The organism is Flexilinea flocculi, from assembly GCF_001192795.1.
Taxonomy (GTDB): domain Bacteria; phylum Chloroflexota; class Anaerolineae; order Anaerolineales; family Anaerolineaceae; genus Flexilinea; species Flexilinea flocculi.
This window is the reverse complement of the sequence record NZ_DF968181.1, coordinates 859,101-916,771: the sequence shown is the minus strand read 5'-3', so window position 1 is coordinate 916,771 and position 57,671 is coordinate 859,101. Positions and strand designations below refer to the sequence as shown.

General features: G+C 41.3%; 49 protein-coding genes (1 of these 49 only partly in view). 23 read left to right on the top strand and 26 right to left on the bottom strand.

The features are described from left to right. The 3 genes from ATC1_RS08875 to ATC1_RS08865 form a co-directional block, all read left to right on the top strand. On the top strand, positions 1-253 hold the 3' portion of the coding sequence (locus tag ATC1_RS08875) for an integrase catalytic domain-containing protein (protein ID WP_062280610.1). Its footprint begins 923 nt before the window's first position; 253 of the gene's 1,176 nt are visible here — the last part of the coding sequence; the start codon falls outside the window, past its left edge; it ends in the stop codon at positions 251-253. 427 nt (positions 254-680) lie between these two features. Further along, positions 681-1,256, top strand: a complete 576-nt coding sequence (locus tag ATC1_RS08870) for an isochorismatase family protein (protein ID WP_062280606.1) — start codon at positions 681-683, stop codon at positions 1,254-1,256. Then, a complete protein-coding gene (locus ATC1_RS08865; protein WP_062280603.1) occupies positions 1,253-2,725 on the top strand; it encodes a nicotinate phosphoribosyltransferase in 1,473 nt (490 codons plus the stop codon). Before ATC1_RS08870 ends, ATC1_RS08865 begins: the two co-directional genes overlap by 4 nt. Before the next feature lie 229 nt (positions 2,726-2,954). Here the strand turns inward: ATC1_RS08865 and ATC1_RS08860 are convergent, their stop codons facing one another. Next, positions 2,955-3,464, bottom strand: a complete 510-nt coding sequence (locus ATC1_RS08860; RefSeq protein ID WP_062280601.1) for a hypothetical protein — start codon at positions 3,462-3,464, stop codon at positions 2,955-2,957. A gap of 233 nt (positions 3,465-3,697) precedes the next feature. Here ATC1_RS08860 and ATC1_RS08855 point away from each other — a divergent pair, with 233 nt between their 5' ends. The 11 genes from ATC1_RS08855 to ATC1_RS08805 all read left to right on the top strand — a co-directional run bounded on the left by ATC1_RS08855 (position 3,698) and on the right by ATC1_RS08805 (position 19,686). Further along, entirely contained in the window at positions 3,698-4,855 is a 1,158-nt protein-coding gene (locus ATC1_RS08855) for an IS256 family transposase (RefSeq protein WP_062280044.1), read from the top strand. A 145-nt stretch (positions 4,856-5,000) separates the two neighbouring features. Then, entirely contained in the window at positions 5,001-6,233 is a 1,233-nt protein-coding gene (locus ATC1_RS08850) for a hypothetical protein (RefSeq protein ID WP_062280598.1), read from the top strand. Positions 6,234-6,358: 125 nt separating this feature from the next. Further along, a complete protein-coding gene (locus ATC1_RS08845) occupies positions 6,359-7,498 on the top strand; it encodes a Gfo/Idh/MocA family protein (protein ID WP_062280593.1) in 1,140 nt (379 codons plus the stop codon). A 119-nt stretch (positions 7,499-7,617) separates the two neighbouring features. After that, positions 7,618-8,646: a galactitol-1-phosphate 5-dehydrogenase gene (locus tag ATC1_RS08840; RefSeq protein ID WP_062280589.1), complete on the top strand. Its 1,029-nt coding sequence runs from the start codon at positions 7,618-7,620 to the stop codon at positions 8,644-8,646. A gap of 422 nt (positions 8,647-9,068) precedes the next feature. Then, entirely contained in the window at positions 9,069-12,329 is a 3,261-nt protein-coding gene (locus ATC1_RS08835) for a bifunctional transaldolase/phosoglucose isomerase (protein ID WP_062280585.1), read from the top strand. A gap of 329 nt (positions 12,330-12,658) precedes the next feature. Continuing rightward, positions 12,659-13,198 carry a nitroreductase family protein gene (locus ATC1_RS08830; RefSeq protein WP_062280582.1) on the top strand — a complete coding sequence of 180 codons (540 nt, stop codon included), beginning with the start codon at positions 12,659-12,661 and terminating at the stop codon, positions 13,196-13,198. Continuing rightward, positions 13,191-13,883, top strand: a complete 693-nt coding sequence (locus tag ATC1_RS08825) for an RNA methyltransferase (RefSeq protein ID WP_062280577.1) — start codon at positions 13,191-13,193, stop codon at positions 13,881-13,883. Before ATC1_RS08830 ends, ATC1_RS08825 begins: the two co-directional genes overlap by 8 nt. Positions 13,884-14,098: 215 nt before the next feature. Then, positions 14,099-16,678, top strand: coding sequence for a DNA mismatch repair protein MutS (mutS, locus tag ATC1_RS08820; RefSeq protein WP_062280574.1), 2,580 nt, complete (start codon positions 14,099-14,101; stop codon positions 16,676-16,678). A 546-nt stretch (positions 16,679-17,224) separates the two neighbouring features. Further along, positions 17,225-17,755 carry a hypothetical protein gene (locus ATC1_RS08815; RefSeq protein WP_062280572.1) on the top strand — a complete coding sequence of 177 codons (531 nt, stop codon included), beginning with the start codon at positions 17,225-17,227 and terminating at the stop codon, positions 17,753-17,755. A gap of 639 nt (positions 17,756-18,394) precedes the next feature. Further along, on the top strand, positions 18,395-18,925 hold the full coding sequence (locus ATC1_RS08810) for a hypothetical protein (RefSeq protein WP_062280570.1): 531 nt from the start codon (positions 18,395-18,397) through the stop codon (positions 18,923-18,925). Between the two features lie 218 nt (positions 18,926-19,143). Beyond that, positions 19,144-19,686: a DUF2284 domain-containing protein gene (locus ATC1_RS08805; RefSeq protein ID WP_062280568.1), complete on the top strand. Its 543-nt coding sequence runs from the start codon at positions 19,144-19,146 to the stop codon at positions 19,684-19,686. A 56-nt stretch (positions 19,687-19,742) separates the two neighbouring features. Here ATC1_RS08805 and fba read toward each other — a convergent pair whose 3' ends face one another. The 9 genes from fba to ATC1_RS08760 form a co-directional block, all read right to left on the bottom strand. Then, the gene (fba, locus tag ATC1_RS08800) at positions 19,743-20,594 is read right to left on the bottom strand and encodes a class II fructose-1,6-bisphosphate aldolase (RefSeq protein ID WP_062280566.1); all 852 of its coding nucleotides are present in this window, start codon (positions 20,592-20,594) and stop codon (positions 19,743-19,745) included. Positions 20,595-20,753: 159 nt separating this feature from the next. After that, a complete protein-coding gene (gene pfkB, locus ATC1_RS08795; protein ID WP_062280562.1) occupies positions 20,754-21,683 on the bottom strand; it encodes a 1-phosphofructokinase in 930 nt (309 codons plus the stop codon). 17 nt (positions 21,684-21,700) lie between these two features. Beyond that, positions 21,701-22,714: an aldo/keto reductase gene (locus tag ATC1_RS08790; RefSeq protein ID WP_062280559.1), complete on the bottom strand. Its 1,014-nt coding sequence runs from the start codon at positions 22,712-22,714 to the stop codon at positions 21,701-21,703. A gap of 15 nt (positions 22,715-22,729) precedes the next feature. Next, complete coding sequence (locus ATC1_RS08785; protein ID WP_062284048.1) at positions 22,730-23,782, bottom strand: galactitol-1-phosphate 5-dehydrogenase; 1,053 nt, start codon at positions 23,780-23,782, stop codon at positions 22,730-22,732. A gap of 105 nt (positions 23,783-23,887) precedes the next feature. Next, positions 23,888-25,417 carry a xylulokinase gene (locus ATC1_RS08780; protein WP_062280556.1) on the bottom strand — a complete coding sequence of 510 codons (1,530 nt, stop codon included), beginning with the start codon at positions 25,415-25,417 and terminating at the stop codon, positions 23,888-23,890. A 1-nt stretch (position 25,418) separates the two neighbouring features. Continuing rightward, positions 25,419-25,865, bottom strand: a complete 447-nt coding sequence (locus ATC1_RS08775) for an RbsD/FucU family protein (protein WP_062280552.1) — start codon at positions 25,863-25,865, stop codon at positions 25,419-25,421. A 253-nt stretch (positions 25,866-26,118) separates the two neighbouring features. After that, complete coding sequence (locus ATC1_RS08770) at positions 26,119-27,204, bottom strand: substrate-binding domain-containing protein (protein ID WP_201777267.1); 1,086 nt, start codon at positions 27,202-27,204, stop codon at positions 26,119-26,121. A 60-nt stretch (positions 27,205-27,264) separates the two neighbouring features. Continuing rightward, a complete protein-coding gene (locus ATC1_RS08765; RefSeq protein WP_062280545.1) occupies positions 27,265-28,236 on the bottom strand; it encodes an ABC transporter permease in 972 nt (323 codons plus the stop codon). An 11-nt stretch (positions 28,237-28,247) separates the two neighbouring features. After that, the gene (locus tag ATC1_RS08760; protein ID WP_062280541.1) at positions 28,248-29,738 is read right to left on the bottom strand and encodes a sugar ABC transporter ATP-binding protein; all 1,491 of its coding nucleotides are present in this window, start codon (positions 29,736-29,738) and stop codon (positions 28,248-28,250) included. Between the two features lie 322 nt (positions 29,739-30,060). Between ATC1_RS08760 and ATC1_RS08750 the strand changes: the two genes are divergently transcribed. The 3 genes from ATC1_RS08750 to ATC1_RS08740 all read left to right on the top strand — a co-directional run bounded on the left by ATC1_RS08750 (position 30,061) and on the right by ATC1_RS08740 (position 35,645). Beyond that, positions 30,061-32,304, top strand: a complete 2,244-nt coding sequence (locus tag ATC1_RS08750) for an extracellular solute-binding protein (protein WP_062280531.1) — start codon at positions 30,061-30,063, stop codon at positions 32,302-32,304. 78 nt (positions 32,305-32,382) lie between these two features. Continuing rightward, positions 32,383-33,864, top strand: a complete 1,482-nt coding sequence (locus ATC1_RS08745; RefSeq protein WP_062280528.1) for a rhamnulokinase — start codon at positions 32,383-32,385, stop codon at positions 33,862-33,864. After that, positions 33,861-35,645 (top strand): L-fucose isomerase, encoded by a 1,785-nt coding sequence (locus ATC1_RS08740; RefSeq protein WP_062280525.1) that lies wholly within the window; start codon positions 33,861-33,863, stop codon positions 35,643-35,645. The genes ATC1_RS08745 and ATC1_RS08740 overlap by 4 nt, the downstream gene beginning before the upstream one ends. A 44-nt stretch (positions 35,646-35,689) precedes the next feature. Here ATC1_RS08740 and ATC1_RS14825 read toward each other — a convergent pair whose 3' ends face one another. From ATC1_RS14825 to ATC1_RS08720, 5 genes are all read right to left on the bottom strand, one after another. Then, positions 35,690-35,848 (bottom strand): hypothetical protein, encoded by a 159-nt coding sequence (locus tag ATC1_RS14825; protein ID WP_154664740.1) that lies wholly within the window; start codon positions 35,846-35,848, stop codon positions 35,690-35,692. Between the two features lie 9 nt (positions 35,849-35,857). After that, positions 35,858-37,861: a ferrous iron transport protein B gene (feoB, locus tag ATC1_RS08735; protein ID WP_062280521.1), complete on the bottom strand. Its 2,004-nt coding sequence runs from the start codon at positions 37,859-37,861 to the stop codon at positions 35,858-35,860. Further along, complete coding sequence (locus tag ATC1_RS08730; RefSeq protein ID WP_062280519.1) at positions 37,861-38,088, bottom strand: FeoA family protein; 228 nt, start codon at positions 38,086-38,088, stop codon at positions 37,861-37,863. Before ATC1_RS08730 ends, feoB begins: the two co-directional genes overlap by 1 nt. 84 nt (positions 38,089-38,172) lie before the next feature. Continuing rightward, positions 38,173-38,982, bottom strand: a complete 810-nt coding sequence (locus tag ATC1_RS08725; RefSeq protein ID WP_062280514.1) for a hypothetical protein — start codon at positions 38,980-38,982, stop codon at positions 38,173-38,175. Continuing rightward, a complete protein-coding gene (locus tag ATC1_RS08720; RefSeq protein WP_062280510.1) occupies positions 38,972-39,448 on the bottom strand; it encodes a Fur family transcriptional regulator in 477 nt (158 codons plus the stop codon). Before ATC1_RS08720 ends, ATC1_RS08725 begins: the two co-directional genes overlap by 11 nt. Before the next feature lie 160 nt (positions 39,449-39,608). Here ATC1_RS08720 and ATC1_RS15095 point away from each other — a divergent pair, with 160 nt between their 5' ends. The 6 genes from ATC1_RS15095 (at position 39,609) to ATC1_RS08690 (ending at position 44,742) form a co-directional block, all read left to right on the top strand. Beyond that, positions 39,609-39,731: a hypothetical protein gene (locus ATC1_RS15095; RefSeq protein ID WP_269079295.1), complete on the top strand. Its 123-nt coding sequence runs from the start codon at positions 39,609-39,611 to the stop codon at positions 39,729-39,731. 17 nt (positions 39,732-39,748) lie between these two features. Continuing rightward, a complete protein-coding gene (crcB, locus tag ATC1_RS08715; RefSeq protein WP_062280507.1) occupies positions 39,749-40,123 on the top strand; it encodes a fluoride efflux transporter CrcB in 375 nt (124 codons plus the stop codon). A 539-nt stretch (positions 40,124-40,662) separates the two neighbouring features. Next, positions 40,663-41,679 carry a cobalt transporter CbiM gene (gene cbiM, locus ATC1_RS08710; RefSeq protein WP_062280504.1) on the top strand — a complete coding sequence of 339 codons (1,017 nt, stop codon included), beginning with the start codon at positions 40,663-40,665 and terminating at the stop codon, positions 41,677-41,679. Next, positions 41,648-42,466 carry an energy-coupling factor transporter transmembrane component T gene (locus ATC1_RS08705; protein ID WP_201777266.1) on the top strand — a complete coding sequence of 273 codons (819 nt, stop codon included), beginning with the start codon at positions 41,648-41,650 and terminating at the stop codon, positions 42,464-42,466. The genes cbiM and ATC1_RS08705 overlap by 32 nt, the downstream gene beginning before the upstream one ends. A gap of 8 nt (positions 42,467-42,474) precedes the next feature. Beyond that, positions 42,475-43,260 carry an energy-coupling factor ABC transporter ATP-binding protein gene (locus ATC1_RS08700; RefSeq protein WP_062280501.1) on the top strand — a complete coding sequence of 262 codons (786 nt, stop codon included), beginning with the start codon at positions 42,475-42,477 and terminating at the stop codon, positions 43,258-43,260. Between the two features lie 267 nt (positions 43,261-43,527). Next, positions 43,528-44,742 carry a cofactor-independent phosphoglycerate mutase gene (locus ATC1_RS08690; RefSeq protein ID WP_062280494.1) on the top strand — a complete coding sequence of 405 codons (1,215 nt, stop codon included), beginning with the start codon at positions 43,528-43,530 and terminating at the stop codon, positions 44,740-44,742. On the opposite strand, the gene ATC1_RS08685 is transcribed toward ATC1_RS08690, so the two are convergent. From ATC1_RS08685 to cdaA, 11 genes are all read right to left on the bottom strand, one after another. Continuing rightward, on the bottom strand, positions 44,736-45,317 hold the full coding sequence (locus ATC1_RS08685; protein ID WP_062280487.1) for a hypothetical protein: 582 nt from the start codon (positions 45,315-45,317) through the stop codon (positions 44,736-44,738). The genes ATC1_RS08690 and ATC1_RS08685 overlap by 7 nt on opposite strands. Before the next feature lie 171 nt (positions 45,318-45,488). Then, the gene (locus ATC1_RS08680) at positions 45,489-46,439 is read right to left on the bottom strand and encodes an ABC transporter ATP-binding protein (RefSeq protein ID WP_062280484.1); all 951 of its coding nucleotides are present in this window, start codon (positions 46,437-46,439) and stop codon (positions 45,489-45,491) included. Beyond that, the gene (locus ATC1_RS08675; RefSeq protein ID WP_062280481.1) at positions 46,439-47,449 is read right to left on the bottom strand and encodes an ABC transporter ATP-binding protein; all 1,011 of its coding nucleotides are present in this window, start codon (positions 47,447-47,449) and stop codon (positions 46,439-46,441) included. The genes ATC1_RS08680 and ATC1_RS08675 overlap by 1 nt, the downstream gene beginning before the upstream one ends. 7 nt (positions 47,450-47,456) lie before the next feature. After that, entirely contained in the window at positions 47,457-48,359 is a 903-nt protein-coding gene (locus ATC1_RS08670) for an ABC transporter permease (protein WP_062284043.1), read from the bottom strand. 12 nt (positions 48,360-48,371) lie between these two features. Next, positions 48,372-49,301 carry an ABC transporter permease gene (locus ATC1_RS08665; protein ID WP_062280479.1) on the bottom strand — a complete coding sequence of 310 codons (930 nt, stop codon included), beginning with the start codon at positions 49,299-49,301 and terminating at the stop codon, positions 48,372-48,374. A 359-nt stretch (positions 49,302-49,660) separates the two neighbouring features. Further along, complete coding sequence (locus tag ATC1_RS08655) at positions 49,661-51,271, bottom strand: ABC transporter substrate-binding protein (protein WP_062280475.1); 1,611 nt, start codon at positions 51,269-51,271, stop codon at positions 49,661-49,663. 671 nt (positions 51,272-51,942) lie between these two features. After that, positions 51,943-52,887 carry a pentapeptide repeat-containing protein gene (locus ATC1_RS08645; protein ID WP_062280468.1) on the bottom strand — a complete coding sequence of 315 codons (945 nt, stop codon included), beginning with the start codon at positions 52,885-52,887 and terminating at the stop codon, positions 51,943-51,945. Positions 52,888-53,048: 161 nt separating this feature from the next. Further along, a complete protein-coding gene (locus tag ATC1_RS08640; protein WP_062280465.1) occupies positions 53,049-54,380 on the bottom strand; it encodes a glutamine synthetase family protein in 1,332 nt (443 codons plus the stop codon). 278 nt (positions 54,381-54,658) lie between these two features. Continuing rightward, positions 54,659-54,988, bottom strand: a complete 330-nt coding sequence (locus tag ATC1_RS08635; protein ID WP_172667744.1) for a YkvA family protein — start codon at positions 54,986-54,988, stop codon at positions 54,659-54,661. A 259-nt stretch (positions 54,989-55,247) separates the two neighbouring features. Next, positions 55,248-56,549, bottom strand: coding sequence for a CdaR family protein (locus ATC1_RS08630; protein WP_062280463.1), 1,302 nt, complete (start codon positions 56,547-56,549; stop codon positions 55,248-55,250). Further along, positions 56,546-57,433, bottom strand: coding sequence for a diadenylate cyclase CdaA (cdaA, locus tag ATC1_RS08625; protein WP_062280462.1), 888 nt, complete (start codon positions 57,431-57,433; stop codon positions 56,546-56,548). The genes ATC1_RS08630 and cdaA overlap by 4 nt, the downstream gene beginning before the upstream one ends. Between the last annotated feature and the right edge of the window lie 238 nt (positions 57,434-57,671).

Sequence of the window (57,671 nt, the reverse complement as noted above, 5' to 3'; positions counted from 1 at the left end):
TGTGTTCAATAATTTCTTCCAACCTGTACGTAAGACCATTGCCAGACCAGACAAAGATGCCGGTGTCTTTTCTCCTAAATACGAATCTGCTAAAACACCTTTCCGTCGTATCCTTCCATCTGGCGTCTTATCATTTCCTAAAAAGGCCTCTCTTGTAAACCTGTATAATGCATCAAATCCCGTCAAGATCCTTGCAGAAATCAATGATCTGCTCCGTATTCTTGCCGAAACTTCTTCTTATCAAACAAAGTAACGATAAAAATTGGCTGCTTGGGTTTTTTCGCTTTAGGCCAATCCCTATCGTTTATGGTAAAATGCCCCTGCACTTCCAGGGAGTAGAGCTCTGCTGGGGAGCAACTCGAGCACTGGATGTGCCCAATTTACTATCGTAGAGATGCCTACGCATCTCTACATTTTTCGTGGTCGTTGGGTAACATTTTTATTTGATTCTTCGATCCCCTCAAAGTAACATTTTCTTTTGATACACACCGATAATTCGAAAAATAGACTTGCTATTCGAATAAAAAAAAGAAAAAACCTACCCATATTTCAAAAAAATATTACACATCCGATCATGAAAATTGAATTCTATTTTCACAGGAATCGCGGTTAAGAATTATCATCACTTGACAATCTCAAAAAGTTATTATTTATGCTAATATTGACTTGGGAGAGAAAAAATGACAAACATTGTTATTGTAATGGATATGAATATTGGCTTTGCAAAAAGAGGTTCGTTATTCAGTCCCCGAACAGAAAAACTGATTCAACCGATTGCAGATTTTTGCAGAGAAAAATCAAAAGCCGGATGGACAATATTGGCGCTGACAGATACACATGATCCGTCAGATGTCGAATTCGGGTCTTTTCCGCCTCACTGTCTTTCCGAATCCGAAGAATCGAAAGTCGTTCCTGAAATCGGACAGTATTGCGATATCACACTACCGAAATATACTACAGGAGGATTCTTTGAAGTACAAGAAGCGTCTGAGAACGATGCGCGCTTCGATTTAAGACAGTATGATGAAATTCATGTTGTCGGATGCTGTACTGATCTTTGTATCTATAATTTTTCGATAATCACCCAAAAATATCTTGAACTTCAATATCATCACAAGAACATTTCCAGGATGCCGAAAATCTTTGCTCATAAAGCCATGATTGACACGTATGATATGGAAGGACATCCTGCTGAAGCGATCAATCAGACTTTTTTCGGACACATCGCGCTGAATGGAATCGAGGTTATTGAATGATATCTTTTTCATCCAAAGATAAATTTGATTCACGGAACTTAACGATGCTTTGCGATTTTTATGAATTGACGATGGCCAATGGCTATTTTAAGAACGGGATGAAAGATACCATTGCGGTCTTTGATCTTTTCTTTCGAAGAATTCCTGATGGCGGCGGCTTTGCATTGTTTTGCGGTCTTGAGCAAATTATCCAATATCTTGAAAATTTAAAATTCTCTGATGAAGATATTTCCTATCTTAAAAAGCGGAAATTGTTTGATCCGCAATTTTTAGATTATCTGCGTACATTCCGATTTGAATGTGATGTCTGGTCAATGACCGAGGGGACACCTATTTTTCCAGGAGAGCCGATCGTTCGAGTCAGAGGCCCGATTATTCAGGCTCAATTTATCGAAACGATGCTGTTAGTAACAATCAACCATCAATCATTGATTGCGACAAAAACAAACCGCATCGTTCGCGCTGCAAAAGGGCGTTCGGTTTTTGAATTTGGGTCTCGGCGCGCACAGGGATACGATGCCGCCAATTACGGCGCCCGAGCTGCTTATATCGCCGGTGCAGCTTCCAGTGCGAATACATGGTCTGATGTTCATTTTGGAATACCTGCCAGCGGAACCATGGCGCATTCATGGGTCCAGTCCTTTGATACTGAGCTGGATTCTTTTATCGCTTATGCAAAAACCTACCCCAATGACTGTACTTTACTGGTAGATACTTATAACACGCTCAAAACAGGCGTTCCAAATGCCATCAAAGTAGCCCACGAAGTGTTGGAACCGATGGGTCATCGATTGCAAGGAGTTCGTCTGGACAGCGGTGATGTCGCTTATCTTTCCAAGAAAGTTCGAAAAATGTTGGATGATGCCGGTCTGGACGACTGTAAAATTGTGATCAGCAACTCACTGGATGAATTTTTGATTCGTTCCATCCTTTCACAGGGTGCGCAGGTAAATGCGTTTGGAGTAGGGGAGAATCTGATTACAGCCCGCAGTGAAGCGGTTTTTGGAGGCGTATATAAACTCGTCGCGACGTATGATTTGGATGGCAATGTTATTCCAAAGATAAAAATCTCAGACAACTTTGAAAAGATAACCACACCTTCTTTCAAAGAGGTCTGGCGATTATTTGAAAAGGATGATCACCATCCGCTTGCCGATGTCATCACACTGGAACATGAAGTGATTCCCGATGACGGACCTTACGAAATTTTTGATCCGCTGGATACCACGAAAAGAAAAGTTGTAACGCATTACATTGCGAAAAAGATGCTGGTCCCGATTTACGAGAAAGGCACACTTGTTTATCAGTCGCCGAATTTACATCAAATCAGGAAGGAATGCCATAAGAATGTCAGCGAACTATGGGAAGAAATGCTCAGATTGGACAATCCGCATCAATATTATGTCGATTTGTCCCAGGAGCTTTGGGATCTGAAGACCAATATGCTCAAGGAATTACGTACGAAATAATAACCATAGAGATGGTGAATCTTCTGAGAAGATTCACCATCTCTTTTTTTACCTGATTTCATTAGAATAATCCGTTTTTTTCTGACAATATGGGAGTGGGAAGCCAGAATTCCCTATTACCATAAAAGAATTCGAAATTGAATTGACCAACTGCATTTTGAAAGATTATGAACAACATATTTTTCTTGCGTTTTTGAAAGGTCAGTCCAAATTTCGAATTGTTGGAAAATTACTTATCGGATATTTCGGCCTTTTTCCAATGAGAATCTCTTTCTGATAATTTCGAAGTCTCTTCAATTCCTAACTCAATTTGATAGTTTCTCATCGCATCACGAACATAATTAGGAAATAGAGGTTCATTTTGAAAAGCAAGGTAGCCAGTCATCATTCGAATATCATATACAACATCTGAAGTCAAGAAAACTGGGCCAAGATCATCAATTACTTCTTTCAAAATTTCCTGTTTTATATTCTTTTCTCCATAAACAATACCGGCAGTCCATTTTTTCTGCCAGCGGGATCCCCGTGCAGTAGCTTTCTTAATTTCTTCTATTCCAAGTTCAACCCGATTATCGCTCAATGCACCACCAACAAAAGCATGATATTGGGTACTATCGACAAGATCAAAATGTGCTATTTTCATTCGAGTATCTTCAGATACGTCTCTGGTAGTAAAAACTGGCCCAAGATCATCAACTACTTTTTTTAAGACATTAAATTGAATATCCTGCCTTCCCAATCCGAACCTCCTTTGAAGTAAATAGGTTATTTTTTATGATAATTTGTATAAAATTATTTATACTTATTTTTCGCAAATATAAAATACAATATTACTACAATTTGAAATATAGACAAATCGTTTTTAATCAGACGAAGTTGGTGTAACATATTTTCTGTAAAATAAAGAACCTTAACAAAAGAGGTGAGTCAGAAGTATCCTTATAGTAACCAAACCATAAAAGGAGACTAGAAATGACTCACCCAAATAATTATACCTTTACAGAGGAAATAGCGGAAAAAGGATTGGAAGCAATTCCAGAAATGATGCGAGTGCTGATAAATAACGCCATGCAAGTAGAAAGATCAAGGTACTTACAAGCTGAACAGTACGAACGCACAAAGGATCGCAAGGGACATGCAAATGGTTTCAAACCGAAGACGATACAGACCAGGATAGGAAACATTACCTTTGCAGTTCCACAGGTTAGAGAGGGTGGTTTTTATCCCAGTGCTCTGGAAAAGGGACTGCGAAGTGAAAGAGCCCTTACGATCACACTGGCTGAAATGTATGTACAGGGAGTATCGACTCGGAAGGTAAAAACCATTACGGAACAGCTTTGTGGGATTGAGGTCTCAGCCACACAAGTCAGCCGGGCAACAGCGCAATTGGACGAAGTACTGCAAGAATGGCGTGAAAGGCCATTAGGAGAGATCAGCTATCTCTTTGTGGATGCCCGATATGAGAAGATTCGTGAAGCAGGACAAGTAAGAGATGCAGCGGTTTTGGTGGCCTCTGGCATTACGCCAGAAGGCGAACGGCAAATACTTGGGGTTTCAGTTTCGCTTAGTGAGCATGAAACACATTGGAAAGCATTTTTAAAGAGTCTAAAAGAGCGAGGGTTACACGGAATAAAGCTGATTATCAGTGATGACCATGAAGGTCTAGGGGCAGCCAGAAGAGCAGTTTTTGGCGGTATTCCCTGGCAACGGTGTCAGTTCCATCTGCAACAGAATGCCGGAGCTTATCTGCCCAGACAATCGATGAGATTGGAAGTGGCAGCAGACATCAGAGCCATATTTAATGCTCCTGATCGAAAGACAGCAGAAGAGCTCTTGCAGAGCGCCATCCAGAAGTATGCTATTTCTGCTCCGCGGCTTTCATCTTGGCTCGAAAATAACCTTTTTGAGGGTTTTTTGGTTTTTGATTTTCCATTGGAACATCGAAGAACGATACGAACAACCAATAGTCTGGAGAGGATTAATAAAGAGATTCGCAGACGGACAAGAGTGGTTGGTGTGTTTCCAAATCAAGCTTCTTGTCTCAGGTTGGTCTCGGCATTACTGATGGAGACCTGCGAAGAATGGCAGATCGGAAAACATTTTTGTACTGGCAAGTTTATGAATTCTTAAAGATCTATGGATATTTCAGACTCTAATTTACAGAAAAAGGGTTGCATAATCCAGACGAATGAGATAAACGATCCTGTAGTGTCTGAATGGATTTATTAGCACAAAGAATTTAATATTATCTAACAAAAAAAGAAAGCAGGAAACGATGGCAAAATCATTTATTGATATTCTCATGGATTCTATTATGGAAACAACAATGATTCCTAAAGCACAGACTGAACGGGTAGTTGAGCCCATTCTGAGCATGTACATAGAAGATGTTTTAACTGAAACATTGCAAGAAGATCCGGTTTTTTCTGGATCAATTCGAATGATCTGTCCAGAATTTCCTCTCAAGAAACCTGATAATAACCAATCGACCAATGTCGATTGGTTAATGATAAATCCAGACCGCAATCAACTTCTTTTAGTAGAATTAAAAACCGCTGACACCTCTGATAACCTTAACCAAATTGAAATCTACCACAGCATACAGAAGAAAGTCATGGATAGGAAGACCGGCTTGTTCCTAATTGAAGACATTAAACAAGTGCGGGATGCGTCAAGTGAATCCGGAAAATATCAATACATTCTGGAAAAAAAAGTTTTACCAAATCAAAAAGAAATAATCGCATGTCGCGAGGCTAAGATACTTTATCTGGTTCCCAAGAGTATGGAAACGAAAGTTAAAAGTCACGTAGATATGGTTTTAACCTTTGGAATGTTAGCGAAATCCATATCGGGTTTATTTGCTGAAGAGTGGAGCATCATTCATAGTCGTTTGTGTGAGTTGGATGATTTATCTCGAAATACACGAAATCAAACCTCTCCTAAATTTCAAACGACCTCCGGTCAGAATTACAAAGAAATATATAGTTTCGATGCAATCCTCGATTTATGTAAAAAGCGCGGTGATTCTATCCTAGTGGGATTTATGGGTGGCATCAGCGAACTTGAAAAAAGAGATCTTGATTCGCTTGTTGTTAGAGCATTTAAGTGGGATGAATCATCGTCATCAATAGGTAAGAAAGAAATATGCAATTGGATACCAGGTTTTACTTTTCTGAAAATTGTTGACAGTAAGCGAGACAGGGTAAAATCTACAAATTCAGATGAATGGATCACTTCATCAAATCGATCTGGAAATTGGCAAGGTACACTCAATTTTTATGAAATGTACAAGCTTTGCGAAGAACAAAGAGATGACATTATCATCGGCTTCCTTGGGGGAAAAGAAGCGTTTTCTAACTGTGGGCTCGATGCGTTAAAAATTCGTCCCTCTTATAAGTGGGATTATGCAAAGAAACTATCAGGGAAGAAACAATCCAATTGGTTAACAGGTACGATGGTGATCAAGTTATTGGAGCATTTTTATGGTTATACCAGCAACAAGGCATAATAAATATTAAAAACAGCAATCTTCCCCATAATTCGTATTTCTGGAATTTATGTATTTGCGAAATTCGGAAAGTGGCTTTATGATAAAACCTGAAATATTTCATAACCATCGAAAGGTTTAGCATTGTGGAAAAAATAAGAACCGCAGTCATCGGGTGCGGTAAAGTTGGAGTAACGCATGCTCTGGCTTATCAAACCCTTCCTGAATCCGAAATATCTGCTGTATGTGACATTTCCATGGAAAAAGCTGAAAAACTTGCTGGAGATTTTCGAGTTCCTGCATATACCGATGTTGAAAAAATGATCCGCGAAAATGGAATCCAGGCAGTATCAGTCTGTACACCGCACCCGCTGCATGCAGATATGATCTGCAGCGCTGCCGCAGCCGGGGCACATGTGATTTGCGAAAAACCGCTGGCATCCAGCCTGAGCGACTGTGATCGGGCGATTCAAGCCTGTGAAACAGCTCATGTGAAGTTGGGGGTAATCAGTCAGCGAAGATTTTATTGGCCGGTTGTGCGCATGATCAAGGCAATACAGGCTGGCAAAATCGGGCGACCTGTCATCGGAACCATGGAGGTCATGGGCTGGCGCAGTCCCGAATACTATCAAATGGATTCCTGGCGTGGAAAATGGAAAGAGGAAGGCGGCGGTGTCATGGTCAATCAGACACCGCACCAGTTGGATCTTCTGCAATGGATCATGGGTGACATTGATGAATTATTCGGATATTGGGATAATTTCAATCATCCCTCCGTGGAAATTGAGGATACTGCCCTGGCAGTGATTCGTTTTAAAAACGGAGCCATGGGATCATTCTTTGTTTCAAATTCGCAAAAGCCCGGATTCTGGGGGAAAATTCACATCCACGGGGATTCAGGATATTCGGTAGGAGCACAAATCGAGGGCGGATCCGCTTTCATTTCCGGTGTAACAACGAAAGTTGAACCTGCTTATAACGATATTTGGACAATTCCAGGCGAAGAACAAATGCTGTCGGTTTGGAAAGAAGAAGATACGAGAAACACCGAAAAACACGATCCGATGACCTATTTCCATCATCTTCAAATTGCAGATTTTTTGGATGCAATTATCAAAGATCGGACACCGGCAGTAGATGGATATGCAGGCAGAAAAACTGTTGAGATTTTTACAGCCGTCTATCGGTCGCAGCGGGATCGGAAACCCGTTCATTTTCCATTGAAGCCGGAAAACGGAGATGACTTTGACGGACGTTTATCCTTTATTCCGTTTTCAAAACGATAGAAAGTTTTCTATTTCTTATAAATATGCAAGAAGATCAGTTCAGATCAGCAATTCGTAAGAGTGGTTGACATTTTGAATTGCGGATTTCAGATATATTGACTTAAAAAAAGGAATAATTCATGAAGGCGCTTGTTTTAACAGAATATCAAAAGATGGAATACCTTGAAGTAGAAAAGCCGGAAATCAGCCCCGATGAAGTGCTTATCCAGGTGAAAGCCTGCGGAATTTGCGGTTCAGATATCCACGGATTTGACGGATCCACTGGACGGCGACGCCCTCCGGTCATCATGGGACATGAAGCAAGCGGAGTCATTGCAGAAGTCGGAACCGCCGTAAAAGGGTGGAACGTTGCGGATCGAGTCACATTTGATTCGACAATTTATTGCGGTCATTGCCGTTATTGTCAGAACGGGCAAATCAATTTATGTGAAAACCGTAGAGTACTGGGCGTTTCCTGCGAGGAATATCGAAAAGATGGGGCTTTTGCCGAATATATCGCAGTCCCGCAACATATTTTGTACAAACTTCCGGATGAAGTCACTTTTAATCAGGCAACAATCGTGGAACCGCTATCGGTTGCCGTCCATGCAGTCAGTCTCAGTCCACGGACGATCAACGCATCAACAGCTGTTATTGGAGCAGGTATGATCGGATTGCTTGTAATTCAGACATTGCGAGCAACTGGATATGGAAACATCATCGCAATTGATCAAGATGAATCACGCCTGGAAATGGCAAAAAAAATGGGAGCTGATGTTGCAATTTATTCTGATGATACAACCGTTGTAACTGTTAAAAAAATAACGGGCGGTGAAGGAGTGGATATCGCATTTGAAGTTGTCGGAGCAAACAGCAGTTTCAATACGGCAATTCAATGTGCACGAAAAGGCGGCGCAGTTACGCTGATCGGCAACGTTTCGCCAAAAGTGGAACTTCCACTACAAACCGTTGTAACACGGCAAATCAGGCTGCAGGGTTCTTGTGCTTCGAGTGGAGAATATTCCGCCTGTTTAGATATGATTGCTCGTAAAATGGTTGATGTGGATTCGATCATCAGCGCTGCCGCACCGCTTTCTCAGGGAAATGAATGGTTTTCAAAACTATATCATCATGAAGGGAACTTCCTGAAAATTGTTCTAAATCCTTAAAAGTCGAGATAGAATTCCCTGATTTTATACGATCATGAGCACGCTGAATCTACAGTAAATAGGGTACGGGTTCTCATGATTGTTTTTTTTAACCTCACTTCAAATTGCAGCCAAAAGGAATGTATATCGACATATCAGGGTATCGGTTATTCTACCGATGCAGTCTTCTGTTTCTTTTTTCCCAATAAGCTTATCTATATTTCGAATAGCTACTTTTTTGAAATACAGGGCAAAACGATTAGAGTATAATTTATTTGGTTATCAGACAAAAATCCGAAATATGGAGAGGATTCTTTGTTGTTGTGATGGTTCTTCTCATAAAAACATCACAACAAAAAGTGTTTCTCTCTTTTTCGAATAGCGAGTCGATATTTCGAATTACTGGTTATCAAACAGATTACATCATTTCAAGGAAAGCCCACGTGAAAAAAACGATTGCAGTTGCATGTGATCATGCCGGTTTTGAACTAAAAGAGTGTGTTATTGATACGATAAAAAAAACAGGATGCGATGTCATCGATGTCGGTACTTATTCCAAAGAAAGCGCTGATTTTCCGGATTATGTAAAATTAGGATCAGATAAAATAATAAACGGTAAAGCTGAGGCAGGTGTGTTCATTTGTGGTTCCGGAGTCGGAGTTTGTATCGCAGCCAATAAAATCCCTGGAATCTACGCAAGTGTTTGTCATGATACCTATTCTGCACATCAGGGAGTAGAACACGATGGCATGAATGTATTGTGTCTTGGCTCACGAATTATTGGATCGGAAGTTGCCCGTGAACTGGTCACTGCTTTTCTAAATGCAAAATTCAATAATAAACCTAATCAGATCCGTCGATTTGAAAAAATTAAAAGTATTGAACGGGGCGATTTTTCGGTTTCCAATAAAATCGAACGGATATTAGAATTAGGACAATCCATCTGGTATGACAACATTCAGCGCTGCATCATCCGCAACGGTGAATTAAAAGAGATGATCCAAAGGGGTGAAATCAGAGGTTTGACCTCGAATCCCTGTTCATTTCGAAAAGCAATTTCAGACTCGAATGATTACGATACAGCAATCGCGCCGATGGCGCTTGCTGGATGGAATTGCGAAAAAATCTTTTCCCAATTATCCGTTGAGGATATCCGTGATGCGGCAAGTCTGTTTACAGAGCTTTATGTTCAAACAGATGGGAAAGACGGTTATGTAAGTCTTGAAATCAATCCTTCTTTTTCGCATGAAACAGAAAAAATTGTTGCAGAAGCAAGAAAAACGTGGACTGCAGTCAATCGTCCTAACCTTATGGTAAAAATTCCTGCTACAGAAAGCGGGATTTCTGCAGTCCGTCAGCTCGTTTCTGCCGGTATTAACGTTAACAGCACATTGATTTTTTCAGAGGAACAATATATCAAAGCAGCAGAAGCGTATATATCCGGTCTGGAAGACCGAATCGCCAGCGGTCAACCGATTAACAAGATTCAATCCGTTGCTTCGGTTTATGTATGCTGGATCGACTCAAAAATAGACCCGCTTCTTGAAAAAATTATCACTGAAGGTTCCGAAGAACAAGCTGCAATTGCGAGAGAGTTAAAAGGCAAAGTCGGCATAGCAAATTGCCAGAGAATCTATCGTCAATTTAAAAAGATATTTTCCGGGGAACGTTTTAACGCACTACAGAAAAAAGGCGCTACAATCCAGCGTCCATTATGGGCTGCAACCGGATGTAAAAATAATCAATACTCCGATACGATCTACATTGATTCCCTCATCGGAGAAAATACAATCAGCTCAGTGGATCCAGAAACGCTCAAAGCAGCCCTGGATCATAGTAGTATTAAAGCCGGATTGCCGGCATCGGACAACGAAATCGATCTTGTTTTTTCAAAACTGGCTTCCATCGGTATTTCATTGCAGAATATAACAGAAGAACTTCAGGAGGAAGGCGTGAATACTTTTGAAAACGCATTTAATTCAATGCTTGGCGACCTTAATAAACGATCGGACATCCTTAAAAAATCACTTGGTGATTTGTATGATCAGGTTATGAGTAATTTTAAGAAAATTGAAGAAAACTCAATCCTGCCGCGAATTTTTGCAAAAGATCCGACTGTCTGGACTTTCGATATTCAGGCATATCCTGAAATCCGCAATCGATTGGGATGGCTGGATGCACATATGAATACTGCCAAAAATATCGAGGAATTTCGCAGTATTTTAAAGAGTCTGAAAGAAGACGGAATCCGTAAAGTGCTGCTTTTAGGAATGGGCGGATCCTCGCTCGCACCGGAAGTGATGGCATTAACCTTCAAAGAAATATCCGATTTAAAATTAGAAATTGTTGATTCCACAGACCCCGGTCAGGTGCTTGAGGCAGATCACAGCCATCCAACATCTGAAACCGTCTATATCATCTCCAGTAAATCCGGTGGGACGGCAGAAGTCCGGGCTCTCCTTGACTATTTCTATCAGCGAGCAAAAGATACGCTGGGTGAAAAAGCAGGCAGCCATTTTATTGCCATTACAGATCCGGGCACACAGTTGGAACGAATTGCCAAAGAATTAAATTTCCGCAATATCGTGTTGTCCGATCCCGCGGTCGGCGGTCGTTTTTCGGCTATAACGCCATTTGGAGTCCTTCCAGCCACACTGATTGGCATTGATCCGGCGATTGTGCTGGAAAAAGTAAATGCAATCGCTAAAAAAAGCACTCCGTCGAATCCGGTAGCCAGCAACGAAGGCGCAGCTTTAGGTGTGTACATGGGTACCGCGGCACTGCTCGGACGTGACAAATTTACAATTCTGACAGATCCGGAACTGGAATCCTTTGGATCCTGGCTTGAACAATTGATCGCAGAAAGCAGCGGTAAAAATGGAAAAGGAATTATTCCGATTGATATCGAACCTCAAACTGATCCATCGGTTTATGCTAAGGATCGCGCTTTTGTATACATTCAAACCTCTGGAACACAATGCGATTTTATAGACCAATTAATGAAAGTCGGGCAACCGGTTCTAACGATAAAATTAAACGATCTGCCGGATCTGTTTGCTGAATTTTACCGATGGGAAATCGCAATTTCAGTAGCATGTTCGCTTTTAGAGGTAAATGCATTTGACCAGCCCAATGTTCAGGACAGTAAAAATCGAACCGTGGCAAAAATTAATGAGTATAAGGAAAAAGGCATTTTATCCGAACCGGAGGTTTTGTGGGAAAAGGATGGAGTCAAAGTCTTTTATAGCCTGGCTGAAGCAGCGAATGAAACCCTTAAGAAAGAACTGGCTGCAGCGAAGAATCCAGCCGAGTTTATCTCGAAATTTCTCACAATTGCAAATTCTGGAGAAGATTACGTTGCGATCAACGCTTATCTTCCACGAAACGAGGACATGTTGCATAAACTGCAATCTTTGCGGGAAGAAATCCTTAAACAAACTGCCTGTGCAACCACGCTTGGTTTCGGACCGCGATTTCAACACTCGACAGGGCAACTCCACAAAGGAGGAGCGAATAATGGCGTATTCATCCAAATTGTCGCAAATTCTCACACTGATGTCGAAATTCCGAATGAAGGGATGACTTTTGCAGTCCTTGAAAGGGCACAGGCATTGGGTGATTTCGAAGCGTTAATGGCAGTCAATCGTCGCGCTGTACGTATCGACCTGGGAAACCAGTCGCCATCGATTCTGCTAAAAAAATAAGCGCAGGAAATTTATCAATGATTCGAAACATGGGAAGAATTGTTTGATGTTATGTCCTTTTACGCGAAGCTTAAAAACGACATAACATCAAGTTTTCTCGATTGACTCGAAAAGCAGGTTCTTATTTCGATTTGTTGTAATTCTATCGGGTTCTTTGCCAGCTATTCGAAATAATGGGAGGATTCTTCATCCTTTTGGCGTTTTTAATAGAACATAAAAACATCACAAAGACAAAATTTTCTTTTGATGTGTCAAATCGCTTCTTATATTTTGATTAAATTTTTGATGTAAAAAGACAGGTTCAGAATCGTGATGAAAGCAGGTGTCAGATGAATACCATTGAATGTATCAAAACGCGTCGTAGTATCCGAAAATTCTTACCGGATCCGATACCTCAAAAAACAATCGAAATGCTCATCGGTGTGGCTGCATGGGCACCCAGTTGGAAAAATACTCAGACTACGAGATACATTGCGCTTACAGGAAACGAAAAAAATGCAATTGCCGAAATAGCTTTGGGAGGTAATAATCGGTCAATTACAGAAAATGCGCCGTTGCTGATTGCTTTATGCTCCGAAAAACATATTTCAGGCTGCAATCCAGATGGATCGTATCGCGATCGCTTCGGCACACATTGGGAATCTTTCGACAGCGGCATTGCCTGTCAGACTTTATGCCTGGCAGCGCATGATCTTGGAATCGGGACTGTCATCATGGGTATTTATGATCCGCAAAAAGCTCATGAATACTTAAAATTACCGGAATCAATTCAGGTTTCCGCGTTGATTGCCGCAGGAATCCCGGCAGAAAATCCTGATCCGCGTCCAAGGAAGGATGTATCGGAACTGTTGACTTTTTTCCATGAATGAATCATTACACCAAATCCGAACTTGTATCAATCCTGAATGTGGATTTCGTTTTTCAATCCGACCGGATCACCTTGTTCTGACTGAGACTGAACCTGACAAACAAACGAACAGAACGATCCGCTGTCCAAAATGCGGAAGCGATACACGCCTTGAGTTGGAACCCTATCAGTCATTCCTGATTGATGACCGGGCGAAGTTTGAAGACGGTCCAAAAGTTGTCGCTGTATTGGATAATATTCGCAGCGCTTTAAACGTCGGAGCGATGATACGCACTGCGGATGGCGCAGGAATTTCTCGCCTTTTTTTATGCGGCATCACACCGCTGCCGGAAAATCAATCAAAGGTGATAAAAACTTCGCTGGGTGCTGAAAATTCAGTCGCGTGGGAACACCATTGGAATATTCTGGAGGTTGTGCAACAGCTGAAGATCGATGGATATCAGCTTTGGGCATTGGAAGGTGGAAAAACTGCGGTCAATATATTCAAGAACATTCATGCAATCGAAATCGACCAACCGATTGCTCTGATTGTTGGGAACGAAGTCAACGGCATTGATCCTGATGTGATCAATCGCTGTGATTACTGCGTTTTCATTCCCATGACAGGAATGAAAGAATCTTTGAATGTCGCTACCGCCTTCGGTATCGCAGCGTATTTGCTGCGTTTTGGGAAAAGCATTACCTGATTTGAACAGGTGCCTTTCAATTCACAAACGCCTGCATGCTGTCAGAAGATTGAAATTCGATATTGATAAAAAATAAAAAAGAAAGAACACTTGTTGTTGTGTCGGTTGTGTGCAAAACACAAAAACAACACAACAACAAATAATCCCTCCAATATTTCGAATCGATAGCCAGAAGTTTTTGATTCAATTGCAAACCGATAAAATGATAAATAAATATGAATGAAGAACCGACACCAATCCGCCAACAATACCTCGAAATTAAAAAGAATTATCCGGACACCATCCTTTTTTTTCGCCTTGGCGATTTTTATGAAACGTTTGATGAGGATGCAAGAACTGCCTCCCGGGAACTGGATCTGGTATTAACCTCCAGAAATGTCGCCAAAGGAATTCGTGTTCCGATGGCAGGAATTCCTTACCATGCCGTAGAAAACTATTTATCGCGATTAATTGAAAAAGGATATCATGTCGCGATTTGTGAACAGACTGGCGAACAACCATCCAAAGGTCTTTTTAATCGCGAAGTAGTACGTATCGTAACCCCTGGAACACTGATCGAACCTGGATTACTCAAGAACGACACCAACAATTATCTGTTTGCAGCCTTTGTGGAAGGAGAGAAAATTGGCATTTCCTACGCAGATATCACAACTGGCGAATTCGCCGTCACACAGATACAGAGCACAAACATCCAATCCGACTTATTTGCAGAAATTGTAAGGCTGCATCCTGCTGAAATTCTACTTCCGGAACATTTTGAGTTGGAAGAAAATGGTACTCTTCATATTACGAGGCAACCAAATTCAGCGTTTGAACCGATTCGCTGTTTTGACCTATTAAAAGAACACTTTCAGGTAACTACACTGGACGGTTTTGGCATTCCTGAAAACAGCATTGAAATCCGTGCTGCCGGGTGTATTCTCCAATATCTTCAGAAAAATCAGCCTTCGAGCTTGAAATTGCTGAATGCTATATCAGTTTACTCAATTAATGAGTTCATGGTTCTTGATTCATCTACACGCAGAAATCTTGAGTTAGTCGAAACGCTCCGTTCCTATGACACAAGAGGTTCACTTCTTGGAATCATGGATTTCACTGTCACACCGATGGGAAAAAGGTTGATGCGCCAATGGGTCAGCAAACCATTGATCAATAAAAAAGCAATTCAAAAAAGACAGGATGCCATTGAAATCCTGATAAAAAATGGAATGACGCGCGCAGAATTGCGGCAACAATTAAAAGAGCTGAATGATATCGAAAGGCTGATTAATCGTATTAGCAGTAATATGGCTCAGCCTCGGGATCTGACTGCACTACGCAGCTCACTGCAAATTTTGCCTGAAATTATCCGGCTCATCGAACCAATTCAATCGGTGTTGTTCTCCCCCGAATACCGCATATTGCCGTTAAACGAGGTCCTCGCCATATTACAGACAGCCATCGCAGAAGATCCGCCTGCAACATTAATGAACACTGGAATTATTCGAAAAGGCTATTCTTCCGAATTAGATCAAGTGCATTATGAATCAAGCCATGCGCGTGAATGGATGGCAAATCTTGAAAATGTTGAAAAAGAACGCACCGGAATTAAGACATTGAAAGTCAGTTTTAACAAAGTCTTCGGATACTACATCGAAATTTCACGCGGGAATGCAGACCAGGCTCCTCCGGAATATATCCGAAAACAGACGCTGGTTAACGCCGAACGATTCATTACGCCGGAAATGAAAGAGTATGAGACGCTGGTGTTGAATGCTGAAGACCGCATCCATGAAATCGAAAATCGATTATTCTTTCAAATCTGTTCTGAAATCAATCAATTTTCGGCGGAAATATTGCTGACAGCCCGCAGTCTGGCTGTTTTGGATGTTCTTTTATCGATGGCCGAGATTGCTGCAGTAAATGGGTATGTGCGTCCGGAGATCTCTGAAGATCAGATCATCGACATCGTCGGAGGACGACACCCTGTCGTTGAACAGACCTTGGAGAAAGGGAAAAGCTTTATCCCGAACGATATCCGCTTTGAAAATGGAGAAATCATCCGAATCGTGACCGGGCCCAATATGAGCGGGAAAAGCACCTTTTTGCGACAGGCTGCGATCATAGTTTTAATGTCGCAGATGGGGTCCTTCGTTCCTGCTGAAAAAGCCAGGATCGGTCTTGTTGACCGGATTTTCACTCGGATCGGTGCACAGGATGAAATTCATGCCGGATTATCCACCTTTATGGTTGAAATGGTGGAAACGGCGAACATTCTTCATAATGCCACATCAAAAAGCCTCCTCATTCTGGATGAAATAGGACGAGGAACCAGTACCTATGACGGTCTTTCGATTGCCTGGGCTGTCATCGAATATATTCATAACGCACCACGTCTGCGTGCCAGAACAATTTTCGCCACTCATTTTCATGAATTGACCAAATTATCGGAATCACTGCCTGGAATTCGGAATTACAATGTGGCGGTAACGGAACAAGGTGGTGAGGTAATTTTCCTTCATAAAATCGTTCCAGGCGCAGCTGACCGTTCTTATGGAATTCATGTGGGTCAAATTGCCGGTTTGCCAAAGCCAGTTATTTCCCGAGCTAATGAAATCCTGACAAAACTGGAAACAGAATCCAAAAATGGCAGTAAAAACGAAAATATTCCCATTTCACAACTTGCATTATTTCCAGAGACAAATCCACTGCTTGAATCACTGCAAAAACTGGATATTAACAGTATTTCACCGATCGAAGCCATTAATATCTTGTATGAATGGAAAAAGCGTTTTCTAAAAAGCGAAAACAAATAAAACAATTTGTTTTTCCTATATTTCAAATAATAAGAAAAAGTTTGTTGTTGTGTTGTTTTCGTGCGATGCGCAAAGACAACACAACAACAACAATTAATTCTTTCCATATTTGGAATTACTGTAGCTATTTGTAATATAGGAATTAGGAATAACGAATATATATCGTCTAAAAATTGTATATAACTTAAACCTTAATAATGATGTCATATTATAATTATTTATTATCTAATCAAATGGAATAGATCAGACCGCTCGTTGGGACAAAGCAAGCTTCTGCCATATTTGATAACAGGTTGCTTCATCTGGCTGACGTCCTCCTTGCAATGATCAATCCATGAATGATTGGCATAAAGCACAAAATCAACACAACGATAATTTTCCACGCTCTATTTGAAAAGTATGTCCACCTTCGAGGTACTGGTAAAGATTATAAAGACTTGTATCCAACCAGCAAACTCATATAAGATTTAATAAATATTTGATCAATCATCCAACGGTATTGTAGCAATTTTAGAAAATTTAGACTTACAAAAAAGGAGCAAAAGAATGAATAAAAAGACAAGAATTGCTTTTCTGTTAGTATTCCTGGTTGTCCTTTTGGGAACGGTTTCGTCCGTATCTGCTAAGTTTGAGTTGCTCACTCCATCGCAATTGATCGGGTCAGTAACGTACTATCTGAATCAGGCGCGTGAGCTGCCTGCATTAATCGACGAAGCACTTTGCAGAGGAGATATGGAAGCATACAAATACCGTATGCAGGATTTGGCAACAGCACTCGCCAATGCCGCAGCGACCATTCAATTGATGGGCATGGACATACCGGATGGATTATGGAATGTTTACAGTACTATTGCCAAAAATCCAACCTGTGGTATCGGGACTGAAGCAACCGGTGCAGCGGATCTTGTAAGAGAAAAATGGGAAGAGCAGGCAAGGGATGCCGGCCTTTACGAGGATAAACAACCTTGTCCTATTGGTCAAATATGGATGTGCCGCTCTGACAAGGCAAAATATTTATATTATCCTCGTCGCATGAATTGCGGATGTTTCCCTGTCAACACACCAGGTTATCTATAAACTTTTTTTGATAATTGAAATGGAACGTTTTTTATAAAGACAGTTCATTTCAAAAAATTCCATATTTCTGCAAATAAAGAAAAAGATGCAAATTGGATATCATTGAGCCTGAATTACCAATTTGCATCATTTTTTTATTAACCAGCCACTAAATCAATATTAAGTCCAGCCTTTCGAAATGCTGGTTCATGATAGAGAATTGTAATATGGAAATCAGGAGAAACGAATAATAATCGTCTAAAAATTATATATAACTTAAACCTTAATAATGATGTTATATTATAAGTATTTATTATCTAGTCAAATGGAATAGATCAAACCTCTCGTAGGGGAGAAGCAAGCTTCTGCCATATTTGATAACAGATTGCTTCGTCTGGCTGACGTCCTCCTTGCAATGATCAATCCATGAATGATTGGCATAAAGCACAAAATCAACATTACATTATAGAATTTTCCCCATATTACGAATTGCCGCTCGCTATTTGAAAAGTATGTCTACCTTCGAGGTACTGATAAAGAATTTAAAGGCTTGTATCCAACCAACAAACAATTGTAAGATTAAACAAATGTTACATTAATCATCTACCCGTATCGTAATAACAATTCAAATTTTTGACTTACAAAAAAAGGAGCAAAAGAATGAATAAAAAGACAAGAATTGCTTTTCTGTTAGTCTTCCTGGTTGTCCTTTTGGGAACGGTTTCGTCTGTATCAGCTAAGTTTGAGTTGCTCACTCCATCGCAATTGATCGGGTCAGTAACGTACTATCTGAATCAGGTGCGTGAGCTGCCTGCATTAATCGACGAAGCACTTTGCAGAGGAGATATGGAAGCATACAAATTACGTATGCAGGATTTGGCAACAGCACTCGCCAATGCCGCAGCGACCATTCAATTGATGGGCATGGACATACCGGATGGATTATGGAATGTTTACAGTACTATAGCCAAAAATCCAACCTGTGGAATCGGGACTGAAGCAACCGGTGCAGCGGATCTTGTAAGAGAAAAATGGGAAAAACAGGCAAGAGATGCCGGTCTTTACGAAGATAAACTGCTTTGCCCAATCGGTCAAATATGGATGTGCAGTCCTGAAAAGGGAAGATATATGCATATACGTTCTTTTGTGATTTGCGGATGTTTTCCTGTTAATGAACCACTTCCTCAATGATTTTTTTTATTTCATCGTTAACAAAGGGATGTTTTCACTCATACATCCCTTTGTATAATTTTCTCAATTCCTTTCCATGTTTTTTTCGAAATCAGCAATTCGAAATATCAATCAACCTTATGGATCAATCGAGAAAACTTGGTGGTGGTTAGAAATGGTTCATTTACTTTTGACCTTATAATTGGTTTTGATCGACACACAGAAAGGAATATCCATTGATGGAATACAATACAGAAGCGCTCATCCAGGAAGCCATCGACGCAGGATTCTCTCAGGCTGGACCATTAAATACCAAAGCGCTGATATTCATGCCCGAAGTTCGCGATATGTGCCGAGCAGATCGCTGTCGCAGCTACAATAAAAATTGGCGCTGTCCTCCGGCATGTGGAAGTATTGAAGAAGCGGCAAAAAGCGTTGCAGCCTATTCATTCGGAATCATTGTTCAATCGATCGGCAAGCTGGAAGATAAATTTGATTATGAAACCATGCAATCAACCGGTGAATATCACAAGGAAATTTTTTCTTCGTTCATCGAAAAATTAAAAATCCGTTATCCAGACATACTACCGATGGGAGCAGGTACCTGTACTATCTGTAAAAAATGTTCCTACCCGGATGAACCATGCAGATTTCCTGAGAAATCCATTTCATCCATGGAGGCATATGGCCTTTGGGTCAGCAAAGTCTGCGAACTTTCTGGAATTCCCTATAACAACGGCAATTTAACCATCACCTATACAAGCTGTTTTTTATTAAAATAAAAAGGTCAGATTATCACCAACAGGCAATCATCTGACCTGACCTTTTTCACAACTTTCTATACTTTTCCATCCGACCCGCAAACCAAAATCCGTTCTTTCACAAATTCTTTCACTGCATCCCTTCCGGCTGCTCCATATTTTTTAGGGTCAATGACATCCGGATCAACAAGTATTTTTCTGCAGGCATCGGTAAAATGCGCACGCAATTCTGTCGCAAAGTTGACCTTGCAGATTCCAAGGGATATGGATTGACGCACAGCATCATCCGGAACGCCGGATGCACCATGCAGCACCAGCGGGATGGAAACAATCTCCTGTATCTGTGCAAGACGTGCAAAATCCAATTTCGGAATTCCTTTATAGAAACCATGAGCAGTACCAATCGCCACCGCCAGGCTGCTGATTCCGGTACGTTCGACAAATTCCTTCGCCCGCTCAGGATTGGTATATAACGCATCCTTATCTTGAACCTCATGCGTATCTTCTTTCCCTCCAACAGTACCAAGTTCTGCCTCCACCGGAATGGAACAGCAATCCGCAGTTTCAACCACTTTTTTTGTTATCTGAATATTCTCTTCAAAAGATAATTTTGATCCATCAATCATCACAGATGTATATCCTGCCTGAATCACCTGGCAGCATTGATCAAAAGATGCTCCGTGATCCAGGTGCATCGCTACCGGAATATTTGAAGAAGCCGCCAATGATTGAACTATAGAGAAAAACAGAGACGGAGATGCATATTTCAAAGTGGAAGGAGTAGTCTGAATGATCAAAGGGGAATGGGATTCTTCTCCTGCCTGAATAACGGCCTGAGCCATTTCCATATTTTCAATATTAAATGCGCCTACTGCATAGTGTCCGTTTTGGGCATCCAGCAGAAGGTTTTTTGTTGTAACAAGTGGCATAGTTTACCTCTATATTCAATGTATTCCTTAAACCTTCAGTAATTCGAAAGATTGACTTGTTATTCGAATCAATCGGGAAAAAATCGTTGTTGTGATGTTGTTGCGCTTTGCGCAACAACATCACAACAACAAAAATTCCTTCCCATATTTCAAACTGATTTATAATCTTTGGATCCTTACTTCTTTCAGCAGATTCTTCAGATCTTCCTCTTGAAACGATCCTGTCCTGGCTGTAAGCGCATTCGCTGCTGAAATTGCCACAGCGAAACGCAGGGAATCTTCTACAGTATAGTTTCGCTGAAAACTGCAGGCAAATCCTGCAACCATACTGTCCCCGCATCCAACAGCATTAACGATTTTTAATTTCGGCGGTTTCCCTGAAAAAACCCCTTCGGGACAGACCATCAGTGCGCCATCTTCTCCGAGAGAGATGACGACATATTCAACACCCTTGGCATTCAACTTCTGTCCGATTTGAACCAGATCTTCTGTTGTAGAAATGTCTTCTAAAAAAAGCTGTCTGATTTCATGCAAGTTTGGTTTAATCATCGTCGGTTGTGCTCCGATTCCCGCTGCAAGCGCTAAACCACTGGAGTCTAAAATTGTTTTTTTCCCTTGTTTTTTTGCCAGGTTAATCAGCTGCGAATAAAAAACTGGTTTGACTCCTTTAGGTAAACTGCCGGAAATCGTCACAACGTCTGCAAGCGGCAGGTATTTCTCAAAGTCGGTGAGAAATCGCGCTAAATCTTCAGCAGTGACCGGCTCACCGGGTTCAAGCACCTCCGTACTTAGATTGGTGGCAAGATCATGGATATTGATGCAACTTCGAGTCTCGCCGCGTACTTTCGTGAAAGCACAATTTAGATTGCTGACATCAACCAGACTTTCAAAATAATTGCCGCAATGTCCTCCTAAAAAGCCCATTGCAGTTACCGCTTCTCCGGCTAATGCAGCCACTCGTGATACATTCATCCCTTTTCCGCCTGCTGTATTGCTGACAACCTTTGCACGCATAACCTGATGCGGCAGCAGTTCATCCACCTCATAATATTTATCAATGGAAGGATTCAACGTAACCGAAATAATCATAAACGTTTAAAGATCCTTTATTTTGTTATTGTCCCGTCGAGATCCCACAAATCCTCCCAGCCTTTCGCACCCTCCCAAAGAAATACTTGTCCTTTAATCAGGCGGCAGTTCTTATCCGCGTGTCGGATCATTTCCATCTCTGATTCAGTAAGAGGATCTTCTATTGTACATCGCAGATTACTGACGTATTCATTTTCATAAATTGAAAAAGGAATCGGAACCTGACCACGCTGAACAGCCCATTTCAAACAGATGACAGCAGGGTGTACGCCATGAGCCTTTGCAATTTCCACAATTTCAGGCATTTGGATATCCACCACATCATCCGGCGTCTTATCACGATCTGGTCTGGTCGGAGATCCAATCGGGCAGAAACCAATTGGCAGAATTCCTTTATTGACGATATATTGAAAAAGCTCAGGTTGTTGAAAGCTCGGATGAAGTTCCATCTCAATGGCAGCTGGAGCAATCCGGCACAGTGGCAGAACAGCCTCCAGTTTTGGAATCGTCATGCTGGACATCCCGATGTATCGTACCAATCCCATGTCAACGAGTCGTTCACATTGCCGCCAGGTAGACATAAATCGATCTACACTGAATGGTTTGGAATCCGGATTCCTCGCATCGCCACTGCATCCGGGAGCATGATAATTCGCAAAAGGCCAATGGACAAAGAACAAATCCACATAATCCAGGCGCAAGTCTTTCAAACTTTTCGCACAGGAGAGCAGCACATCTCCTCTTCCATGCATATCGTTCCAGACTTTGGTCATAATAAAAAGATCTTCACGTTTGACAGTCCCTTTGTCAAACGCTGCCTGAAAAACAGCTCCAATTTTATCCTCATTCCCATACACTGCGGCACAATCAAAAAGACGGTATCCTGCTTCGATCGCACCGGCAACTGCTGCAGATATTTGTTCCGGTGTAAATCGATCAGATCCGAAAGTTCCCATTCCGATACACGGGATTTTTGTTCCGTCAGAAAGTGTTCTCTGAGGGATTAGACTTGGGTCAATTTGTATTGTCATTCTTCATTCCTTCCTTTAAGAAAAATCATTAATAAGTAATATCCGACCGTTTACAGCTCCAGGGTTTTTGTAGAGCATGAATGCTTCCTGAGCCTGACTCATCGGAAACCGTTTTCCAACAAGGCCTTCATCAAATTGAAGTTTCCCGGAAGCAAAGTATTCTGCTGTCATCAGCCATTCCTTCCCCGGGAAAGGAGCGCTGTAACTCATCCATGAACCGGTGAGATAAAATTCTTTACGGTTAAGTTTTTCCCATTCTGATGGAGTGAAGGAAAGATCACTATGCGGAGTACCGATAAAACAAATCCTGGCTTTGTTCGATGCAAGTTCAAAAGACAGTTTCATCGTTGGAATGACACCGGCAGTTTCAAACAGATAATCAAATCCTTTACCGTTTGTTATCGCTTGAACTTTTTCCAACCATCCGGATTCATTTGTATTGATGACTTCATCGGCACCCAGGCGTTTGGCTAATTCAAGACGTTCCTGGTTGATATCAAAAACTACAGTTTTTCGAGAGCCCAGAAGTTTCACCCATTGAGATGTAAATATTCCAATGGTGCCTCCTCCTAAAATAGCGGTCAGTCCTCCACCTCGGAAATCATTTTGCAGCACGCCATGGAGTGCGACTGTTGACGGCTCAAACATTGCGCCCTGTTCAAAAGAGATCGATTGATCAAAAACAACAGCATTTTTCTCAGGGATGACGATATATTCGGCATTGCTTCCCTGTTCACGGGAACCGATAAAACGATAATTCCGGCATAAAGCAAAATTTCCTTTCAGACAGGAATCACATTGCATACAGGGAATCAAGGGAACTCCTGCAACTCGATCACCAACTTTCACAGAAGACACGCCTTCACCAATCTCCACAACTTCCCCGGAAAATTCATGTCCTAATACAATCGGATAAAAATGGGCTCCGTTATGGAGAACACGCGGAACATCAGAACCGCAAATTCCAGAAACAACTACTTTTACTTTTACAGTTCCCGGTTGTATTAACGGTTCCTCATAATCCATATAACGAACATCTTCATTTGCGACCAAAACTGCTGCTTTCATCATCTTCATTTTCATTACCGTTTGAGATTTATAGATAATTTGGATAAAATGCTTTATTTCGCTGTTCCTTCCATCAATACAGAAGTAACAATGAAATAAAACATTTTATGCAGATCCAAATCGATTTTTTTCCATAAGATTCTTTAATAATTTGACCAATTCAAGATAGGTTTCATAGCCTCTGCGATAGCGTTCCTGAGTGAATGAATCAGGGAAATGCATCCGTTTTATTTTTACAGTGCTGGCAGTAGCTTCTGGAAAATCCCGATACATACCAATACCGACTCCGGCCAGTATGGCTGCACCCAGGGTGGTTGCTGTGTCCGAAGAGGGCACTTCGATATCTCTGCCTGTCACATCCGCTTTAATCTGTGTCCATAACAAGGAATTGGCTGATCCGCCCATAGCGCGTAGTTTTCCAGCTTTTGCTCCTGCGCTTTCAGCTACATCCAGATTATGTCTCAATGAATATGCCACACCTTCCATCACCGCACGCACCATATGGGCTTTCGTTTTCGAATAATCCAATCCATAGAAAATCGCTTTGGCGTTTTCATCCCAAATGGGGGATCGTTCTCCCGCCATGTAGGGCAGAAATATTACGCCATCGCTTCCTGCATCAACGGTTGCCCCTAATCGACTAAGCAGCTCGAAAGAAGAACACCCCTCCTTTTCTGCTTCCAACCGCTCCTCATATCCGAATTGACGTTCAAACCATTTCAGTGCTCCTCCTCCTCCAGTTGTTCCGCCCTGCAACAGCCATTTTCCCGGAATTACATGATAGCCAAGGATCAGTCTCGGATCAGAACAATATTCGGAAATACAGATGCTCATGCCACCCGCCTGACCTCCTTGCTCTTGTGTCTCCCCTGTATCGATCACACCAGCTCCCAGTGTACCGCATGCAGCGTCTAAGCCGCCAGCTACAACCGGTGTTCCTGCTAATAAACCGGTTTGTGCAGCAGCCTCTGGAAGAACCTGACCGACAATTTCATGACAGGCCGCGATTTCCGGTAGAAAGGATCTCGGAATACCAATTTCACGGCACATTTCATTATCCCAGCATCCTTTGTGCATATCGAATGCATGAATTCCATATCCCTGGGAAACATCTTGCATGATGACACCTGTCAGGCGATAGATAATAAAGCTGTTGGATTGCAGGATTTTGTTTATTTTCCGATATACATCCGGTAAATGCTCCTTGTACCACAGAATTTTTCCCGTTGTATACTGCGGTTTTAAAGGATTTCCGCTGAATTCAAACAGCCTTTTCGCGCCAATCCGCTCTTCAACCTGCTGGCAAATCTTTTTTGACCGTGAATCCAGCCAGATTGGATTCCGAGTTAAAACGCTGCCCTCACCATCGATTGCAACCGCCGCCCAGCTTTGTCCATCAATTCCGATGCCGGCAATCTCAGAAGCCTGAATTGGGTTTTCAGAGAAAAGACGTCTGATTCCCTTGCAGACAGCCTTCCACCAGTCATCCGGTTCCTGTTCCACAAAGCCATCTTGTGGATAATAGACAGGATATTCTTCTGTGCAGGAACAGAAAACGGATCCTTCTCGAGTGAATACTGCAATTTTGCATGCACTCGTTCCAATATCAATTCCCAGCAGATAATTGCGATCCATGTTACTTGATCACGCCCTTCTGAATCATCACATTGGCATAAATCGCTTCTTCACCCGTTTGAATTATGCAATATGATTTAGCGGATTCTTCATAAAATTTGAATCTTTCGTAAAAACCAATCGCATTGGCGCCGCGATCATCATGCCGGGCAACAATATTCTGATATTCATCCCAGATCGGGATGGAAAGATCCGCATCACGATCCATCTTCTGCATTAACATGACCGGTCTCTCTACATAGGTATCACAGGGAATTACAGTCAGAATCGCATCCAACAACGCTGTTCCAGAGATTCCATCTGCTCGTAAAAATTTACATCCGCCTTCTGTTGCGAATCGTTTTCCCGGAAAGTTCGCATCTCCAAGAACAATTACATCCCCATGCCCCATTTCACAAAGCGTCGCAATAATCTCCGGTGATAATATTTTTGGTATTCCAATCAGCATATATGTCCTCCATAAAACTCTTTTCGGATACTGTACTTCCATCGATAAAAACACTTCAAATCCAATTACGCTTGTTTTTTCAGCTGCATGAACGGTTAGATCATTAATTCGTTATCAATCGAACCAAGAACCAATAATTTAACCGACCTTATAAATCAACCGAGAGAACCTCTTTTTGATATTTCAAATCGCTTCTATCAAATGGGGCAGCCCGAATTTGGACTGCCCCATTGCAAATCAAAACAGACCAATCTTATTCATAGAGAAGGGCAGCAATTGCCGGATCATCCATGTTTTGATAGGTGTAATACTGGCAGCCGGTATCCACAATCGGATCGACTTTTTCACCGTTGAGAGTTTTGACAGCGAGTTCAACTGCATAGAATCCGATCATATATGGATCCTGGGTCACTGCACCATGGAACCACTGATTGCGAACGGCGTTGAGCAGTGTTGCACCGGAGTCAAAACCGATCACTACCAGGTCCTTATAGCGTCCTTTTTCACGATCCAGATCCGAGCCATCTGCTGTTGCTGATAACATTCCGTCGACAGAACCGGAGTTGGTGCAGAAAATACCCACTGGTCCTCTTTGAATAACAGCCTGAGCTGCAGTCTGGCAATCCGTTACACTGGTGGAAGCTGCAATCGAAACCAGAATTTCGATGGCTACATCACCGGATTCCGATGCTTTCTTCCATTTGTCATGACCGGTAACCGCAACGAGTCCTGGCTGTTTCTCATTGCAGATTTCATACATGCGATTCACAAAGCCGGTAGTACGGCCGGTAATCGATGCAGAAGTTGCATCCTGGCTGATAACACTCAGCACAATGGGGGCATCTTTGGTGGCGCCAGTAATAGCTGCCATGACTTTTTCGATACCTGCCATCTGATCTGCCGCTAAAGCGCCAGCTGCTTCATTGTCGGTAGAAGCCGTTGAAATAATTGAGCCTTCCGGAGCATTCGGTACACCGCTGTCGAAACCGATTACAGGAATACCTTTTTCTTTGCAGGTATTCAACTGTTCTGTGACCGATTCGGTATCCAGTGCGGCAAGGCAGAGGGCTGCCGGATTGTTAGCCATCGCTGCATTCAGCATGTCCACCTGAACACTGATGTCAGATTCAGAAGGAGGACCATCAAACGTAATTTTGACGCCATATTTTTCTGCAGCAGCTTGCGCACCAGCCTGAACTGTCTGCCAGAATTTATGCTGGAATCCCTTGGATATCATTGCAATATACGGGGTATCAGCCGCGACAGCGGGCGCAACAAAAGCTGACAGTGAAACAAGAATTAATAATACGGACACAACAACTAAAAGTTTCTTCATCATTTTCCTCCAAAAAGTTTCATACTTTCCACCAGATCAATTTTCTGATGGTTATACAACGATTCATTTCTTCACTTTGGCGCCTTGTTTCAAACGATATTGATCTAATAATACCGCTCCGATAACTACGACACCGGTAAAGAAGGTTTGCCAATGGCTCTGTAAACCCATCGACATCAGTCCCTGTTTCAGAACGCTCATAATATAAACGCCAATGAGCGTACCAACCAGAGTCCCGGTTCCGCCAGCCATGCTGGTGCCACCAATAACAACTCCCGCGATTCCAAGAAGTTCCATGCCATTGCCAGTACTGGGGATGATGGATGTATACACAGCCGCATAGAAAATTCCAGCCAGTCCGCAACAAAAACCGCAAAAAGTATATACACCAGTCAGCCATGGATTGATTTTGATTCCGGAAAGACGCGCTGCTTCCCGATTTGAACCAATTGCGAACGTATATCTGCCAAATTTTGTTTTACTGAGTAAAATCAACGCAATCAGAAAGAAACCAAAAAGCCAGAAAATACCGACAGGGAACCCAGCTGTGGTTTTATAGAAAAAATTCTTAAACCATCCTTCAGGTGTACCAAACGTAGGATAACGCATCGTTTGTACTCGTGTTAGAATCGCGCCAAATCCCATACCCATCATCTGCGTACCTAATGTTGCAATAAATGGCGGCAGATTTAAATACGCGACTAAAACTCCATTTAGAAAGCCAATGGCAGTCGCAACAAAAACAACGAGCAGCAAGCACCAAATCATCGGCCAATGCCATATATTGAAAGCAGCACCACCCAACAATGCGGCGCACATCATTGTCGTTCCGAGCGAAAGGTCTATTCCGCCGGTGATAATAACAAAGGTGACTCCAATTGCCATGAAACCAATGTAATAAGAGCCATCTAAAATGTTGATCAAATAATCATCTGAGAAAAAATTTCTTCCAAAAATCGAGAAAAATAAGTACAGTAAAACCAAAACGATCGGGGCAAGAATTTTCGTAAAATTGAACTTTTTATTTTTTTCCATAACCAATAACCTCACATTTTTGATGTCGCTAAAGTCATGATTTTTTCCTGGGTTGCATCTTCAATATTCATTTCACCCGTGATGCAGCCCTCGCACATAACAATGATTCGATCGCTCATCCGTAAGAGTTCAGGAAGTTCTGAAGAAATCATAATTATCGATTTTCCTTCTGCAACGAGTTCATTCATCAGCTTATAGATTTCCTGTTTTGCGCCGACATCAATGCCTCGTGTTGGTTCATCAAAAATCAAAACATCGCTGTTTCTTATCAACCATTTGGCAACAACAATTTTTTGCTGATTTCCTCCGGACAGATTTACCACTAACTGACTTACGGATGGAGTCTTAATATTAATTTTTTCAACATAGTCTATCGTTGTCCGATCAATTTTTGGATCGTTGGTAAATGGACCTTTCAAAAAAGCATCAAGATTTGCCATGACACTGTTATCGCGGACAGCCAGTCCTATTGCCAAACCAAATCCTTTCCGATCCTCAGAAAGATAACCAATACCATGCGAAATTGCATCATTCGGACTCTTTACGGTAATAGGCTCTGCATTTACGATAATTTCTCCGCTGTCCAGAGGATCAGCCCCGAATAATGCTCGCATTGTCTCTGTACGACCGGCGCCTATCAGCCCGGCAAATCCCAATATTTCGCCTTTATGAAGACAAAAGGAGACGTCCTTCACATTATTCCCGCATAAATGCCTGGCTTCCAAAACAATGGGAGCATCAGCCGGAACCGTGCTCTTTACCTTTGGTTCTTCATAGATTGTCCGGCCGACCATCATGCTGATGATCTCTGATTTGGTCACTTTGGCAGTTTCAACCGTCCCGACATACTGTCCGTCGCGCATCACCGTGACGCGATCGGTAATAATTGGAAGTTCATCCAATCGATGTGATATGTAAATAATTCCGTGACCTCTTGCTTTTAAGTTACGGATAATCTTAAATAATTCCTCAATCTCATTTTCTGTCAGAGAGGAGGTCGGTTCATCCATCACCAGTAGCTCACTGTCGTAAGAAAGCGCTTTTACGATTTCCACCATCTGCTGTTTCGCAACGGTTAATTGACCGGTTGGAATAGCCGGATCAATATCGATGTTCAACGCATTTAGCATTTTCTTTGCATCATCGTTTGCTTTTTTCTTGTCAAGAAACAGCCCTTTCATCGGTTCTTTCCCGATAAAAATATTTTCGGCAACTGTCAAATGGGGCATTAAGTTGATTTCCTGATGTATGATTCCAATTCCGAGCTGCTGGGATTCTCTTGTATTATTGACATGAATTTCTTTACCGCGAAATTTAATCGACCCGCTGTCCCGTTTATAAATTCCTGTAAGTATCTTCATCAGGGTAGATTTGCCGGCACCATTTTCACCGACTAATCCGTGAACCTCCCCTTTTTTTACTTCCAGACAAGCATTATCGAGTGCATGAACACCTGGAAACGATTTTTGTATATCCGTCATCTGTAATAACACATCTGTCACAGTTCTGCCGTCCCTTCCATGAATTTCGATCAGATTTGATGAATCATTGAATTCTTTTCAAAAAACAATTTTTTTGCAGAATCGCCAGAATTACAATCGGTTATTCTGTAATAATACATAATTTTTTTATTTTTTTTTATAGGTATGATTTTTATCGATTCATATTCAGTGAGTTTATGAAAAAAATTCTCACATAAATAATTTATCTTGTCAAGATAGCATTGAAATATATTGAATCGTTTTAATATTTTAAATTTCAATTCATAAAAATTGAAAATATTCAGATATAATATACAGAAATCATTTTTCTTGAGGATCTCATATGAGTACAATCAAAGAAGTCGCTGCTTTAGCAGGTGTTTCAATCGGTACAGTATCCAATTACTGCACTGGAGCCAGATTTGTCCAGCCTGAAAAAGCAAAGATGATCAAGGATGCCATAGAAAAATTAGATTACAAACCGAATACATATGCAAAAAGTCTGCGATCACGGAATAATCAGGAAATCGGCGTCATTCTCCCGAACATATATGATCAGTATTATTCATTCATTCTCGCTGGAATCGAAAGGGAGCTGAGAAACAGTAATTATTATGTGAACCTGGGGCTCACCGATGATGTACCGGAGACAGAAATCGCAATCCTTTCAAGTTTCTTAAAAAAGGATATCAGAGGTTTGATCGTAGTTTCCTGCCAAACGGATGCCCATTTTTTTGAAAAACCCAATAATTTTATAACCGTTTTTATCGACAGAAAAATTATTCCTAACGATATCAATTTTGTATCTTCAAATCCTTATGAAACGATGATTTTTTTGCTTTCGCAATTACAGGAACAAGGGTATACAAAAATCGGTTTAATGGCTGGTCCAGAAAATTTTTCATGCGAAAAAGAGTGCTCGAAAGCATACTATGATTTTTTTGCCGGTAAAAATATCATTCCAGAAGAAGGTTTGGTACATCACATTCGATCCACCAAAGAAGAATCATTCCGAACTGCCATATCGTTCTTACAGGAAAAACATCCGCAAGTGATTATTTCCACCTCACAAAATATCTCCACAGGAATCGAACAGGCTGCATCGATCATCGGGATTTCAACAGAAAAAGATTTATTGATCATCTCGTTCAGTCAGGAACGGTGGAATTACCATATCACTTTTAACGGCATTATTAACACCATGCGGCCTGCCCATTTTATCGGAAAAAAGGCTGCAAAATTATTACTCAACAATTTGAAAAGTCCGCTCTTATTTGAAAAGCAGCAGATCATTCTGAAAGATAAAATCATTAATCGAAATTTGTTTGAAAATGACAGTTTTTCCCTCTCACAAAAACAATATCAAAATAAAGTTTTGAAATTGCTCCTTCTCAATTCGCCGAATGCGCATACCATCATTCAAACTCGTTTTGATTTTTCAAGTAAAACTGGAATTGATCTCGACATTACCCTATGTGAACATGAGAAATTGTTTGACCGATTGGTGAAAGAAGAAACACTCAGGCAGTATGATATATTGATGTATGACAATCCCTGGTTAGATATCCTGGTTGCAAATCATTGTCTTGCTGATATAACCGGTTTTGTTCAGGCGAAAGAATTTAATAAAGATATATTTTTAAACAAATTACCGGAAAAAGTCGGCATGCTGAATAACCGATATTACGGACTTCCGATCAATTTCGGTCCCCAACTGCTCCTTTACCGAAAAGATTTGTTTGATAATCCGCTGATTCAAGAACAATTTGAAAAAAAATACCAGACAAAATTGCGTGTCCCCAAAACCTGGTTTGAGTTCAATGTCATAAGCAGTTTTTTCACACGATCACAAAACTCGAGTTCGCCTGTGGAATTTGGGACCTCTGTCGCTGCAAAAAATGCATCTGTATTGTTACCGGAATTAATGCCGCGAATCTGGGCATACGGCGGAGAAGTCTTCGACACTTACGGGAATGTTGCTGTTGATACACCAGAATTCATAAAAGGGGTTACCAGCTTTATCGAAACCTTCAGCAGTACCAATCCCGCATCACTGGATGACAACGTCGAAAAAACCGTGGAGGATTTCTATCTTGGAAAAAGCGCCATGCTGGTCGGATTTGCTTCTTTTATCGCGGATGTCAACAATCATTCAAAATCGAAAATCATCGGAAAAATCGGATACGATTATATTCCAGGCGGAATTTCGGTTTTAGGCTGCTGGGGATTTGGAATCTCCGCCAGGAGCAATCAGGTCGAAGAAGCTTTTGAATTAATTCGATGGACATGTGATCCTGATTTGGAAAATTATTTTACAATACTTAATGGGCAGTCAGTCCTGAAGAATGTTTATACCAATGATGAACTTGTCAGTCATTATCCATGGCTTTCTATCATTGACAAAATTTATCCAGGAAATCGGCAAAGGAAATCAGTTTATCGTCCGAATGGCAGTATTGTTCCTATAACTACCGTTGAAAATTTGATTTATCAACATGTTTTTAGCATTCTGCAGCAAAAATGTCCCATCGAAACTGCGATAAAAAATCTACGGAAGGAAATCGAATTATTGATACATAACGAATAAGGAAATTCTTTAATTCTGTCAGATAGAAAATAATTCAAAAGGATTGAAAAAAAGAACATACTTTAACCGGGTCAAATTATGCAAAAAAAAATTCACGTTCTTGCTATTGATTTAGGTGCTTCCAATGGACGAGCATTCCTGGGAAGATTTGCGGATCAGAAATTAGAGATCGAAGAAATTCATCGCTTTGAAAATCGCCCGTTGACCGTTAACGAAAAATTATGCTGGGATTTTGATTCTTTATGGGACGAAATCAAAACAAGCCTCAAGAAAGCTCATGTTTCGGGCGGTTTTGATAGTGTTGCAATAGATACCTGGGGTGTCGATTATGGATTCCTTGATCGTGAGGGAAAACTTTCTGAAATGCCGGTTCATTATCGGGATAACCGCACCGACTCAATTCCCGAACAGGTATTTAGAATAATATCCGATTTTGATTTGTACCGCCTGACAGGGAACCAAATCCTTAAAATAAACACGCTGTTTCAATTGATTGCCTCAAAAAAAGAAAGGCAATTCGAACAAGCTCAGACCTTATTATTCATGCCTGATCTTTTTGGTTTCTTTTTATCCGGAAATCTTTACAGTGAACGATCCATTGCCTCAACCAGCCAAATGTTCAATCCGGTTTCATTATCCTGGGAAAATGCCATTCTCACGCCATTGGGTATTCCGCGCTCTCTGCTTCAAGATGTGATCCCCTCGGGAACCATTGTCGGAGAACTGCGTCAGGAACTTTGCAGAGAATTGAATATTCCCCAATCAAAAGTAATAGCGGCTGCCGGTCACGATACACAATGCGCCATCGCTGCGCTTCCATCCAATGCGCCGGATATTGCGTTTCTATCCTGCGGAACCTGGTCATTATTCGGCACTGAACTTGATTCACCGGTCTTGACTTACGAGAGTATGAAAGATGATATGTCCAACGAACTGGGAGCCAATGGGAAAATTGATTATCTGAAAAATATTAATGGTCTTTGGCTCATCCAAGAATGTCGTCGGGAATGGAGAAAGGAGAATTCCTGTTTGGATTATTCGGAAATTGAGAGGATGGCGAATGAATCTGAACCATTCCGCAGTTTTATTGACCCGGATGACGATATTTTTTCCTCTCCGGGAGACTTTCCACAAAAAATTCAGGCGTTTTGCACCGAAACAGGGCAGACCGTTCCAACCGATATCGGAGCGATAGCCAGGTGCATTTACGAGAGCCTCGCGTTAAAATATCGATACACACTGGATCAGATTCAAAAAAACACCGGCAAAAAACACACGGCACTTCACATAGTCGGCGGCGGAGTTCAATCCAGGATCTTGTGTCAGTTCGCATCGGACAGTCTCGGTATTCCGGTTTATGCCGGACCGATCGAAGCTACCGTTTTCGGGAATATGATGATTCAATTGACTGCCCTGGGAGCCATTCAAAATATTCAATCCGGCAGATCAATTATCGCCGAAAGCGTTCAAATTCAGAAATATGTTCCGCATGAACAAGGAAAATGGAATGCGGCATACCAACAGTTTTTACGAATGATAAACAAGGAGAATGCATCATGATCTATCCAAAAATTGGAATTCGTCCCATCATTGATGGCCGCTGGGGTGGTGTTCGAGAGAGTCTGGAAAATAAGACGATGACAATGGCTGAAAATGCCGCAGCCTTAATCAGCAGTTCATTAAAATATCCTGACGGTACCCCGGTGCAATGTGTCATCAGCGACACCACCATCGGTGGCGGTGCAGAGTCTGCCCGCTGCCAGGAAAAATTTTCAACTAACAATGTTGTTGCCACACTTTCGGTAACACCATGCTGGTGTTATGGTATGGAAACATTTGACATGGATCCGATGACCATCAAAGCTGTATGGGGATTTAACGGAACGGAACGGCCAGGCGCCGTTTATCTGGCCGCAGTTATGGCTGCCTATGCACAAAAAGGTCTGCCAGCCTTTTCCATCTATGGCCACGATGTCCAGGATCTGACCGATAATACCATTCCGTCAGACGTTTCGGAGAAAATTCTACGATTTGCCCGAAGCGCAATTGCCGTCGGCTGGATGAAAAATAAATCTTATGTCAATTTTGGCGGCGTCTCGATGGGTATTATGGGAAGTTATTGTGACACCAACGTGTTCCAAAAATTCTTCGGAATTCGGACTGAATGGTTGGATATGACAGAAATATTGCGGCGAATCACCATCGGTATCTATGACCATGAGGAATACGAAAAAGCTTTGAAATGGGTCAAGGAGAATTGTCCGGAAGGATTTGATTTGAATGTCGGAAAAGACTTGCCCGAAATCATCAAAAAATCGAAGGTTGTTCCCGCTGATCAGGATTGGGAATTTGTTGTAAAAATGACCATTATCATGCATGACATTCTGTTTGGAAATCCGAAATTGAATGAGCTGGGATGGCATGAAGAAGCGTTAGGGAAAAATGCAATCGCAGGAGGATTCCAGGGACAGCGGCAATGGACGGATTGGCTGCCAAATGCGGATTTCTCGGAAGCTATTATGGCAACGACTTTTGACTGGAATGGTCCTAAACCGCCCGTTCCATTCGCCACTGAAAACGATACATTGAATGGCGCGTCCATGATGTTAGGTACACTGGTCAGCAATACAGCGCCTTGTTTTCATGATGTGCGCACGTATTGGAGTCCCGAAGCCTATGAGAGAGTTACTGGTGAAAAGCCCTCCGGATTGGCAGCACAGGGTTTCATCCATATGATTAATTCCGGAGCCACAGCGTTGGATGGAACTGGCGCTGCAAAAGACGCGTCAGGCAATGGTTGTATGAAACCATGGTGGGAAATGACTGAAGAAGATATTCAAGCCTGCCTGAAAGCGACCGATTGGTGCAGAGCAAATTATGAATATTTCCGCGGCGGCGGATTCTCCAGCCATTTCAAGACCGTAGCCAACATGCCCGTAACGCTGCTGAGACTAAACATCGTTGAAGGTGTAGGGCTTGTCCTGCAAATTGCGGAAGGTCATACCATTACGCTGCCTGATAAGGCGCATAATATTCTCGATTTACGGACAGATCGAAGCTGGCCGACAACATGGTTTACTCCGGTTCTGACCGGTGAAGGCGCATTCAAAGACACCTATTCCGTCATGGCAAATTGGGGAGCCAATCACGGCGTCTCGATTTATGGGCATCGAGGTGCGGATTTGATCACACTGGCATCGATGCTTCGAATCCCGGTTTCCATGCATAATGTCCCGAAGGAAAAGATTTTCCGACCGCATTCATGGGCAGCTTTCGGAACGATTGATCAACAGGCTGCCGATTATTCAGCCTGTAAACATTACGGTCCGATTTACAGCTAAGAGTAAAAGAAACGGATCATGTCAAAACGGCATGATCCGTTTCTTTATTGATCATCTTCTCGTTTCCGTTTAATATTACAGCCATCATAATACTGACAATGCTGACAGCCTTGACAGCCGTTTCTTTGTCGAGACATGTAACGTAAAGCCAGAATTCCCAGAATGATGATGACCGCAATTAAAAGATAGTCGATAATGCTCATGACGGCTCCTTAAATCAACAACAATCCGAGTCGATACACAACAAAAGCAGCCAGCCACGCCGCTGCAGTCTGAAAAAGTACAACCCCCAAAGCTGCAATGGAGCTATGCATCTCCCGTCTGATAGTACTAATCGCAGCGACACAAGGGGAGTAAATCAGCGTAAAAACCAGATAGGAGAGCGCTGCAAGCGGTGTAAATATCTGTCCAAGCGCCTGGGGAAGATTTGACGAGTTTGTCCCGGTCAAAACAGCCAATGTACTGATGACCGCCTCTTTTGCCATGAAACCCGTAATTAATGCTGTGGACGCCTTCCAATCCGAAAAACCAAGCGGTTGGAACACTGGCGCGATAAATCTTCCGATACCGGCAAGCATGCTTTCAGCGCTTCCAGCGACAACATTAAATCGCAAGTCGAAAGTTTGCAGTACCCAGATTATTAACGATGCGATAAAAATCACAGTAAATGCTCTCGTAAGAAAGTCCTTTGCTTTATCCCATAACAGAAGCGCGACTGATTTGACACTCGGCAGACGATAATTCGGCAATTCCATTATGAAAGGAGCCGGATTTCCCCGATAGACGGTTTTTGTAAAAATTAATCCACTGATGATTGCCAGCAAAATGCCCAAAAGATAGAGAAAAAGCATCACCCAGACACGATGATTCGGGAAAAAAGCCAATGTAAACATCCCATAAATCGGCAACTTTGCGCTGCAGCTCATAAACGGGGTCAAGAAAATTGTAATTTTTCGGTCTCGTTCGCTGGGGAGTGTGCGTGTCGCCATAATGGCAGGGACGGTACAGCCGAAACCGATCAGCATGGGTACAAAGCTACGTCCCGAAAGTCCGATTTTCCGCAGCAGCTTATCCATCACAAATGCAACACGGGCGATGTAACCGCTGTCCTCCATAAGGGACAGAAAGAAAAATAGTACAACGATGGTCGGTATAAACGTGAGAACACTTCCAACACCTGCAAAAACGCCATCGATGATGAGGGATACCATTACAGCATTTACGCGAACAGCTTCAAGTCCGGACTTTACGATGTCGCTGAAACCGGTGATTGCATTTCCGAGCAAATCGCTTAAAAATCCGCCAATCACGCCAAATGTCAGCCAGAAGATAATACCCATCATGATCAAAAATATCGGAATTGCCAGATATTTATTCGTGAGTATACGATCAATTTTCTCAGTTCGGATATGCTGTTTGCTTTCAAGCGGTTTCACAACCGTTTCACTGCAAAGCCGGTCGATAAATAAATAACGCATATCGGCAATGGCTGCCTTACGATCAGTCTGCAAAGAGTTCTCCATCTCCTTAATGCTGTTTTCGATGGATATAATTTCTGTTTCAGTAAGCTGTAACGCCTTCAATAAAGGTTGATCTCCCTCGATGATCTTCGTCGCCACAAATTTCGGCGGAATACGGATTAATTCTGCATGATCTTCGATCATATGAGAAATCGCGTGAATAGTTCTATGCGGCGCACCGGTACAAAAGTCCTGCCGTTTCGGGTATTGCCTTGTTTCAACGGTCTTCACTGCCACATTAATTAATTCTGTGATTCCTTCATTTTTACTGGCAGAAATCGGAACTATAGGAACTCCCAGTTCTTTCTGCATTAAAGCGATATCAATGGAACCGGCGTTCGACCGAATTTCATCCATCATATTCAAAGCAATGACCATGGGAATATTCAGCTCAATTAATTGAATGCTCAGATAGAGGTTGCGTTCAATATTCGTCGCGTCAACGATATTGATAATGCCATCCGGATGTTGTTTCATCACAAAATCGCGCGTTACGATTTCCTCACTGGTATACGGAGACAGTGAATAAATTCCAGGAAGATCAACAACTGAAACGCCCTTGTGACCGCGAATCTCGCCCGTCTTGCTTTCCACGGTTACACCAGGGAAATTGCCTACATGTTGATTTGACCCGGTCAGTTGGTTAAAGAGTGTTGTTTTCCCGCTGTTCTGATTACCTACAAGTGCAAATATCATCACGAAGCATCCTCGATTTCTATATTTTTCGCATCTTCGAGCCGCAATGTCAACTGATAACCTCTCAAAGTCAGCTCAATTGGATCTCCCAATGGCGCTGTTTTCCGGATGATCACTTCCGTTCGAGGAGTCAATCCCATATCCAACAGACGATCACGCAGAGATCCCTGACCATGTACAGCAATAATTTTTGATTTTTTCCCAATTTCTAATTGATCCAATGTCATATATGTCCCTTTTTACTTTGTCATTCAATCAAGAATAAAAAACCAACATGAATTAGAATCTTCTCACTGTTGAAATGCCCTAATTTATTTTTTTGCAGATTCATCACGGTTTCGTAAAGCGATAAAAATTTCTCCAATCAGAAACAGAATCCAACAAACAATAACCGCAACAATAATTTCAGGGTATTGGCTGTTAAAACCTGAAGTCGATGTGTGTTTCACCCAAATGCCAAAATAAGCCCACAACAATACCAATCCATATGTCAAATCGCGGAACTTCAACAAAGTTGAACCTCCGATCACGAGACCTGCCGCCAGGACAAGAATGGTCCAGATCGATTCGGACAAATTCCACCCATACCAATGGATACTGACAAGGAAGGTAGTGACATTCGCTATCGTCGCCACAGTGATCCATCCGAAATAAACTCGAAATGGAATTTGAATGAAGAATTTTTCTTTTTTTGTTAATACCATTTTCTTGATAATCAGGTTAATCTTTATCAGACAAACCAGAATTACAAGCATCCAAATCAACGATAATAAAATCTGGTCATAATGCCAGGAAAAGATCCATGCGGCATTTGCCAGGGAAGAAATTGAAAAGAAAATTCCAATTCGATCCAATGATTTATTGTCCAAAACTGTCTCTTTACCGCGAAAAAATCCCAGTTGGAAGAGCGTAGAACAGGCTAATAAAATATAGATCACACCCCATATTGAGAAAGTCAAAGCGGCAGGAGCAAAAAGATTCTGGTAAGAATTGGAGACATCTCCGGTTGTCTTATCGTTAATCGGTACAATAGCTGCCAGTGCGTTTGCGGCAATCATCAATAGAAATGTGAAAACGACAGATAATCGGACAAATGAATTCTGCTGTGTTTTATGATTCATCTTTAGCCTCTTTCTTTTTATTCTTTTTTGAAAAGGTTGACTCTTTTTGGGTTCGTATACAATCCGGGCAGAGCCCTCGAAAATAAACATCTTTTTCTTCAATCTGAAATTGTGATAATTCCTTAACTACGATCGCGTCCATATCAACTTCAAAATCATGGATCCCGCCGCATTGCTTGCAGATAAAATGACCGTGCCTTGATGCGCTCAATTCGTATCGGGTTTCAGAATTCTCAATATCCACTGCCTGAATTAATTCGGCTTTCTGAAATGTATGCAGCGTATTGTATATGGTAGTTTTTGAAAGTCCTGGGATAACACGGGAAAGCGCTTCATAAATTTCTTCGGCATCCAAATGAGAACTTTCATGTTGATACAAATATTCTAAAATCTTCATCCTCTGGAAAGAGAAACGAAGATTTTTCTGAGATAGTTTTTTTAGCAAATAATCAGAAGAACTGTCCATGTACTGCTCTTTCTTGTATCGATTATAAATTTGTAATCATTACAATTTATCAAAAAAGGATTATACACGATTTTGAGCAAATAGAAACTATATTCATATTTTTGGATACGCATCCAACAATTCAAATAAAACGGTTTATAATCGTAGCCGGCAGAGTCAGATGAATAAAAAAATCAGTTCTAACGGTATTGATTTGAAATACAAGAAAGATTACTATTACAGTATTATTTCAAAGGCGTTTTCAAAATTTACAATTGCCGTTCTGATCTCTGCTCAAATTTGAATAACTGAGACAGATACATGAAAGATTTTATAATGATCGCAATTGGTGCGGTCTTTGGTGCCAATGCCCGGTATTGGATTGGGTCATGGGCAGCACAAAAATTCGGCATCGGGTTTCCTTTCGGGACCCTTTTGATAAATTTTTCAGGAAGCTTATTGTTAGGCTTCTTTATCACCATCGCAACCGAACGCTTTTCATTAGATCCGCAATGGCGGCTTCTGATTTCGGTTGGTTTCTTTGGTGCCTATACAACATTTTCAACATTTACTCTGGATAGCATCCAACTTTTAATAAAAGGTCAATGGTTCTATGGATTATTTAATTTATTCGGTAGTACCATGCTTGGCGTTTTAGCTGCAGGAGTCGGTATTTGGCTGGCAAAAAATGTATAACAGATTTTTTTACTATTCTGTTGTAATCCAGCCAGTTAAACAGCAATTCGATATATAGATTGACTTTTCAAATAAAGAAAAAAGCTTGTTGTTCTTATGGTTTTGTACTTCCCGCCTAAGATTTAATTCATGACAGATCCATCCATTCTATTTGACATGTTTTCAAATAATTTCATTTATAACATCACGAATTACGGTAAAAGTTTTTAATATTTTCAGATAATTTTTATTCATTACTCCGAATTCTCTTAGCTCGTATTGTTGATTAAAAATCCATTGACAAATGTGGCGGGTTAACATATATTTATAGGGAAAAATAAGCCATGAAGGCTTAGTAGAAGTAAAAGAATTTGATATTCAGCATAATTTGCAGAATAACCCGATTCGCAAGCATCTTCCTGAACTGCCGAATGGTGTTTCTTCGAAACTTCGAATTCCATTTTTGTAAAAATATACTTTTTGTTTCAGAAAACTTTGGGATGAACCCGAAAAGAAGCTTTTCAATACGCTTTTTTTGAGCTTTTCAAAGAGGATAAGTCATGCATATTCCAGATAATTATTTAAGCCCGTCAACTTGCGCTGCCATGAGCGCTGCAATGGTTCCGGTCTGGGTTGTATCTGTAAAGAAAGTCAAAAAAGAAATCAAAAAATCAAATATTCCAATTCTTGGAATCGGCGCTGCCTTTTCATTTCTGCTGATGATGCTCAATGTCCCACTCCCGGGAGGTACAACCGGTCATGCGGTCGGGGGGACGCTGGTGGCAATTCTCTGCGGACCTTATGCAGCTTGCATTTCCGTTTCAATCGCATTATTGATTCAGGCACTTATGTTTGGAGATGGCGGCATTTTAGCATTTGGCGCCAATTGTTTCAATATGGCATTCATTCTTCCATTCCTCGGATATTTCATCTACAAGTTCATCAAAGATCGGATACCGTCTGAAAAGGGAGAATTTTTTGGAATCCTTCTCGGTTCTTATATCGGATTGAATATGGCAGCGCTGAGTACAGCCATTCTATTCGGCATTCAGCCAATTTTGTTCAAAAACGCGGAAGGTATTCCATTATATAGTCCGTACCCGCTATCTGTTTCGATTCCTGCTATGATCATTCCGCATCTTCTTGTCGCAGGAGTTGTCGAAGCCGTATTTTCCACAGCGATCTTTACTTTTATTAAAAAAGTATCTCCCGGCATGATCTATAAAGGGAAACAACAAAAAGTAAAAGCAATTTATGCATTGATTGTGCTTCTGATCTGTCTGACACCGCTGGGATTGCTGGCAACGGGAACCGCATGGGGAGAATGGGGAGTAGACGAAATCAAGGATGTCATTGCCGGCGGAAACCAGCCGCTTGGATTTGTACCGGCAGGTATGGAAAATGGATTCAACTTTAATTCCATTATGCCTGACTATACGTTGTCCGGCTTTTCAGATACAACAGCTTATATTTTATCGGCTATCGCAGGAACCGCGATATTAATCATCCTTTTTAAAGTGATTGCATCTTTCAAGAAAGAATCTTTTGGCAAAGACTCAAATCCATCGTCTGAATAGCCTTTCAAATTTTCCTGAGTGGCTATCGACAACCGAAAATTATTCTCCACAAAAGGACAGCGATACTTTTATCAACAAAAGTATCCTGTCTTTGTTGCATATTCTCTCGAAAATTAAACGTCAGGATTCATCCTGTGATCAGAAATATCAGATCCAACCGGTATTAAAGGTCATATGCACCTTTTTGATGGTGGTTCTGCTTTCTTTTTCTCAAAATTTTGTTTTCGTTATGATCGTTTCAGTCTATTCATTGTGCTTGTTAAGCCTGATGGAAGCAAACCGTATCCTGTCCATACTGAAAATCAGTTTCTGGGTGTCTCTTTTCACTTTCATAATTTTGCTTCCAGCCAACCGATACAGCGTCATGATGATTACTATGAAAGTGTTTGCAACTGTAACGATGATTAATATACTTTCTCATTCAACAAAATGGAGCGCAATAACCGGTTCTTTCAAATTTTTTCATGTTCCGGATTTATTCATCCTTGTATTGGACATCACAATCAAATACATCATGATGCTTGGAAATTATGCGCTGCAACTAATTTATGCATTGAAATTACGATCCGTCGGGAAAAACCGCAATAAATATCAGTCGCTGTCAGGAGTCGCTGGAAATTTATTCATAAAATCTGTCGAAATGTCAAAAGAGATGTACGATGCAATGGAATGCCGCGGGTTTAATGGAAAATATCGTACTGTTGAGAAAAGAAGTCTTTTGTTCATAGATTACTTTTATATAACGATTCATATTGGAATTTTGATCTTATTTCATTATTTTGGATAAAATATCGAATGATTGAAATTAGTAATGTGTCCTACTCGTATATCGGAATCCCTGCTTTGAAAAATATCAGCATAACCATTCAAGCAGGCGAGGCTGTAGCCATTATGGGGCCGAATGGCAGTGGAAAATCCACCTTGTTAAAGCTGATCAACGGATTAATTTTTCCTGATACCGGCAGCTACCGATTTCAGGGAGAAGAAATCACAGAAAAAAAGCTGCAAGATCCGATTTTTACAAGAAAATTTCATCAAAAAATTGGATTTGTTTTCCAGAATTCTGATACGCAATTATTCTGTACCGATGTATTCGATGAAATTGCATTCGGTCCGAGGCAAATGGGCTTCAATGAGAAGGAAATCAATAAGCGAGTGATCGATTTATTAGAATTGATGCAATTAGGTGCGTTCTCTCACCGATCGCCGTATCATTTGAGCGGCGGAGAAAAACGAAAAGTCGCCATTGCTTGTGTACTCTCGATGAATCCCGAAGTTCTGGTTTTGGACGAACCGATTAACGAACTTGATCCACGCACACAAAGGTGGCTTGTTGATTTACTGATTCGTTTGAACCAATCGGGGAAAACGTTGATCACCTCCACACATAACCTTGAGTTGGTCCCTGAAATTTCCAACCGTGCAATATTATTTGATGAAAACCACGAGATTCTTTCCGACATGCCTACAGAAAGACTGCTGCAGGATTCAGCCCTTCTAATCAAAGCAAATCTTGTCGATGAATACTACCATATTCATAAAGGGGAAGATCACATCCATTTTCATGATCACCTGTTTTAATGATTTGTTTCTCTGCAAGATAGCTTCGGCAATTCATTATGTAACAAGAGTTGGTAGATATCTGAATATTTCGAATTTTGAATAAACTTTTTCGAAAAAAGAAGAATATTGATGACTACGTTGCTTTTTTGTTAATAACAAAGAAAACACAACAAAAAGGATTCTTTTCATTATTCGAATTACTGAAATCGCTGAAAATATCCTCTCTGATGATGCTATACTTGATGGAATTGTTAAATTGGAAATTTTATCCAAGGAGAAAATGAAATGAAATACGTCGTTTTTTTAGGGGACGGGATGGCTGATCTTCCTGTAGAAGAGCTCAACAATTTGACTCCATTGGATTGTGCCTCTCACCCCGGAATGGATCTGATTGCGCAAAAAGGTCGATTCGGTATGACACAGACAATTCCGCAAGGGATGCCGGCAGGAAGTGATGTTGCGAACATGTCTGTTCTTGGCTATGATCCGCGCATTTATTACTCAGGTCGATCGCCATTCGAAGCGTTAAGTATCGGAATTGATTTAAAACCGGAAGACGTTACCTATCGATGCAATCTGGTTACCCTATCGGAAGAATCCCAGATGGAAGACGCAATCATGATTGATTATTCCGCTGGAGAAATTGATTCGGATACAGCCCGTGAAAATATTGTCTGGATGCAAAAAGCCTTTAACTCCGAAAGAATTGCGTTCTATCCGGGGATCAGTTATCGTCATTGCCTGGTTCTGCGCGATGCATCAGTCGGAGCCCAAACAGTTCCGCCTCATGATATCAGCGGCAAGCCCATACGCGCGTTTCTTCCCAAAGGAAACAACGCTGATTTGCTCCGTACCATGATGGAGTTTTCATATCAGGAATTAAATAAACTGCCAGTAAATAAAGAACGTGCCGAAAAAGGATTGAATTCAGCCAATGCGGTCTGGTTGTGGGGCGAAGGCCGCAAACCATCCCTGCCATCGTTTAAAACGAAATACAACGTTTGCGGAGGAATGATATCAGCAGTCGATCTGCTACAGGGAATTGCAAAAAGCATCGAAATGGAAAAAATTGCTGTAAGCAACATCACGGGAAATTATCATACCGATTTTGCCGCAAAAGGAAAAGCCGCCATTCAAGCGCTCGATAACGGACTCGATTTTGTCTATATTCATGTAGAAGCCCCCGATGAATGCGGTCATCATGGCGAATTAAAAGAAAAAATTTGGTCAATTGAACAAATCGATCAACTCATCATTCAGCCAGTTTTACAGTACCTTGAAAATAGCAAAGAGGACTTTGGCGTGCTGGTGATGCCAGACCACCCAACTCCGCTTAAAATACTAACCCATTCATCCGATCCGGTACCGTTTGCGATGTATTTCAAAGGAGATGAGAGACAACGGAATGTGCGATTCACTGAACAGGATGCCAGAGGAACGGGAATATTTGAGCCGGAAGCTTTCCAGTTGATGAATCACCTGATTAAAAAGGATTATTGAAACCAGCCCCATTCCAGCCATGGCAAATGCCATCCAGCATCGCGGAACATCAAAAAAAGCGTAATCAGAAAAAAAATTCCAAAGGATTGTATCGCCTTGGTTGAAATTTTTTCTAATCTCGGGTCTTTTTTGCCAATGGGTTCATTATCATCATCCTTTGAAAAGATGACTTCTTCATCCTTCCATTTACAACGATGCCATTTTAAGTAAGCTTTAGTCAGCCGAATTTCTCGCTGCAAGTCTTCAATGGCATTGACGGCAAAAAAAATTCCTAACGGAACCAACGTGAGCGCTGCAGCCCAGGCAGATGAAGGTGGTATATAAAACGAAAAATTCCGAAAATTAGATCCTGTAACCAGCTTGACTGAAAACGCAGCACATAACAATACGAAGAAGATTTCGCCAATGATCCATATATATCGGCCTGTTGTAGCCAATAGAATCAGAAAATCCAACAGAATCAATTTGATCTTGGATATGTGTTGAAATCTGCCGCCGGAATCTTTTATTAATCCAGGAATTCCGGTTTGATCTGCGGGAGTTAATATTTCTTCCAGGCTTTTCTTTGGGGTCATTCGTTTTATTCCGGTTTTTTTTACTTATTAAAAAGAATCCGAATCGTTTTCCTGATATCTTATAACGATTCGAAATTTCGTGAGGGTTATCCGTTAATGTGTTGTTTTTGCATTGTGCAAAAACAACACATTAACCTTTTATGTCCATTATTCGAAAACCACGTTGATCACTCAGACATGTTCAAAACAAGCGACAAAATGTCCAGGATTCACTTCAACCAGAGGTGGAATACCGCTGCGACAATGGTCAACACATTCATAACAACGCGGCGCAAATCGACATTCATCAGGCAGATTAATCGGACTGGTAATCTCACCTTTTAATGAAATACGTTGTCGCTTTTCTGACAATGAAGGAATAGGGATTGCTGATAACAACGCCTTCGTATAAGGATGAATCGGATTCGTAAATAATTCCTCCGTAGGTGCTTTTTCAACAATTTGTCCAAGGTACATAATCATAATCTCATCTGAAAAATGATTGACAACCGACAGATCGTGGGTAATAAAAATATACGTCAAACCCATTTTTTCTTGCAATTCTTTCAGAAGATTCAGAATTTGGGCTTGAATGGAGACATCCAATGCCGAGACCGGTTCATCACAAACAATTAATTTCGGCTCCATAGCCAACGCACGAGCAATTCCAATACGCTGCCGGCGTCCACCATCTAATTCATGAGGATAGGTATTGATCAAACGTTCCGCAAGACCGACCGTTTCCATTAATTCAAGAACACGGTCTTCTCTTTTCCGTTTATCCCGAATAATTTTGTTTTCGCTGATCGGTTCTGAGATGATCTGATTGATCGTTTTTTTCGGATCAAGTGATGAAAACGGATCCTGAAAAATAATTTGCATGTCTTTCCGCTGCTTTCTCATCTCATTAGCAGACAGTTTGCAAATATCTTTCCCCTCAAACAGAATTTCTCCTGAAGTCGGTTCAATCAACCGCAACACAGCTCTTCCGGTCGTCGTTTTTCCGCAACCGGATTCTCCTACCAATCCAAGTGTTTTGTTGCGATCCAGCGAAAAACTGATATCATCCACGGCATGTAACAACCCGCGGGATGTTTTAAAGTATTTTTTCAAATTCCGAACATCTAAAAGCGTTTCAGACATTAAAGTATTCTCCTCTCGATGTGGAATTCAGGATTATCATAAGCCGTGCAGGCAATGCGATGTGTTTGACTGATTGAGCGTAACTGAGGCTGTGCGATCAGGCAGGCATCTGTAGCGTAATTACAGCGTGGAGCAAAAGAACATCCAACTGGAAGATTTGTCGGATCCGGCATCAATCCTTTAATGGGCTTCAACTTAGCTTTTCTGTCCTTAATATTGGGAAGGGAATTGAACAGTCCTTCAGTATAAGGATGCATGGTCCGATTAAATACATCTTCCAATGTTCCCTCCTCAACAATTCGGCCTGCATACATAACGGCAACTTCATCACACACTTCTGCTACACATCCAAGATCATGTGTGATCATGATCATGGAGGTATCATATTTTTCTTTTAACTCATTCATCAGCTCAAGTACTTGAGCTTGAATAGTGACATCCAGAGCCGTTGTTGGTTCATCCGCAAGAAGAAGCTGCGGATTGCACGCCAAAGCAATTGCGATAACCACGCGTTGTTTCATCCCGCCGGAGAATTGATGCGGATACTCATTTGCCCGTTCTCTTGGAATTCCTACCAGTTCCAGCATATCTCCGGCTCGTTCTTTTGCGTCTTTTACCGAAAGATGCTCATGAATTTCAAGGCTTTCAGCAATTTGATCTCCTACTGTAAAGACTGGGTTCAATGCTGTCATTGGATCTTGAAAGATCATTGATACGTCATTACCGCGAACATGTTCCAATTTATGTTCGGGCAGCGATAGGATGTCCTGACCGCCGATTTCTAATTTGTCACATTCCACTACACCTGGAGGATTAGGAACCAGGCGCATAATCGCTAATGCCGTTGTTGTCTTTCCGGCGCCGGTTTCGCCAACCAGTCCCAAGGTGCGTTTTTTCCTAAGCGTCAGATCAACTCCGTTAACCGCTTTGACAATCCCATCCTGTGTTTCGTATCGGACCTTCAGATTTCTGATATTGAGAATTATTTCATTTGCTTCCTGGTTTGTCATTACAGCCTCATCGTTTCAGTTTTGGATCCAGTGCATCCCGAATGCCGTCACCAAGCATATTTAGTGAAAGAACCGTTAACATGATTGCCAGACCGGGGAATAACGTCATATAGCTATAGTCGCGGATATATTGACGTCCTGCAGATAACATGCTACCCCATTCAGGGGCAGGAGCAGGAACGCCCAAACCGAGAAAACTCAATTGGGCAGCGGCAATTATCGCAGAACCGACACGAAGTGTCGCCTGAACAATAATCTGGGAAAGACAATTGGGAAGAATGTGAACCCAGATAATTTTCCAGTCCGGCATTCCAATAGCACGTGCAGCTTCTACATATTCTTCATCATGAATGACAAGAACAGCCGCTCTGGCTACTCGAATGAATGGTGCTGTACTGGCGATTCCAACTGCCAGCATAAGGTTAAACGTACTCTTGCCAAGCGCGGAAACCACTGCAATCGCCATCAATACGGATGGAATTGAAGAAAAAATATCACAAATCCGCATCACTACATTTTCAAACTTACCGCCAATATATCCAGCGGCTGCACCTAATGTAATTCCAAATGCCAAAGCAACAAATACTGCCACTACTCCAACTGCCAGAGAATAACGGGCGCCATAAATTACACGGGATAAAATATCGCGGCCAAGCTCATCGGTTCCAAACCAATGGGCTGAAGAAGGCGGTTTTAATCGTTGTTTGATATTCTGACCGATTACATCTTTATCATAATCCAGCAATAAGGGCGACAGAAGTGCTACCAGTATGATCACAATAATCAGAATTAATCCAATAATCGCGCCTTTATTTCTGCGCAGCTGCCGCCAAATATCTTCCAAGGTACTGCGCTTTTTATAAAGTTTCGTTGCTCGTTGTTGGCTTCTGTTCGTTTGATTTGTTTCCATTCGTTCCACCATTTACTTTGTATATTGAGCTTTAATCCGCGGATCAACAAAAGCGTATACAAGATCTACCAGCAGATTTACGATAGTTACCAACATTGTTGTCATAACAAGCGCTCCTGTCACGGTAGGAATATCACGCTGATCGATTGCATCTACGACGAGCCGCCCGACACCCGGCCAGGCGAATACGGTTTCAGCAAGGACCGAGCCACCCAGAACATTACTAAACTGAACGCCAAAAATTGTGATAATCGGAATCAATGCGTTACGTAATGCGTGTTTCTGAATCACATTGCGCTCAGAAACACCTTTTGCCCGTGCTGTTCGAAGATAATCCTGCCGAAGAACATCCAGCATAGAAGATCTTGTCGTACGGGTCAACAGTGCTGCCAAACTTGTTCCCACGGTAATCGCAGGCAGCACAATACTGCGAAAACCTTCACTGCCCCCTGTCGGGAACCATCCAAGTCTCAATGAAAAGAAAAGGATTAATAATAAACCGAGCCAAAAGTTAGGCATAGACAAACCGATTAATGCCAATACCATGGATGTTGTATCGCGGATGGAATTTTGATGAACGGCTGCCGTAATTCCTAAAGGAATAGCCATTCCAACAGCAACAATCATCGTTAAAGTAGCCAATTTCAAAGTGTTTGGCAGGCGTTGTAAATACACCTTCATCACATCCAGTTTGGAAATATACGAGGTACCCAGATCGCCTCTTAATAAATTGCCGATATAACGGATATATCGTTCGATCAGGCTACCATTTAGTCCCATTTTTTCGCGGAGCACTTCGATTTGTTCCGGCGTTGCATCTGCTCCGGCGACAGAGTATACTGGATCACCTGCTGCAACATCCATAATTGCAAAAATCAGGAACGCAACACCTAAAAGGACAGGAATGAGCATCAGCAAACGTTTCAAGATATAGCGATACACAAGATCTCCTTATGATTGAATAGCGGGTGACAAATGAAATCCTTCGAATATCACCCTGGCAGTTTAAAATTTACACCAGCCTTTCGAATATTATCGGGAAAATATGTTGTTCTTTTATTTTGGCGTTTTGCGCCAAAATAAAAGAACAACGAGTATTCCCCACCATCCCTCAAATCGCTGACATCACCCGCTATCATTTGTTGATTTGTCGGATCATCATCCAACTTCATTAACGATTGAATCAGAAAATGTCTATAAAGCCATTAATGATTTCGAAGAGAATGAATTACCAGGATTTTCTTTATCAAAAACCTGCTGGAACAAGTTTCAATGAACTTGTTCCAGCGGTTCATTTCAGATTATTTTTCAGGGATACAGATGAAACGATAATCATGTTTTGCTGTAGGACGCCATACAGCACCTGTAACATCCTTTTTAATACCGATATTGATATAGGATGTGCAGATTGGAACGATCGGGACAATTTCGTTCAGATAGTCTTCAATGTCAAAATAAAGTTGTTCGCGTTTCGTTGTATCAGCCTCAACCAAAGCAGCATCGATCATACCATTCAATGTTGCATCGGTAAGAACACAGCGGTTACTTCCGTTCTTCACCAGAACACCATCTTTCATCGTGCTTCCGTACATGTTGCGGACCGTAAAGTCAGTGCCATCAGCGTCAGTCCATTGATAGAGGCAGAGTTCATAATTCAACGCCGGATCGTTCAGCGTACTCTTAAGCGCAGCTGTTTCCATCTCATCAATGACCAGATTAATACCGATCTCGCTCAAATCAGCCTGCAGAACCAATGCTGCATTTTTCTTATATTCTTTATCGGTCATAATATGGAATGTCAATTCGCCTTCTTTATACCCTGATAAAGCAAATTCTTCTTTGGCTTTATCAAGATTATATTCATAGGCAGCGATGTCTTTTTTCAAGCCGAACTGATTTACATTGATGTAATTGTTATGAACAGTACCTTTGCCATCAAAGCCGACTTCAATCATGGATAATTTATCTGTTGCATAAGCGATCGCTTTGCGGATATGGACATTGTCCAATCCGGGTTTTGTGGTGTTGATTGCGACATACAGCATAACAACATTTTGCGTCTGGATTAATTTCAGATTCGGATCGTCTTGAATATAACCGAGATCAATCGTTGAAGGATCGATGCAAACATCAATTTCGCCGGCTTGTAAAGCAATCAGACGCGTGGATGCTTCTTTGAACAGTTTAAAAACTATGCGACGGGTAGGGGCTTTCGCGCCACGATAATTATCATTGCGGACAAATGAAATAAAATCTCCCGGAACCCATTCTTCAACAGCGAACATTCCGGTACCTACCGTTGGGCCATTGGTCTCATCAGCAGCACAGAGCGCTTCCGATAAAATACTCATTCCTTTATGAGCCATCAATAACAAGAATTCCTGGTTCGGCCGTGAAAGCGTTATGGCAATGTGTGTATCATCAATTACATTCATATCAACCACATCACTGACTTTGGCGCTTGCAAAGGATGAATCCTTCGCCCTTGTATATGTGTATTTAACATCATTCGCAGTCAATGGAGTCACGCCATCCGTGAACATCACCCCCGAAGGCAGCGTGAATGTAAATGTGAGTCCATCATCTGATACTTCCCATGATTCTGCCAAACCCGGGACGATTTCACCAGTGGCGGGATCAATTCGTACTAATGTTTCATGTGTCAATTCAAATGCCATCATGTTTGCATCGGTATTGGAAGCTTGAGGATCCAATGTGGTCACATCATTTGCGACACCAATGGTGATAGTATCCTGATATACAGCGTTCGGATCTGCAACCAATTCTTGAATGATTGCTCCAGTTTTTGAAGGTACCAAATCACCTTCAGCTGCCGCGGGACAATAGGCTGTGATTAATACAACAAAAACCATACACAACACCAGAGAAAAAACCTTGTTAAATCTCTTCATAAAATACTCCTTATTCAAATAAGTGATGGGATTAACATCAGGGAGAATTGATTTTTCTTTTTCCCGTTGATTATTCTAACATTAAGATTTAATAATGGATAGAAATTTTCCGGCAGTAATTTGAAATTTCAATAGACCTGTGAATTGAACTTGGGAAGATAAAAAAGGAAACTCCAGGTTGCACTAAGTCTGACAAAGGCAGTGTCGCATTTACTGATTTTGAAAGAATCGAACTTGCAAACTCTGTGTTTCATAGACCTGTTATAATCCAGATGGTGACGTTTGTCAGTGTCATTTATCACTGTTTTTATCGAATCTCTTTAAAAAAAATCATCTCAAATGGCAAATTTTTATGTTCTGATTTTCTCAACGAACATTTTGGTTGCGTTGAATTTGTCAACGCAACGGTACTTTCGAACAATATTAAAAAAACTGACTTGATGCCGCTGGAAAGTCGTTTCTGATATCATAACCGTCAAGGGATAGGGAAATAATGTTTTGCAGATATTAAGAAAAATAGGAAATCGCAATTAGGGTAGAAATTGATGAAAAATGAGCAGTAGAATTCTCAAGAATTGATATCGAACAATTTTTTCTTTTGCCCGCCTTATACAGCGGTAATTTTTAAAATTTAGTCGACATGAAATCGGCGAATCTTGAGCAGATCATTTCTAAAGTTTATCGACAATCATTTCATATTCTTTCCTACGCAAATATTGTTTTCCCTTTTCATTGGTAATTTTTCGTCCGTCAGGTAATATTGTCGAAATCAGAATCGCTGACTCCAACACTTCAGAGAAATCCGTGCAATCCAAGGAAGACGTACCAAAAAAACAGTTGCGCAAATTTGCACCCTTAAAAAAAGTGTCTGTTAAATTTGCATCCCGCAGATCCGTTCCTTCAAGATTTGCATCTGAAAAATTTGCATTCTGAAGATTGGCTTCTCGCATATTTGATCCTTTTAAATTTGCATTCCGGAAAACAGAACGCCGTAAGTCACACCCCGAAAAACAACTGCGTTCAAGATTCGCACCGATCAGACAGCTTTTTTGAAAATCCACATTTCTGATATTGATTCCATCGAGATGGTTCTCCATTATATCTGTACCACTCCAAGAAATTCCTTCGAATCCGACAGCGGGATTTTCATCGCAAATCAGTTTATAGTCATAAAGAACTGATAAAACCATTCCCTTTGTTTTGGCATTTAAGTCTGGTAATATTTTACGAATCAGATTAACAACAGTAGTCTTATTAAAATCGGTAATATTCGCCGTATTTTTTTCAAACGACGCAGCAATTTCCTGGATTTGGTTGCGAAATTGATCCAGTAATATTTCCTGCTGCATCTTTTCCTTTGCTTGTAGTTCAACCAACGATGCGTTTTTCCTGATTTCCTTCTGTTCCATCCATCCCGATAATAATGCCCCGACAAAAAATAATAATATAAACTCGAATAATTCCAAAAGTGAAAATGATCTTAGGAAAGCGTAATCGATAATTGATAAAGAACGAATCAGGTGAAAAACAATCAATATTCCTGAAACAACGAATCCAGTCACACAGGTCAACCGTATTTTTCCCCATATGTTTTTCGGTTTACCAAAGATATTCATTAAATCTCCTCATAAATATGGCCTGCTGACTTGAAAATCACAGATTCATTAAATGGATAAATTCTATATCAAGAATTCCAAAGAAAATTTCTATTTAAAAACGAAGGGAAAATCTCGATTTGAGACAATCCCTTCGCTTTGCAGGATTCTCGTAAACCTTTTTAGATTACACTGAGATAATGATCGACTTCCCAGTCTGAAACCGATGTTCGATATTCATCCCAATCACTCCATTTTCCTCGGATGTAAGAATCAAACAGATCATCTCCTAATACAGATCGGAATAATGAATCACTTTCGAGTGCAAGAAGCGCTTCTTTCAAAGATCCCGGAAGTTCTTCAATTCCCATTTCACGGCGTTGTCGACGTGATAATTCAAAAACGTTGATGTTATTCATTGGAGCTTCCAAAGGCATATTTTTTGAAATACCATCCAATCCACAAGCCAACATTGCAGCAATCGCCAAATAGGGATTACAGGAAGGATCCGGACAGCGCAGTTCGACTCTGACGCCATTTGCTTTCCTGCCAGAAGTTGGAATGCGAATCAAGGCTGAACGATTGGTCTGAGCCCATCCGATATAGACAGGGGCTTCATATCCTGGAACAAGCCGTTTATAACTATTGACGCAAGGTGCAACCAATCCAGTCAAACCTTTTGCATGTTTCAGCTGTCCTGCAATAAATTTATGTGCAAAATCCGAGAGTAACATCTCATCATTGGAATCATAGAATAAATTTTCACCATTTTTGCTGAAAATGGATTGATGGCAATGCATGCCAGATCCGGCTTCACCCATTACTGGCTTCGGCATAAAAGATGCAATAATACCCTCCTGTGCCGCGATTGCTTTCACCGTGTATTTCATCATCAAAATATTGTCTGCGGTTTTTAATGCATCCGCAAACCGAAAATCAATTTCGTGCTGTCCCAAACCGCATTCATGATGCCCGACTTCCACATCCAGTCCGATTTCATTTAAAGCCAGAATCAGTTTCGTACGGATTCTCACAGCAGTATCGTCTGCTGAAAAATCAAAATAACGGCCGGTATCAAATGGTACAGGATGCGCTTTTTCGCCATTGACTTTAAACAGGAAAAATTCCGGTTCCGGACCGACATTATAAATCATCCCTTTTTGATCAAGCTCAGCACACATACGCTTCAAGACTCCGCGCGGATCTCCTTTATACGGCTCACCATTTGGAAGCTCAACATCGCATATGATCCGTGAACGCCGCATATCTTCCGGAGACCAAGGCAGAATGGTATATGTGTCCAAATCCGGACGCAGGTGCATATCGCTTTCCTGGATACGGGCAAATCCCTGAACGGAAGAACCATCAAACATAATCCCCTGATCCAAAGCTTCTGGCAGTTTTGAAACAGGCAGATCAACACTTTTTACAGTCCCGAATACATCTGTAAATTGGAGGGAAACAAATTTCACACGGTCTTCTTTGACTTGTTGGATCAGAGATTTGGCATCCATAGAATTCCTTTTTTTATAGATTCGCAGCGTCATATCAGTGCTTGGAAATTACATGTGAAACCTGTTGCGTCCAATACACTGAGCAAGTAACTGCATAACAAATAGCTTCACATTGGAATTTGTTGGGAATAGCTGCTGTTTTGAAACGATTATTGATATGAATCGTAATCCGGTCACGCTTCCAAACAAAAAACACGTTTCGAATTATAGAGTTTCGTTTTTATGTGTCAATAGCTTTTTTCAGACGTATTACTGATAAATTACCGTTACCAGGTTGTTTATTTTTTTTCTTTGAATTTTCCGTCGATGATGTTTTCCTCAGCTTTTTGGGACACTTCATCCACAGTGTTTTTCATCCTTCTCTCAACTTCCTCCCGGCAGTGCTGCAAAATATCGGATGGAATACCTTTATTCAAGATGAAAATTACCAAAGATAAAAGGGTTATATCATCCAAATACCCGAGGAAAGGGAAATCAGGTATCGCATCAAACGGAGATAACACATAGATAACGGTGCCAACGGCAACAATTTTTATCCATAAAGGTGTTTCTTTCCTGGTTAACGCCAAATAAAGAGCAGAAACGCTCATTTTGATTTTCTCAGACATTTTTTTCATTCTGTTTGCCTTTGATCAGATAAAACGTATCCCCAAGTGTTACGATTCAATCGTCATTTTAAATAATAACCCGAAAAATCATAAAAACCAGATTCCAATCAGCAATTCGCAAATTGAAAAGGTTTCATTGTTATTGTATTGCTTTACCAGGAGAATAAAACAATACAATAATCATTTTACTTTCTTGATTTAAAAGTTTTTCCAAATTCTGAGTGATAGAAAGATTTATGCCAAAATGAGTTCAGAGATCTTATTGTTCGGGTGTTTTGGTTGCTGACGCAGGCACACTCTGAGCATTGTTATTCTGAAGCGATTCACTCCGCCCATTGATCGTTACATCAATCGTCCCCGGCATAATGGATTGAATCGTAACACCCTTCCAGGATGAGATATCAATAATCGGTTCTAACTGATAATGCCCGAATTGATAATCCTGGAGATCTAAAACGGCATAGAGTCCCTCATTTTTTACCTGATCCAGTATTGGCTGAGGACCGCTGAGATAAACATCCACCATTTCAGGAGAAAGAATGGATTGAACACCCTCTTCCAACCCGATTACATATACCGGAATATCGCTAAGCGTCATTGCACCTTCGATCGGATCTACTTCGACATTGACTGACACAGTTTGATCGCCGACAAGCGATACTCCCGCGGGAAGATTTAATCCTACTTTAATCTGCGAATCTTCCGTTGTTGTACTTAAATCGACCGGTTCGGTTTCCAGATAGCTTTGAAGATTCTCTAATAACGTTCTGTCTGAAGAATAGATAGTTACTACACTGGGATCAACTCCGATTTTTGAAACACGATAACCATTCGGAACAGTTCCGGGAGTGACTACTTTTACAACGACCACACGATAACCACCACGGAGATTGATTTCCTGACTGACGCTTACTTTTTCAGGGGAAAATTTCAATCCGGATGTAATTACAACACCATCATGGTTAACGGCTGCTACTGATAAATCTTTTTTGATAGATTCAGTCGCATTGGAATGGTCTAATACAACACGCACGGATTCGATCTGATCCAGCAGCGAAACAGATCCGCTAACCTGAACCTGATCCACAGAAAGGACAGGCGGATCTACTTTAAACGCAGTCGGTACTTCGCCCTTCTCATTCACAACAATATCGAATGAGCGTGTTTCATATTTTTCTAAAACAATTTTTGCGGTTTGCGGTGAGTAAGATGAAATCATAATCGGCCCGATACCAATTTGTATTTGAACCGGTATTTCGTATTCACCGGCGTCAAGTCCGGTTACATCGATCAGCGCTTTACCGGGAATTCGTCCATTGATGATTTTCGTCCAAACCGAAGCTGGAGCACGTAAATCGACCGAAATCAAGTCAGGCAATGTATTTGTTAACACCAAACCATCAGACAAACCGACCAATTCAACACTGATCGGATTCGTAAAACGCCTTTCCTCAGTCGGATCAGTAGATGTAATCGCAACAACCCAGACTGCAAGCGCCAAAATCAATGAAGCGCCAAAAGTGGAAATTCTTCTAATAAATGAAACAAAGCGTCTATTCATTCTTTGTTTGCTTTCACAATTTTTTCCCAAATGTACACAAAAAAATCTTTCAGCCGTTTTTGAAATGAAACAGGCTGGGGAATTGAATATAAATCGGTCAGTAAAATACATAGCTGATCAGCGCTGATTCCGCGTTTGATCTTTCCTTCATATGCAACAGAAATAGATCCGGATTCTTCAGAAACAACCACTGTAACAGAATCATTTGTCTCTGATATTCCTAAAGCAGCGCGATGTCTTAATCCCATATGGCGCTCGGGAGATTTGTCCAAAACATTTCTCGAGGACAGCGGCATTACACAGGCAGCAGCAGTTATACGACCTTTGCTGATGATTACCGCACCGTCATGAAGCGGTGTATTTGGATAAAAGATTTGCAGCAACGTTTCAGGAGAGACAATTGCATCCATTTCAACACCTGTCTGGATGTATTTCTGTAGATCATCACTACGTTGCATGACGATTAGAGCGCCATGATTGCGTTCTGCCAATCTGGAACAAGCAACCACCACTGACTTGATAACGGAATTCATCTCTTCGGCATAAGGTACCGGTGCAAAAAAAAGGTCATGCAGCGATTGGACGCGTCCCATCCTTTCGAATGCCCTCCGAATTTCCGGAGAAAAAACGACTGGAACAACGATGAGGAGTATCGGCACCAGGCTGCCGATCAGCCAGGAAAATGCAGGGAGATCTGTAAGAACAAACAATAATCCTAAAACCACCATAATAATGATGGTCCCACGGATTAATGTATTTGCTTGCGTTCCCCGGACAAATCTTAAAAAGACATAGATAATACATGCGACCAACAAAATATCAATGATGCTTTTTTTATTAAAACGCTGTCCAAGGAACAATATTTCAGAGATTAACTGCTGCATAATTGACCCTAATAATTAACTATCAATAATTTTCAAAAAGCTGAGCTAATTGATATTGTATCTAATGATTTCATGAATCGTCAAGATAATCTCCCAGCCGACGTGAATCATAATTATTGTTACCCAAGAAGCATCGATGAATCAAAATAAATTGTTACCATAGGCTGCGGAGGAAAGGCTGATGGGTAACAAAATGAGTAAGAAAAGCAGGCTGGAATTAGCAACGCAAATACAATCC

What these genes read in the sequence shown, in the direction of transcription:
- fba (WP_062280566.1), bottom strand. Translation starts at nt 20,594, where the DNA reads ATGCCACTTGTTACAACAAAAAACCTTCTGCTGGATGCCCAAAACGGA.
- ATC1_RS08810 (WP_062280570.1), top strand. Translation starts at nt 18,395, where the DNA reads ATGAATAAAAAGACAAGAATTGCTTTTCTGTTAGTCTTCCTGGTTGTC.
- ATC1_RS14825 (WP_154664740.1), bottom strand. Translation starts at nt 35,848, where the DNA reads ATGAGCATTATCGACTATCTTTTAATTGCGGTCATCATCATTCTGGGA.
- ATC1_RS08870 (WP_062280606.1), top strand. Translation starts at nt 681, where the DNA reads ATGACAAACATTGTTATTGTAATGGATATGAATATTGGCTTTGCAAAA.
- ATC1_RS08770 (WP_201777267.1), bottom strand. Translation starts at nt 27,204, where the DNA reads ATGATGAAGAAACTTTTAGTTGTTGTGTCCGTATTATTAATTCTTGTT.
- cdaA (WP_062280462.1), bottom strand. Translation starts at nt 57,433, where the DNA reads ATGCAGCAGTTAATCTCTGAAATATTGTTCCTTGGACAGCGTTTTAAT.
- ATC1_RS08830 (WP_062280582.1), top strand. Translation starts at nt 12,659, where the DNA reads ATGAATACCATTGAATGTATCAAAACGCGTCGTAGTATCCGAAAATTC.
- ATC1_RS08745 (WP_062280528.1), top strand. Translation starts at nt 32,383, where the DNA reads ATGCAAAAAAAAATTCACGTTCTTGCTATTGATTTAGGTGCTTCCAAT.
- ATC1_RS08680 (WP_062280484.1), bottom strand. Translation starts at nt 46,439, where the DNA reads ATGTCTGAAACGCTTTTAGATGTTCGGAATTTGAAAAAATACTTTAAA.
- crcB (WP_062280507.1), top strand. Translation starts at nt 39,749, where the DNA reads ATGAAAGATTTTATAATGATCGCAATTGGTGCGGTCTTTGGTGCCAAT.
- ATC1_RS08785 (WP_062284048.1), bottom strand. Translation starts at nt 23,782, where the DNA reads ATGAAAGCAGCAGTTTTGGTCGCAAATGAAGATGTTCGTTATATGGAT.
- ATC1_RS08825 (WP_062280577.1), top strand. Translation starts at nt 13,191, where the DNA reads ATGAATGAATCATTACACCAAATCCGAACTTGTATCAATCCTGAATGT.
- ATC1_RS08790 (WP_062280559.1), bottom strand. Translation starts at nt 22,714, where the DNA reads ATGACAATACAAATTGACCCAAGTCTAATCCCTCAGAGAACACTTTCT.
- ATC1_RS08675 (WP_062280481.1), bottom strand. Translation starts at nt 47,449, where the DNA reads ATGACAAACCAGGAAGCAAATGAAATAATTCTCAATATCAGAAATCTG.
- ATC1_RS08840 (WP_062280589.1), top strand. Translation starts at nt 7,618, where the DNA reads ATGAAGGCGCTTGTTTTAACAGAATATCAAAAGATGGAATACCTTGAA.
- mutS (WP_062280574.1), top strand. Translation starts at nt 14,099, where the DNA reads ATGAATGAAGAACCGACACCAATCCGCCAACAATACCTCGAAATTAAA.
- ATC1_RS15095 (WP_269079295.1), top strand. Translation starts at nt 39,609, where the DNA reads ATGAATAAAAAAATCAGTTCTAACGGTATTGATTTGAAATACAAGAAA.
- ATC1_RS08645 (WP_062280468.1), bottom strand. Translation starts at nt 52,887, where the DNA reads ATGAATATCTTTGGTAAACCGAAAAACATATGGGGAAAAATACGGTTG.
- ATC1_RS08730 (WP_062280519.1), bottom strand. Translation starts at nt 38,088, where the DNA reads ATGACATTGGATCAATTAGAAATTGGGAAAAAATCAAAAATTATTGCT.
- ATC1_RS08850 (WP_062280598.1), top strand. Translation starts at nt 5,001, where the DNA reads ATGGCAAAATCATTTATTGATATTCTCATGGATTCTATTATGGAAACA.
- ATC1_RS08725 (WP_062280514.1), bottom strand. Translation starts at nt 38,982, where the DNA reads ATGAATCATAAAACACAGCAGAATTCATTTGTCCGATTATCTGTCGTT.
- ATC1_RS08815 (WP_062280572.1), top strand. Translation starts at nt 17,225, where the DNA reads ATGAATAAAAAGACAAGAATTGCTTTTCTGTTAGTATTCCTGGTTGTC.
- ATC1_RS08635 (WP_172667744.1), bottom strand. Translation starts at nt 54,988, where the DNA reads ATGTCTGAGAAAATCAAAATGAGCGTTTCTGCTCTTTATTTGGCGTTA.
- ATC1_RS08655 (WP_062280475.1), bottom strand. Translation starts at nt 51,271, where the DNA reads ATGAAGAGATTTAACAAGGTTTTTTCTCTGGTGTTGTGTATGGTTTTT.
- ATC1_RS08855 (WP_062280044.1), top strand. Translation starts at nt 3,698, where the DNA reads ATGACTCACCCAAATAATTATACCTTTACAGAGGAAATAGCGGAAAAA.
- ATC1_RS08775 (WP_062280552.1), bottom strand. Translation starts at nt 25,865, where the DNA reads ATGCTGATTGGAATACCAAAAATATTATCACCGGAGATTATTGCGACG.
- ATC1_RS08780 (WP_062280556.1), bottom strand. Translation starts at nt 25,417, where the DNA reads ATGGATCGCAATTATCTGCTGGGAATTGATATTGGAACGAGTGCATGC.
- ATC1_RS08690 (WP_062280494.1), top strand. Translation starts at nt 43,528, where the DNA reads ATGAAATACGTCGTTTTTTTAGGGGACGGGATGGCTGATCTTCCTGTA.
- ATC1_RS08640 (WP_062280465.1), bottom strand. Translation starts at nt 54,380, where the DNA reads ATGGATGCCAAATCTCTGATCCAACAAGTCAAAGAAGACCGTGTGAAA.
- ATC1_RS08805 (WP_062280568.1), top strand. Translation starts at nt 19,144, where the DNA reads ATGGAATACAATACAGAAGCGCTCATCCAGGAAGCCATCGACGCAGGA.
- ATC1_RS08630 (WP_062280463.1), bottom strand. Translation starts at nt 56,549, where the DNA reads ATGAATAGACGCTTTGTTTCATTTATTAGAAGAATTTCCACTTTTGGC.
- ATC1_RS08700 (WP_062280501.1), top strand. Translation starts at nt 42,475, where the DNA reads ATGATTGAAATTAGTAATGTGTCCTACTCGTATATCGGAATCCCTGCT.
- ATC1_RS08740 (WP_062280525.1), top strand. Translation starts at nt 33,861, where the DNA reads ATGATCTATCCAAAAATTGGAATTCGTCCCATCATTGATGGCCGCTGG.
- ATC1_RS08720 (WP_062280510.1), bottom strand. Translation starts at nt 39,448, where the DNA reads ATGGACAGTTCTTCTGATTATTTGCTAAAAAAACTATCTCAGAAAAAT.
- ATC1_RS08670 (WP_062284043.1), bottom strand. Translation starts at nt 48,359, where the DNA reads ATGGAAACAAATCAAACGAACAGAAGCCAACAACGAGCAACGAAACTT.
- feoB (WP_062280521.1), bottom strand. Translation starts at nt 37,861, where the DNA reads ATGATATTTGCACTTGTAGGTAATCAGAACAGCGGGAAAACAACACTC.
- pfkB (WP_062280562.1), bottom strand. Translation starts at nt 21,683, where the DNA reads ATGATTATTTCGGTTACGTTGAATCCTTCCATTGATAAATATTATGAG.
- cbiM (WP_062280504.1), top strand. Translation starts at nt 40,663, where the DNA reads ATGCATATTCCAGATAATTATTTAAGCCCGTCAACTTGCGCTGCCATG.
- ATC1_RS08765 (WP_062280545.1), bottom strand. Translation starts at nt 28,236, where the DNA reads ATGGAAAAAAATAAAAAGTTCAATTTTACGAAAATTCTTGCCCCGATC.
- ATC1_RS08685 (WP_062280487.1), bottom strand. Translation starts at nt 45,317, where the DNA reads ATGACCCCAAAGAAAAGCCTGGAAGAAATATTAACTCCCGCAGATCAA.
- ATC1_RS08750 (WP_062280531.1), top strand. Translation starts at nt 30,061, where the DNA reads ATGAGTACAATCAAAGAAGTCGCTGCTTTAGCAGGTGTTTCAATCGGT.
- ATC1_RS08865 (WP_062280603.1), top strand. Translation starts at nt 1,253, where the DNA reads ATGATATCTTTTTCATCCAAAGATAAATTTGATTCACGGAACTTAACG.